The organism is Megasphaera sp. DISK 18 (genome assembly GCF_001682955.1).
Classification (GTDB): Bacteria; Bacillota; Negativicutes; order Veillonellales; family Megasphaeraceae; genus Megasphaera; species Megasphaera massiliensis.
Window position 1 is genome coordinate 1 of sequence record NZ_LUGJ01000038.1, and the last position, 56,093, is coordinate 56,093.

Sequence of the window (56,093 nt, forward strand, 5' to 3'; positions counted from 1 at the left end):
AACCTCAAGTACAAATATGGTAATCGACACTTTTGGTGCCGAGGATATTCTGTAGACACAGTCGGAAAAGAGTAAAGAACACATAAGAGAGTATATTCGGCACCAATTACAGGAAGATATTGAAATGGATACGCTGGATTTTAAGGAATACATAGACCCGTTTACGGGTGGCAAGAAAAAGTAGGCAAAACAAGGGCCCCCGAGTAGGGGGCTGCCAGTAATAGCAATGTGATTGCCAGACTTTATTCAGTGCACTCTTTAGAGTGCAACCACAAGAGATAGGCCCTTATAGGGCCTGAGCAAACCACCAGTTAAACTGGTGGTTTGCTCAGGCCGGCCCAGCGACAGCGGAGGGGCATTCCTTTTAGAGTTTTTGAAATAGCGTCGTCGTTTCCTGGAAATAGGTGACGTATTTTTGAAATGTCGTGAGTACGGGAATGTGATTGGAAAGGGGCTCCTTATGGGTGATTTGATAAATGGTCCTATCCGGCGGCGGTGAGGTCAGTGGATAGACAGCCAAATCCATTTCTTTCAGAAGTAAACGGGCCATGGAGATCGGGAATATAGACCAGTAGTTATTTTTTAGAAAATAGTGGCTCAATGACGGATTATTGAACTTGATGCGCGGACTGGTGACGGTATTGAACCAGAAATCATGCCAGGCTCGAAATTCAGGACTCCAGTCGATGAAGATTTCTTTTTTTACGTCTAAATCCTGGGGATGAATCGAAGCAGAAGGAAACGGCATGTCTTTTTGGCACAATAAGACCATCGGTTCGGTGAATAAGATTCGGGTCACGACATTTTTGTAAGCGAAGGAGGTAATGACGAAGCCCGTGTCAATTTCGTGATTTAAGAGGAGATTGTAGATCTCCTGTGAATGCTGGGTTCGGATGTCTAAGTCAAGGGTCTCTTCATGGGAGAGGAGATTTTGGTACAGCTCCGGAAAGACGTAGGTATTGAGACTGTCTGTACAGCCCAGGGATAAGGTGCTGTGCGGCCGCATGTCTTGAAGCGCCTGTGTATCCTTAAATAAGGAGAGCCAACGCTCTGCCAGGGGAAGAAAATTTTCGCCTTTGGGAGTCAGGTGGATCGTCCGTTGCCCCTGATGGCGGATAATGAGCTGACTGTTCAGTTCGGCTTCCATGGTTTTTAAATGATGACTGACCGTCGACTGTGATAAGTATAGGTTTTCCGCTGCTTTCGAAAGACTGTGGGTCTTGACGATTTCCAAGAAGACGCGGATGGCAGTGATGTTCATAATGATCCCTTCTTACGGCGGATATATATCATAAAATATCTAAGTTATCTATATTATAATGCTAAATCATTCATTATTCAAATGAATGACTAGCGTATATAATGAGATTAACCAATAGGAATAGTTGAAAGGAGTTGATTGAATGTATCCGGGAATGAACATGATCCGCTGTAGTATTATGCGCGGCGGCACGAGTAAAGGAATTTTTCTTATGGCTCACGATTTGCCGTCGGATCGGGATCAGCAGGATAAGGTCATCTTACAGATTTTCGGGACACCGGATATCCGTCAGATAGACGGGCTGGGAGGGGGTGACCTACTGACCAGCAAATGTGCCATAATCGGTCCGCCGTCACGGCCTGATGCGGATGTAGATTATACTTTTGCTCAGGTGGCACTCGACGAAGCCAGTGTCAACCGCAAGGGGAACTGTGGCAATATTGCAGCTGCTGTCGGCCCGTTTGCTATCCATCACGGATTGGTTCCGGTAACGGAACCGGTGACAACCGTTCGGATCCACTTGACGAATTCTAACAATATCGTCACCGCGGAAATACCCGTTTCTGAAGGCGAAGCCGTCGTCGACGGAGAGCTTCATATTGACGGCGTGCCGGGGTCCGGGGCCCGCATCACCTTAGACTGGAAAGACGGGCAGGGAGCCTTTACGGGAAAGATGCTGCCTACCGGAAATTTATCCGATGTCATTGAAGCCCGCGGTCGGAATTATCGCGTTTCCATCTTTGATGTCGGCAATCCCTTGGTCTTTATCCAAGCTGCTGAACTCAATCTGACCGGTCTGGAAACGCCTAAAATGCTCGAAGCCGATAAGGAAGTCATGGACCTGTTGGAAGAAATTCGAGGCAAAGCAGCTGAAAAAATCGGAATGGTGAAGCATTGGCAGTCTTCCGTACAAGAATCGGGATATGTTCCCTTCATTGCTTTGGTAAGTCCGCCGGCATCGTATCAGACCTTTGACGGCAAGGATGTGGCGGCAGAGGATGTTGATATTGTCAGTCGATTGCTATTTATGCAGCAGGTCCATAAGAGTTACCCCGTGACATCGACGGTTACCTTGGCTATAGCTGCTAAGATCCCCGGGACGGTTGTCAGTCAGGTGGTTCGTCCGGAGTCAAAACAACAACAAGATATTCGCATCGGCCATCCGGCCGGTGTCATTCCGGCAGAATCAGTTGTCGATATTGAAAACGATACTATTGTTGTACGCAAGGCGGCGATGTACCGGACTGCCCGGCTCATCATGGATGGATACGTGTATGTTCGCCAGTCTCAGCTCGGTCAAACATAAGAGGGGGGTTACTACTATGGCTGAAAAAACGAAAGAAGGTTTGCAGCGTGGTTTGAAAGAACGGCATATACAACTGATGTCCATTGGCACGGCTATTGGCGTCGGCCTTTTTCTGGGGTCTTCACCGGCGATTCAGTTGACGGGTCCGTCGATTATCCTTGAATATATCGTCTGCGGGATCATCGTCTTTATCGTCATGAGAGCTTTGGGGGAATTGTCCGTACACAATCCTGTTTCCGGATCGTTTGCCCGTCATGCCAGGGACTATATCAGTCCTTGGGCCGGCTTCATGGCTTCATGGAATTACTTGTACATGATTTGGGCGGTCTGCACGGCGGAAATTATTGCGGCTCCCATTTTTATGCAATTTTGGCTGCCCGATACGCCGCGATTGTTATGGTCTGTTTTAGCTTTTCTCCTCATCGTCGGTCTGAATTTTATGGCAGTCCATAACTTCGGAGAATTTGAATTTTGGTTTGCCATGATTAAGATCGTTGCCATTATGGGCATGATTTTCTTTGGCGGACTCATGATTTTTGTGGGAATCGGTCAATTCTCAGAACCTGTCGGTTTCTCGAATTTATGGAATAACGGAGGTTTTTTCCCGAAAGGAGCCTTTGGGTTCTTGATGGCTCTGCCATTTTGTATCTATGCTTACGGCGGTTCAGAAATGATTGGCAATACGGCCGGTGAAGTACAGAATCCTGAAAAAACCTTGGCCAAGGCCATCAACAATATTTTCCTGCGAATTCTTATTTTCTATGTCGGCTCCTTATTCGTCGTCATGTGTATTTTCCCCTGGGAACAGGTCGGCGGGACTTTCGGCAGTCCTTTCGTGCAGGTTTTCCACTATGCAGGCATTCAAGAAGCGGCAGGAATCATGAACTTTGTCGTACTGACGTCGGCCTTGTCTTCTTTTAACAGTAATCTCTTTGCCGGAACGCGAATGGTTTTTAATTTAGCTGAACAACATCAGGCTCCGCAGTGGCTGCGGAAAACAAACGCCAATAGTATTCCCTATCGCTGTGTTCTCGCTATCGCGGCCTCCCTTTGTGTCGGCGTCATCTTAAGCCTCTTTGTGCCGCAGGATGTCTTTAGTGCTATGGTTGGCGCCGGTTCGACGTCGATTATGATAACGTATATTATCATCCTGGTGTCACATCATCGTTATCGCCGTCTGTTGGCAGCCGGCCAAGTAACCAGAAGCAGTTTTCGGTTGCCTTTTTACCCGCTTACGACGTGGATCGCAGGAGCTTTCATCGGCGTTTCCCTCGTCGTCATCGCCTATGGTGAGACGACTCGTATCGGCTTTTGCGTAGCCCTTGTGTTATATGGTGTTCTTACCGCTATTTATTTTTTATCAGGCATGAATAAACATAGTGTTATTCTTGAACCACAGAAAGGATGCAGTCAAAATGAACTATAACGAATTGGATGCAGCAATGTTAGCAACTTTTAAAGAATTGGATACGTCTTCTCTGACCGATGCCTTGGATAAACAGGGAATCGCCAGCGGATTGTTAGGCATTAAAGCCGTGGTCCCGGGGACACGCCTTTGTGGTCAGGCTTTTACGGTACAATATATTCCCTGCGGCCAGACGAAGGGCAACGTCGGTGATTTTCTCGACGATGTCCCGAAAGGCCACGTCGTTGTCATTGATAATGGCGGCAGACAGTACTGCACGGTCTGGGGCGACATCATGTCTCAGGTTGCTGAGTGGAAAGGCGTTGCCGGTACGGTCATCGACGGTGTTTGCCGGGATGTTAAGACCATTCACGACTTAAAATATCCAATCTTTACAAAAGGAAACTATATGATGACTGGGAAGGACCGTGTAGAAGTCGCTTCGATTAATGAACCGGTGTCTATCTCGTCGGTAAAGGTCTGCCCCGGCGATTTGATCGTTGCCGATGAAAACGGAGCTGTCTGCATTCCGCTGCAGGTTGCCGAAACGACGCTGCGCATTGCCCAATCTATCGAGGAAACGGAACAGAAAATCGTAGCCTTGGTCAAGAGCGGAAAGACTTTGAAAGAGGCTCGGGCCCAGATGGGATACCATCATTTACAGACGCACGAAGAACAGTAAGAGAGGGGAATCGATATGGATATTGCCAGTGCTTTTAAGGGAATCCCTACGGGGAATATTTGTGATATGAATGGCCGGAACGGCAGCATGGATGCGGCTATTAAGCCGTTGGACTATCATTTTGAAATGACCGGTTATGCCATGACCGTGACCTGCGTGCCCGGAGACAACCTGACGATTCACCGGGCTATTGCCGAAGCCAAGCCGGGTGTCGTTTTGGTCATTCAGTGCGGGGGATATCTCCAGGCCGGTGTCTTTGGGGAACTCTTTGCGACATCCTGCCGGGCCAAGGGAATCGCCGGCGTCGTCATCGACGGGGCATGCCGGGATAAGCGGGATATCATCGATATGAACTATCCTGTTTTTGCCCGCGGCGTTTGCCCGAACGGGACGCTGAAAGAAACGTGCGGTGCTATCGATGACGTTATTGAATGCGGCGGACGTATCGTTCATCCCGGTGACATTATCGTCGGTGATGCCGACGGTGTCGTCGTCATTCCCAAGGAAAAAGCAGCAGAAGTTCTTGAAAAATCACAAGCCAAGAAGGCCAAAGAAGACGAATTGAAAGTTCTGTTGCAGCAAGGCCAAACGACGGCCGATTTGATGGGCTTTGCCAAGAAGTGGCAGTAATTGAAACAGGAGGGATCAGCCATGCGTGATTTTATCAGCCAACGGGTAAAGGATCTGCAGCCGTCTGCAACGGTGCGGCTCATGAGTTTGGCAAAACAGATGAAAGAAGAAGGCCAGGATATCATTAACCTGGCTGGTGGTGAACCGGATTTTAAGACGCCGTCACCGATTATCGAACGGGCCTATACGGATATGAAGGCCGGATTCACCTCTTATATCCAGAGTCAGGGCCTGCCGGAACTGCGCCGGAAACTGGCACAGAAACTGCAGACCGAAAATCACATCGATGCCGTTCCGGAAGGGATTTTAGTGACGGCCAGTACGAAATTAGCGCTTTTCATCGGCCTTTTTACCTGCCTCCAGGCAGGTGACGAAGCCCTGTATTTTGAGCCGGCCTATGTATCCTATAAGCCCATTATTGAATTGACGGGGGCCAAAGCTATCGGCATCCCTTTGTCTTATGAGGATAACTATCAGATTCGCAAGAGTGAGATTGAGCGATTTATTACGCCGCAGACGAAGGCCATTATTTTATGCTCGCCCAATAATCCGACGGGCCGCGTCTGCCAGGATGATGAACTGAAGGCCATTGCCGAAGTGGCTTGTGAGCGGGATCTGCTAATCTTTTCCGACGAAATCTATGAACGAATCATTTTTTCCGGGTTCAAGCATATCAGTCCGGCCAGCCTGCCCGAATTGAAAGGCCGGGTCATTACGCTCAACGGTTTTTCAAAAGCCTATGCCATGGCCGGCTGGCGTCTGGGCTACGTCGCTGCCGATCCGGACCTGCTTCGGCAAATGGCGAAAGTCCAGCAGCATATCCTCAACTGTGCGACATCCTTCGTGCAGAGTGCAGCTCTTACGGCCCTCGATTGTGAAGCCGACGTCAGCCGCATGTGCCGGGAATATGATGAACGGTGTCGATATTTTGTACAGGCCCTGAATGAAATCCCCTGCGTCACCTGCCGGGCTCCTCAAGGTGCCTTCTATGTCTTACCGCGGATTGATTACCGCGGCATGGATTCCCTAGCCTTAAGTGAATACCTCCTTACCGAGGGCCATGTTGCTGCAGCGCCGGGGGATGCCTTTGGCCGAGGTGCTGAAAATTGTATCCGCATGCCTTTTGCGGCTTCTATGGAAGTCCTGCAGGAAACAGTTCGCCGCCTGCAGCGTATCTTGCAATAAAGAAGGAGAGGAAGGTAACTCATGGTACGCATTGCTTGTGCCCAGCTCCGGTTGGGAAAAAATTTAGAAGAAAATTATCAGAAGGCCCTGACCTATCTTCATAAGGCGAAAGAATCCGGCGCACAGCTGGTCTGCTTTCCGGAAGGGCAGCTGATGGAATATATACCGCAGTATGCCGGTCTTTCTAAGGACAATATCGCCCTTCCGTTGGATGATCCGCATATCGAAGGACTGTGCCGGGCCTGCCGGGAAGAAGGCATCATCGGCGTCTTTTCACTGGTATTGACTTGGGACGGAAAGATTTATCCGACGATGATGGTCATCGATGAAAATGGGGAAATCAAAGCCATTGTCCGCAAGAACCATATTGTCCGGGCCCTCCATTTCTATGAGCAGGATTACTTCTCGCCCGGCGATGACGGTTTCGTCGTCGTGCCGACATCAGCCGGCAATATCGGCCTTATCGTCTGCTTTGACCGTCATTATCCGGAAAGCTTCCGGACGCTGGCGCTGAAAGGGGCGGATCTGGTCATTACGGCTGTGGCCAATGAAACGACAGAACCGCTGGATGTATTCCAATGGGAAATTCGGATCCCTGCTTTCCAGAACAGTTTCTATGCCGTCATGGTCAACCGTACCGGTCAAGAAGGCGTCATGGATTTCTGTGGTCAGACCATCGTTGCCGGACCGGACGGATCTGTCGCGGCCTTGGCAGGAGCCGGCGAAGAACTCCTGTTGGCTGATTTGGATTACGAAAAGGCCCGCCAACTGCGGGATGAAAAACAATACTTGCCCCTGCGCCGCAGAGACGTATTTGAATTATAAGAAACTGGAGCTGTGCCTGAGGAAACGATCCTCAAGGGGCAGCTCCTTCTTCTTTTGATGACGTCTCTTGACGGGTTGGAGGGCCTGGGGTATGATAAAACAAACCACGATAGATGGTATGATGCAGACGCCATGATTACGGCCGAGCTCAATTATGACGAGACTCGTCTGATTTGGCAGAGGCGTCAGCGACTTTCAGACAGAAACTGGGGTCTCAACGCTGACATGATCCGGCGCTGCGATTACATTATATGAAAAACAATCTTTCAAGAGAGGTGAAGACAGTGACTAACTTAACAGATTCGCTTACGTTCAAAAGGGGCCTTACGGTAAAGAACCGCTTGGCCATTCCGCCCATGACGACGCGCATGAGCTATTATGACGGCACGGTCACGGGTGACGAAATCGCCTATTACGGCATGCGCACCGGTGCTGTCGGCATGTTTGTTACGGGCGTAGCCTATATCCAGCCGAACGGCAAGGGGTGGACCGGGGAATTGAGCGTCGATGACGATGCCTTCATTCCCAATCTCAGCAAATTGGCTTCGACGATAAAACGGGACGGGACCCGGGCTATCCTTCAGATCTTCCATGCCGGCCGCATGACCGACAGCAAGACCATCGAAGGCGAACAGCCTGTAGCTCCCAGCGCTGTAGCTGCTGCCAAGAAAGGTGCCGAAACGCCGCGGGAACTGCGGGATGACGAAATCGAAGAAATTATCGAAAACTTTAAAAAGGCTGCCGTTCGAGCTGTCAAAGCCGGGTTTGACGGTGTAGAAATCCACGGTGCCAATCACTACTTGCTGCACCAGTTCTTTTCACCCCATTCCAACCGCCGCACCGATAAATGGGGTGGGAGCCTCGAAAAGCGCTATACCTTCATTGAACGCGTCGTCGATGGCATCATTGAAACCATCGATGCCATGAACGTTCCCAACTTCATCATCGGCTACCGTTTTTCGCCGCGAGAAGAAACGGATCCGGGCTTCAATTTGAAGGAAACCTTGTGGCTCGTCGATAAACTGGCCGATAAGAAATTGGATTATCTCCATATTTCCCTGACCCGTTATGACCGCAAGACCAACCTTCCGGAATACCAGGAAAAATCGATGCTGGCCTATGTCCACGACGCCATTGGCGGCCGCTTGCCCCTCATTTCCGTCGGTGACGTCCGCACTCGGGCTGACGTAGAAGCAGCACTGGCCCATTCGGAAATTGTCGCTGCCGGCTGCTCGTCCCTCATCGATCCCAATTGGAGTGCCAAAATCTTGGCGAATCGGGATGCTGAAATCTGTCAGAAACTCAACGTACAGGATCGGGACTTGCTGATGATTGCCAATGGCACATACGGTTTCATGAAACTGAAAGTGCCTGACCGCTTAGTCGAATAAAAAATATCATAAGCGATAAAAAATGCCTTGCATCCTCGTAGATGCAAGGCATTTTCTTATCTGTAAATAGAACTTTCTTTTTGCGATACCTTGAGTTATCTCAATTAATGGCCGGCAGCTTCGGCAGTCGGTTTGAAAGCCTGTGCCGTTTGCGGATTTTCGTTCATGCTGTCGATGCGGGCCCGGTATTCCATATCTTTGGCATAGCGTTTGTTTTTATAGCGGCCGATGGTCAGGAAGGGGACGATGATGATGGCGATGGCAGCATAGCCGCAGTAGCCGTAACCGTATTTGATGATGTTGGTCAGGCCGGCGATGGAAACGGTCATGGAAGCGATGATGATGAAGGCCGTGACCATGGCAGCGCGGATGACCGAGCGGGAGCTGATTTTTTTCAGGATATTGATTTCAGAAAAACGAGCGGTGAAGCCGAAAACCGTCGTGACGCCGGTGGAAATGAGGCACAGCATCAGGAAGGCGCTGTAGACGATGGTCAGCCACGGTAAGCCCATGGCCTGGCTGCTGGTCAGCGTCGGCAGCGTCGATTTACCGTAGAAGCCGGACCAGCCTAAGAGCATGACGACGGCTAAGGTCAGGGCAGCGGCATTCATGGCGAAGGAGAACCACATCGACGTGGCGCAGTTCTTACGGGTGACTAAGGGCGTGCCGACGACGATCATGGTCGGGATGACGACGCACTGGAAACCGGCATAGGTGAAGGCGTGGAGAATGGCTGTCGGGACGTTGCTGAAACCGTTAGCGGAAAAGTCCTGGGCCATGACGGCTGTAAAGGCCTGGGTTCCTTCAACGGAACCTGCCGTATAGATGCCGACCGAGAAAATGATGGCGACCATGGCCAGGATGGCCATGCCCATGTAGGTCGTTGCCCGGCGGACCAGGCCGGCACCAAAGATGGTCAGGAAGAAGATGATGATGCCGACGACGCCGATACCGGCGTAGTAGTTGAGGCCGGTTTGGGCGTTGATGGCCGAAGCGGCACCGGAAATAGTAGCCGATACGGCCATTAAGACCATGATATAGAAGAAGGCTTCAAAGAAGTATTCGATGCCCGTAAAGGGGCGGTATAAGTTCTGGAATAACTGGCGGTAACTGGTGAGGTGCCGCGAATTGTACATGTTCATGGCTTCTTTGATGGTCAGGGTAAAGAGCAGCATGGTGATGATCGCCGTAATGGGGCCGAGCCAGCCCAGGCTGACGAAGTAGACGTTTTCCTGATTACCTGTGGCAAAACCGCCGCCGGCGTGAGAACTGAACAGGACGGCGCCGACGGAAAAGCACATGCTCAGGGATGCCCTTTTAATCGATGAAATATTGGCCATAATAGTTTCCTCCTTTGATGGACAGGGAGAGAAACGAAAACGCCTTTCGTCTCTCTGCAAGGGTATTTGCTAAGAGACGAAAGGCGTTGTATCCTTCCGCGGTACCACTCTGTTTCATCCTCTCGGATGCACTCTCGGATACGGCCATCGGCGATATCCATGCTCTGTAACGGGAGTTCCCGTGTCGGCCTACTTTGTTCAGCGTCTCCGCTCGGCAATGAGTTCGGTTCGGCTCCTGTACTGCCTTGCACCGGCCGGCAGCTCTCTGAAAACGAGGGGTTCGAACGTACTATTTTGCGTCGTCGCGTTTATGGCGTTTTTTGTTGATGTGGCTATGATATCACCGAGAACTTAAAAAGTCAAGGAAAAAAATAATATTTTTTTGAAAATATATAGATAAACGTTTAAGTTTAAAGGAAAAGAAAAGACCGCCCATGACGGACGGTCTCAGTATTACTTATCACGCGACAGGTCAACCTCTTTCAGGGGAATGAGGTGTGTCTTGTGTTTAAATTTATGATAGAGGAAGACTGCCAGGAAGACAGGAATGCCGATGTAGGCGACGCTGGCGCCATACCAGTCGATTTCGGCGCCGGTAAAGGCCGAGTAGTTCTGGCCGGCCGTGACGATGATACACATGATCAATGCCAAGAGGGGGCCAAAGGGATACCAAGTTGCTTTATACGGCAGATCTTTCAAGTCTTTGCCCTGAGCGATGTAAGCTTTGCGGAAGCGGTAGTGGCAGATGGCGATACCAATCCAGGTGATGAAGCCGGCCATGCCGCTGATGTTTACCAGCCAGTCATAGGCCTTGCCTTCGCCGATGAGAGACGTGAGGAAGGCTGCCAGGCCGAAGACGACCGTTGCAAATAAGGCATGGGTCGGGACGCCGCGTTTATTCAGCTTGAGGAAGCATTTCGGAGCTTGACCTGTTTCAGCCATGGCATAGAGCATACGCGTCGAAACGTAGAGGCCCGAGTTGCCGGCCGAGAGAACGGCGGTCAGGATGACGGCGTTCATGATCGATGCGGCGGCGACTAAGCCGAAGCGTTCAAAGACCAGCGTAAAGGGGCTGATGGAGATGTTGACGATATCCGTATTGAGCAGGTTCGGGTCGGTATACGGAATGAGGAAGCCGATGACCGTAAAGGCGCCTAAGTAGAAAATGAGGATGCGCCAGAAAATCGAATGGACCGCACGGGGGACATTCTTTTCCGGATCTTCACTTTCCCCAGCGGCGATGCCGATCATTTCCGTCCCTTGGAAGGAGAAGCCGGCGACCATGAAGATACCCAACATAGCCGTGAAACCGCCGACGAAGGGAGCATCACCGGTCGTCCAGTTGACGAAGCCCGGCGACGGTTCAGAGCCGAGACCCAAAATCAAGAGGGTCCCCGTGAACAGGAAGACCAGGACCGTCAGGACCTTGATGCCGGCGAAGATGAATTCGCTTTCGCCGTAGGAACGAGTCGACAGGTAGTTGAGGACGAACAAGATGACTAGGAACAAGCCGCTCCAAAGGGCTGCCGGTACGTCGGGGAACCAGTACTTCATAATCAGGGCGCCGGCGACGAGTTCGGCCGCAACGGTGATGGCCCAGTTGAACCAGTAGTTCCAGCCCAGGGCAAAGCCCAGGGATTTGTCGACGTAGCGGTTAGCATACGTTTCAAAGGAGCCGCTGACCGGAAGGTATGAAGCCATTTCACCCAGTCCTGTCATAAGAAAATAGACCATGATGCCGATGAGGGCATAGGCGACGAGTGCCCCACCCGGTCCAGCAGTGCTGACTGTTTCACCGCCGGCGACGAACAAGCCGGTGCCGATTGCACCGCCGATGGCGATCATGTTCATGTGGCGGGCTTTCAGACTGCGGCGCAGCTTTTGCTGCTGCTGTTGAGTTTCTTCCATGCAAAATCACAACCTTTTGTATTAAATTGATAACTAAAATCTAAAAAAACTCATACGAATATATTATATAGGATGACAGCCATAATGACAAATAAATATTCTGCAATTATGCAAGAATTATATAGGGAAGCGAATCATTTGTAGCCTTTTAGCGGCTTTTCGGCTATAATGGTAGTGTTATCATGCGTAATGAGAAAGGATAGATTATGGAATTAGAAGAATGCCGCCGGGAGATTGACTTATTGGACTGGGACTTGGCCAAGATACTGGAACGGCGCATGCAGGTCGTGGCTGCTGTTGCCGCTTATAAAAAAGAGCATCACATGGAAGTCTATGATCCGCGAAGGGAGCGTCAAGTGCTGGATAAAATTTCTAATTTGACGGAGCAGAAAAATTTGGCCCCTTATTTGCGCCGCATCTACCAGTGCATCATGGATGAAAGCAAAAAATACGAACGGGAACACATGGGGATAGGATGATGGAAGAACTTATTGTACGAGGCATTGCTGAACGCATCTTATTTGAGGCCTCTGATTCGGATTACCGCGTCTTTCGCCTTCACGATGAAAGCGACGATTCGACGTATACTGTGACCGGCCACGGTACCAAGCCCCTCGTCGGCGATCGGCTGGAAGTAAAGGGCCATTGGGTACAGCATAAGCGCTATGGCCGCCAGTTTGCCGCCGACAGTTGGAGCCGCGTCATTCCCGAATCGGTCGACGGTATTGAACGCTTCCTCGGAAGCGGTGCCGTCAAAGGCATGGGACCGGCTTTGGCCCACCGCGTCGTCGCCCGTTTTGGCAAGGATACGATGGAAATCTTGGAAAAGGACGCTCAACGCTTACTTGAAATCGAAGGCATCGGGCCTAAAAAATTGGCCGTCATAACGGAATCTTTCTACGAAGAAAAACAGATCAACGACATCGCCTATGATTTGGAACAACACGGAGTCGCCGGACGCTATGCCGGTCGGCTCCTGCAAAAATACGGTGACGATGTGAAATACGTCCTGACCGAAGAACCGTATCGGATGATTCATGAAATCGACGGCTTCGGCTTTAAGACGGCCGACCAAATCGCCTTGGCGTACGGCATGGACCGCCAGTCGCCGCAGCGCCTTGGTGCCGGTCTGGCCTACGTTCTTCAGACCATGACCCAGAACGGGCACGTCTGCATTCCCGATGCTGAATTGGTGCGGCGGGCGGCTTTTCTTCTCCAGGCCGATGCTCTGGGACTCCACGATATCCTGCAGGACACCGTCGATATGGGACAATTACGGACAGCGGATTTTGAGGGGACGGTCTACGTCTATACGCCGGAAGCCTATGAAGAGGAAGAAGCCATTGCCGGCCGCATCCGCGAGATGGCTGCCATGAAGCCTCTTTCCATGAAAACGCACGTTCAGCTCTTTCTGGACCGATGGCAGGATTCCTGTCATTTTGAACTGGCAGACAAGCAGCGGGAAGCCGTCGAAAAGTCCCTCCAGTCGGGGATGACCGTCATAACCGGCGGTCCCGGGACGGGGAAGACGACCGTTGTTCAGACCATCATCCGCCTGGCCGAACAAGAAGGCCTGCGCATCCTGCTCTGTGCGCCGACGGGGCGAGCTGCTAAGCGTCTGGCTGAAACGACGCAGCGCAGGGCGAAGACCATCCATCGCCTCCTCATTCCCGACGGCCATGTCGGCCGAGTCCAGTCCTTTGAATACAATGAAACGAAGTTATTGCCGGCCGACTTAGTCATCGTCGACGAAGTGTCCATGCTCGACATGGAAATGATGTACCACTTACTGAATGCCTTGAAGCCCCAGTGCCGCTGCATCCTCGTCGGCGACGCCGACCAATTGCCGTCGGTCGGGGCCGGAGCCGTCCTCCACGATGTCATCGCCTCGGAAACGGTGCCTGTCGTCCGCTTGGATACGATTTTCCGCCAAAAAGAAGGGGGACGCATCGTTACCAACGCCCACCTCATCAACAACGGTCGCCTGCCGGTGGTCAACGAAGACTTGGAATTCCGCTTCGTCGAAATCGAAACCGAAGCCGACGGGGCGACGCAGATCAGCGCCTTGTACCGCAGTGAAGTTGGAGAAACGGGCGACGAATTTGCCGTCCAGGTCTTGTCGCCCATGTACAAGGATCCCTGCGGCGTCGACAACCTCAATCAGCTCATTCAGGAACGGCTCAATCCGCCCGTTCAAGGGAAGGGGGAATTGAAGGGCCGCCACATGATTTTCCGCGTCGGCGACAAAGTCATGCAGAAGCATAACGATTACGAAAAAGGCGTCTTCAACGGCGACATCGGTCAAATCTTTGCCGTCCAGCACGACATGGTCTACGTCCGCTACCCCGAGCAGGACGTCAAGTATGAAGGCGCGGAAATCGACGAAATTACCTTGGCCTATGCCATTACTGTCCATAAGAGCCAGGGGAGTGAATACCATACGGTCATCATGGCTCTGGTCAACAGCCATTCCATCATGCTCCAGCGAAACCTCTTCTATACGGCCGTCACCCGGGCCAAACGAAAAGTCATCTTAGTCGGTACTAAACGGGCCGTCCAAACGGCCGTCCAGAACCAGCGGACGAGCCGCCGCTTTACCTTGCTCATCCCACGGCTCCAAGGCGAGCTGCTTACGTAATATTTTGCGACAGGAGGCATTTTATGTCACTGCTCACCCTTATGACCAACCTCTTCTATCCGCCGACCTGCCCGGCCTGCGGCATCCTCATGAAGCGTGACGGCGATTGGTGCCCGTCGTGCCTGGCGTCGGTTTGGCATCCGCGGCGCATCAATCGCTCTCAAGCCTTGAAAGCCCTCGACGCCTGTTACTGTTTGGCCGACTACGACGGGGCCATGCGCCGTCTGATTCATGATATCAAGTATAAGGGCAGAGAGGGAAAATGCCGGGCCTGCCGCGTCTTACTAGAACGATTTCCCTGGCCGGAACGACTGCAAAACATCGATATGGTCGTTCCCGTGCCCTTAGCACCGGAGAAAATGAAAAGCCGCGGCTTCAACCAAGTCGAAAGCCTTTTCAAAACATGGGCTGACGATCATTATCGCTGGGCCGACATCCTCCAGCGTTTGCGTCCCACAGATGCTCAGTGGCATCTTCCCAGAAGCCAGCGCTCCGAAAACGTCCACCGCGCCTTCGGCCTTCGGGAAACAGCCGATGTTAAGAATAAGCATATCTTACTCGTAGAGCAAAGATGCTTGAGATTGATACAATATTGGGAACGGTGTGCATAGCGGAAACGTCCATATATAGCGAGGTCTTGGCAAACGTCGGCAGATGGCCGACATTTTTTATGCTTTGAAATGCGGGTAGAATCAGAAGGAATCGTATAAGTTCTTAACAACCCTATGAATATGCTATTAACGATAGCAATGGCATCGTTAATGACATAGAAAGATAATTACCGCGTTATCTGACTAGTTTTCTATTGTTTGGTAGTATTGCTATGGATAAGATAAAAAATGTAGTACAATATTATTATCAATGAAAAGTGCGTTATCGTCTGGACGAGGTGATAATTCATGCGGGTTTACAATTATTCATCTTTTGCTAAGGTGTTTTCGAAGGGTATTATCAAACCTAATATGACTAAAGTTGCCAAAATCTTATTTGAGCCAATCATTAGTCTTGGAAACTGTGTCAATAGACATGGGGAGCCATATAACATCGATAATAAGTCGGCAAGCCTTTGGTATAAACAAGAAGCAGACATTCCAGAAAATTTGAAAAAAGCAGCGGATGATAGTCGTGTATATAATGGACTAAAGAAATACTTTACTGATCAGGTTTTGGACAAAGTCCTTAGTGGAGTTAAGGCCGATGAAATGATATCTGAATTGCTAAATCACATCAATGAATCAGATTTATCTGAAATAGAAAAAGGTGATTTAAATAAACTGTACGAGGATGGCGATTTGGGAGGATTTTTAGGTAGAGCGCTCTTATATGCTATATTGCAAGACAATATGAAAAAGGATGCATCTTATGAAGACTATTCGAAAACGGCGCAGGAAACAGCCTCAGATATTAATCACGAAATAGAAGCTTTCAGGAAGTTTGTTGGGCAATTCAAAAAGCCTGTTCCACTGTCTCCACCTTCAACTATTGCAACAGAAGAAATGAAATATGTAACAGAGTTATTCCGTGTTTATCAGGAAAAAACAGGGGTGAAATGTGATTGTGTAAAGGATCTCGATTCATGTCCTAATATGAAAAAGAATTTTAATAGACAGAGAAAAGACTACTATTTAGCGGAAACTATCAGGAGGGGACTTCGAGATACTGTAGCGCCACAGGAGGAGAAAAATTTTGATGCGGTAAAGGAAGAAATGTATGAAGGTGTCGTAACGACGGAAGAAAAAGATTATGCTTGCGGCTATGACAGAATGAACGCTGTAATGGAGCATGCGACATTGGTGGAGCTTTCTTCTAATATACAAACGGTGACTCTGAATTGGATTGGACCAGGGGAAAAGAAAGGAATTTGTCATATGTTGGTCAATGATGAGAAACTCAGCTGGATAGAGGGGGATTAAGTTGCAAAAGGATATTTTCAATACATTTAGTACCCGTAACCAGGGTGAAACGGCAAGAAAAAATAAAGAAATATTCAATACGGTTTTCGAAATGGAATTAAGAATCATGCTACTGATGGGGTCCGTACCAGAACTGTTTTTTTCGAGTACTCGTATATTGGCATTTGACTTCATCAATTGTTATGCAAAGGTTTTTGGTATAGCTATTGAGAATCTGCATGGCAATAACGATTTTATGTATGCTGAAATGGCAGGAAGACGTTCGTTGATTACTGAAGCAATCAAGAAGTTAGTACGGCATGGAATATTGAAAGTCGAAAATAATCAGGGATATCAGTATAAAATCACAGAATATGGATTGGAGATATCAAATGGCTTTCATAGTACATATGCACAGGAATACCGCAGGATATCAAGACTTTCCGCAAAAAAATATAGTTGCAAAAGTGATGAGGAACTACTCCAGGAAATTCAGCATCGTCCTATTGCAAACTAAAGGGGTAAATGGTTATGTTTTACATAAAGTGGCTTAAGATTACTGCAAATCAAAAAGAATCAAGAATAACTTTTTGTCCGGGTCTGAATATAGTTTATGGTCCATCCAATACCGGAAAAAGTATGGTCTTGGATTGTATAGATTATATGATGGGAGCCGGTACTCATCGATTCGATGTCAATTTAAAAGTGGAGAAGATTCAGATAGGAATAGATGTCAATGGGAAAAGCATTTCTATCAGCCGGGATGTTGACACTAAATCTTTTGATGTAATCAGTCATGTAGATGGTATAGAAACAGGCACTTATAAGATAAAGGGTGGGAAAAAGAATCCACCTATTAATGACGTCTGGATGAAATTACTGGACATTCCTCTTGATACTAAGATTCTTAAAACGCAGGAAGGAAAAACGCAGGCTTTGACAGTTAGAACTTTTTACCATACGTTCATCATAGATGAAGACCGGGTTCATGATAAAGCCAGTGTTCTTAAGGGAAAGCATGGATTGGGAGGAACGGTAGGAACCCCGGTTTTAACAGCATTATTGTATCTGGGGACGGGTAATAACTATCTTCCGAAATCGGCTTTTATTGATCCAAAAATAAAGAAAGCAAAAGATGAGGGAGTACTGAAAATTGTCAACAGAGGCATGGGCTTCTTAGAAAGGCAAAAGTCATCTTTTGATGATACAATACCTTTGCTTCAACCCGGTGAATTGCAGAATAAAATCAATCAAACAATCGATGAAATCGGAGCTGCTAAAGGAATCCTTAAAGAAACTTTGAACTTATGCCATGAAATTGGAGAGAAAATCAATAAAGTAATGAGGCAGATTTCAGAAGACGAGGTCTTGATGAATCGGAATCAACTCCTTTTATCACAATACAAAGCGGACATTAAACGCTTGACTTTTATTGCGGAAGGGAATATGGTTTCTAAAAAAATCAAAGCAGTAGAAAGATGTCCTTTTTGCAATGGAGAACTTCCTCATGAACATGAAGAGGACTGTATAGGTTCTGCTATCGCAGAAGAGCAAAAAATTGAGATTCAGGTCAAGGATTTGCAATCAGTCCAGAAATCCATACAGGAAGAATATGCTGCTTTGGCAAAGAAAAAAGATATGCTAATTAATCAGAGAAATGAGCAGGAAGAAAAAATACGAGGAGAACTTGAACCTAAAATCCGGCAGTTGAAAAAGCAACTTGATGATTTCAAAATTTCATTGAGATTTGCTGAAATGAATACCATGATTGACCAATTTTCAACATTTCTTCAGCAAGAACGTGATGCTGTTGAGAATGAAGAAACTGCTGACATTCATTTGAATGTAAAAGAGAAATTCAAGGAGGTCTTTAAAGAACTCCTTGATACGGAAGTAGACGAACTTTTAAAATACTGCGATTATCAGAACTATTTGGATTCATATTTTGATATCGATAGCTATGATGTTGTCGTTAATGGTCATGAAAAAAAGAGCCAAGGTAAAGGATTCCGTGCTTTTTTGAACACGATACTAGCTGTTGCAATGGAAAATTGTCTGGAAAAGATGGGGCATTATCATCCTGCACTTTTTGTTGTAGATTCTCCGATTCTTTCATTAAAAGAAAAAGATTCAAAGAGAAATTCGTATGTTACGGAGCCCATGAAAGGGCATTTGTTTAGATATTTTTTGACAAGGGAGGATTCTCCACAAACGATTGTTATTGAAAATGAAATTCCATCTATCGATTATGAAGGTGCAAACCTTATTCACTTTACAAAAAATAAGGGGATAGGGAGATATGGCTTGATTGACGGATATCAAGAATAAACTATTTGTAATAGGTTTCTCACTAAGGTGAGAAGCCTATTTTTTTTTGGCCTTTTTTCAGCAACCCATTTTATTCCATTTTACGCCACTTCATGTCAATTACACGATTTTGATTTTGGAATAGACTATAGGCAGGCAAGGGAGAGAACCCCTGGCCACAAATAAATCGTAGTCCGAATAGCGCTATAAGGACGGCGGTTGCATAAAGCAGAAAGTACAAGCGATGATTGTACTTTGCTGATCATGCATCCACCGTGTTTTTCTATGCCTATTTGGGCTGTCAGAAAACTGGCGCTGATGCTGTATCAGTGCCAGCTTTTTGTCTCCGCCGTTCTTCTCGGACGGAATGGAGACAAAAATGGACAAAAAACAGACAAGCAATGAGAAATGTTTTTACATTCCTCTGGAACTCACTCCAGAAACCGTCATCACCGAGGAGTACAAGGACTGTGAAGTCCGTTGGTCAAAAATCGGCTGTCGTAAGGTACGTACTATCCTGATTCCAGCAACCAAAGAACAGTACTATGAATTCATGCGTCCACTCTGGCGGGAAGATAAGCGTCAGCAAAGGCATGGCGCCGACGAAGTATCGGCTGATAAAGCGCGGGATGACTATGAGTTGGAGGTACCTGATGACTTCAACTTAGAAGAAGCAATTCTGAAGGAAGAGCTGCTGGCAGCACTTCGCCATGAACTGGTGGCCTTGCAGGATATCGACCGAACCATCTTGATGATGATTGCCGATGGTTCTAGCGAAGCGGCGACCGGGAAGGCCGTCGGCTTGAGCCAGAAAGCAGTAAACAAGCGCAAACACAAGTTGTATGCACTCCTAAAAGAACATCTTAAAGACTTCCGTTAAGAAAAAAAGAATCCGGCTACAAAAAATGTGGCCGGATTTTTTACGAACTGGTACTTAACGATGCCGAAATTGTCCTGCTACTGGTGAAGGGGAGAAATAGAAAAAACCTTTGGAAAGGAGAAACCCAAGATGATGTACACAAAGACATCTGAAAAGCTGGCTCAGCAGCAAAAGCTGGACCGGGAACTGGCGGCGGTGCTGATGGCCATCAGCGTCACAACCCGCAGTATTGCCAGGAACATCCATCTCTTATCAATGCAAAGATTTGTGAAAGGAGTCAATCCGTATGACAAACGATGAACTGCAGAGACTGGCAGCAGCCCTGGGCGATTGCGGCAAGGCGCTGCTGAAGATTTCCGAAGTCATGGCGGTGAAAGAAGAAAATCCGCCAGCTTCGGAAGCGAAATCAGAGAAGGCGGAAAAACCGCTGACGCTGGAAGCTGTCCGCAAAGTCGCTGCCGACAAGGCCCGCAAGGGATTCACAGCAGAAGTCCGCAGTCTCATCCAGAAGTATGGGGCGGACAAGCTGTCCGGCATTGATGCGGCGCAGTATGAAGCATTCCTGAAGGAACTGGAGGTGATTGGCCATGCCGGATAAACATGCGGTGCTGTCCGCATCTTCCTGCTACCGCTGGCTGGCCTGCCCGCCGTCTGCGAAGGAATGTGCCAAGCTGCCGGATACCTCCAGTGAATTCGCCCGGCAGGGGACGGATGCCCATACGCTCTGTGAATTCAAGGTGAAGACGGCGCTGGGGCAGAAGCTGGAAGACCCGACGAAGGGGCTCACGTTCTTTGATGAGGAGATGGCGGAGTGTACCGATGAATACGCGCAGTTCGTCATGGAATGCCTGGCCACAGCCAAAGCATCCTGCAAGGACCCGCTGATTATGATTGAACAGCGGCTGGACTTTTCCAAATGGGTGCCAGGAGGATTTGGTACGGGGGACTGCCTCATCGTGGCCGACGATACCCTGACAGTCATCGATTACAAGCACGGCCTGGGAGTTCTGGTGGATGCCGAGAAGAATCCGCAGATGATGTGCTATGCCCTCGGCGCACTGAATCTGTTCGATGGAATCTATGATATCCGCCAAGTGTCCATGACCATCTTCCAGCCCCGCCGGGACAACGTCAGCACCTGTACCATGAGCAAAGAAGTACTGCTCCAGTGGGCCGAAACGGTGCTGAAGCCCGCCGCGGAACTTGCGGCCAAAGGCGAAGGGGAGTATAAAGCTGGCGACCATTGCCGTTTCTGCAAGATCAAGGCGACCTGCCGCAAGCGGGCCGAATACAACCTGGAACTGGCCCGGTATGATTTCGCCGTCCCGTCCACGCTGCAGGATGAAGAAATCGAAGCTGTCCTGGCCAAGGCCGATGAACTGGTGAACTGGGCCGGGGATGTCAAAGAATACGCTTTGCAGCAGGCCTTGTCCGGCAAACAGTGGGACGGATGGAAACTGGTCGAAGGCCGGTCGAACCGCCGCTACGTAAGTGAAGAAGCAGTCGCCGCCAAAGTGGAAGAAGCAGGCTTCGACCCATATGAAAAGAAGCTGCTCGGCATTACGGCGATGACGAAACAGCTCGGCAAGAAACGGTTCGAAGAACTGCTGTCTGATTTAGTGGAAAAGCCGCAGGGCAAGCCGGTCCTGGTGCCGGAATCGGATAAGCGTCCGGCCATGCACACCGCGGCAGATGATTTCAACGATGAAAAATGAGGAGGAACTTGCTATGTCCAAGAATTATGTCAATCCGTGCAAAGTGATTACCGGGGTCAATACCAGATGGTCTTATGCCAACGTCTGGGAACCGAAGTCCATCAATGGCGGTACGCCGAAGTACAGCGTCAGCCTGATCATCCCCAAGTCGGATACGAAGACCGTAGAAAAGATCCGCGCCGCCATCAAGGCTGCCTACGAAGAAGGCGAAAGCAAGCTCAAGGGCAATGGCCGCGCTGTACCGGCTCTCGAAGCCATCAAGACGCCGCTCCGTGACGGCGACCTGGAACGCCCGGGCGATGACGCCTATAAAGACAGCTTCTTCGTCAATGCCAACTCGGCGACCAGGCCGGGCATCGTCGATGCCGACTGCCAGCATATCCTGGAACGCTCCGAAGTCTACTCCGGCGTCTATGGCCGTGCGTCCATCAACTTCTATGCCTTCAACAGCAACGGCAACAAGGGTATCGCCTGCGGCCTGAACAACCTGCAGAAGATCCGTGACGGCGAACCCCTCGGCGGCAACCCCCGTGCAGAAGATGATTTTGCTACGGTTGACGATGATGATTTCCTGGCATAAGGAGGCGTGATGATGGAAACTGTGATGAGACTGATTCTGGATGGCCTGTACTGCCTGGTTGCACTGTGCGCCGGCGGGTTCTTCGTGGCCATGATTTATACGGATATCAAAAAAGACCAGCGGGATGAAGAAATGGCCCGGCACCGGGAAGAACGGGAAGAAGAATATCACCGCAAGCAGATGGAATCTTTCCGGAAATAAGTAGTAGTGAATAACGGCGGCGGGGCCTTGTGCCTCGCCGTTTTTTCGAGGTGAAGCGTATGAAAACCATCAGTATCGATATTGAAACATTCAGCGATGTCAGCCTGGCTAAATGCGGCGTGTACAAATACGCAGAATCGCCAGCCTTTGAACTTCTCCTCTTCGGTTATGCCGTGGATGGGGGCGAAGTGCAGGTCGTTGACCTGGCGCAGGGGGAGCGTGTCCCGGATGCTATCCTGGATACCCTGACAGATGAATCTGTCACCAAATGGGCGTTCAATGCCAGTTTTGAACGAGTCTGCCTGTCGCGATACCTGCGTGACCTGGGGATGAGCCTGGATCCGTTCCATGATCATCATCCGCTTTCCAAGGATTGTTCCAGGTTCCTCAATCCGGCGGGATGGAAATGCTCCATGGTCTGGTCGGCCTATATGGGTCTGCCCCTTTCCCTGGAAGGCGCGGGGGCCGTGCTGAAGCTGGACAGCCAGAAGATGAAGGAAGGCAAAGAACTGATCCGCTATTTCTGTGTTCCCTGCAAGGAAACCAAAGCGAATGGCGGCAGGTCGAGAAACCTTCCTCATCATGCCCCAGACAAATGGAATCTGTTCAAGTCCTACAACAAACGAGATGTAGAAGTGGAAATGGCCATCCAGGAGCGGCTGAAGCACTACCCGGTACCGGAACAGGTATGGGACGAATACCATCTGGATCAGGAAATCAACGACAGAGGCATTGCCATTGACCGGACGTTGGTCGGCCAGGCCGTGGTCATGGATGCCCGGTGCCGGGAATCATTGATGGACGAGTTAAAGAAAAAGACGGGATTGGAAAATCCGAATTCCGTTATCCAGATGATTGCCTGGCTGGAACAGCACGGGATGAAGATTGATTCTTTGGGCAAGAAGCAGGTACAGGAACTGCTGAAGACTGCAGAAGAACCGTTGCGCAGTGTACTGCTTCTCCGGCAGAAGCTGGCCAAATCCTCGGTCAAGAAATACCAGGCTATGGAACTGACGGCCTGTAATGACAGCCGGGCCAGAGGCATGTTCCAGTTCTATGGCGCCAACCGGACCGGGCGGTTTGCTGGGCGGCATATTCAATTACAAAATCTTCCCCAGAATCATCTGCCGGATCTTTCGGAAGCCCGGGAACTGGTGCGCCAGGGAAATTATGAAGCTTTGGAACTCCTGTATGACTCTGTTCCCGATGTCCTGTCCCAACTGATCCGCACCGCTTTTATACCTCGGCAAGGCATGAAGTTCGTGGTATCAGATTTCTCCGCCATCGAGGCACGGGTCATTTCGTGGCTTGCCGGAGAAACATGGAAATCAGAAGCCTTTGCGGCCGGCCAGGACATCTATTGCACGACAGCCAGCCAGATGTTTGGCGTACCTGTGGTGAAGCATGGAATAAATGGCCACTTGAGGCAGAAAGGCAAAATCGCAGAATTGGCCTGTGGCTATGGTGGTTCTGTCGGTGCGCTGAAGGCGATGGGCGCACTGGAAATGGGACTTTCGGAAGATGAACTGTATCCTCTGGTGCAGTCCTGGCGGTCGGCTAATCCACATATCGTTGATTTCTGGTGGCAAGTGGATGCCGCCGTGAAAGCGGCCATCAAGGAACATGTCCCTATGCGGGCAGGCTGCATCCGCTTCCTGTACCAGAGCGGCATGCTGTTCATCCAGCTTCCCAGCGGACGGCGGCTTTCCTATGTGAAACCCAGAATAGGCGAGAACTGCTTCGGCGGGGAATCCGTCACCTATGAAGGCATCGGCGCAACGAAAAAGTGGGAACGGCTGGAGAGCTACGGCCCGAAGTTCGTGGAAAACATCGTCCAGGGCATCAGCCGGGATATCCTCTGCTATGCCATGCAGACCTTGCGGTGCTGTGCCATCGTCGGCCATGTCCATGATGAACTGATCATCGAATGCAGCCGGGATGCCAGTGTCGATGCCATCTGCGAGCAGATGGGACGTACACCGTCCTGGGCCGAAGGATTGTTGCTCCGGGCAGACGGATACGAATGTGAATTTTATCAAAAAGATTGAAACGGAGGTACTTAAAGCAGCGGATTCTGTCCTGTTACTGATAGAGGATGAGTTCCTCGGAAATTTTAACGAAAGGTGGAATCCGCTATGAAGAATTTGATTCCTGAAGATGATTACGGTGTGTTTGCTGACCCGGAAGGGGTAGCCAGAGTCGATAGCCTGTTTGTCGCTGCAACTTTTGAGAAAGGCCATCGTCACGTATTGCGGGATATCACCAGAATCATTGAGCCCAGATCTGGGCTCAGTGAAAATTTCATCCATGACAATTTTATACTCAGTACCTACAAAGATGCCAGAGGAAGGAAACTGCCGCGTTACCTGCTGACCCGTGATGGCTTCACGATGCTGGTCATGGGCTACACAGGCCCGAAGGCGATGCACTTTAAGGAACTCTACATCCAGCGTTTCAACGAGATGGAACAATGTGTCCGGTCGCTCCTGTCTGCCCGGCAGGAATTCCCGATGCTGACAGATATGATCTGCCGCCTGCATGAAAGCCCGAAGCCGTACCACTTCAGCAACGAATGCGACATGCTGAACCGCATCGTTCTCGGCATGTCTGCCAAGCAGTTCCGGCTGGCCAACGGCATCGAAAAAGGGCAGAGCATCCGGCCTTATCTGACCGCGCAGCAGATTCATGCGCTGGACCGGCTGCAGCACCTGGATTACGGCCTGCTGTATTCCTGCCCGGATTTCCAGCAGCGCAAACAGATGCTCATGACCTATTACAAGACGGAACTGGAGGGATGAGGCATGTTTTACGTAAAGGAACCGATTCATGATGCCATGGAGGTCACGATTGAAATCAGCGATGAGAATGTATTCTGCCGCTGCCCGGTTTGTGGCAGGGAAGTGCTGGTGGATCTGGAGGAAGTCCTGGGCGACGGGAAGGGCGACCTGTTCGGTACAGCCGTCCTGTGCGAAGACTGCTCCCGGGAACTGATGGAGGTGCGCGATGGAGATGGATCCGAAGCGTAATGCGGAACACTACCCGGACCCGACGGCTTATCAGGCCATCCGGAATGCGGAACCTCCAAGGTTCCCGTTCCGGCCCGTGGTGTATGTCTGCTCGCCCTATGCCGGGAATGTGGATGCCAATACAGCCAGAGCGAGGAAATACTGCCGCTATGTGACAGACCAGGGAGGCATTCCGCTGGCTCCGCATCTGTATCTGCCCCAGTTCCTGGATGAAAAGACGGAGCGGGACCTAGCCCTTTTCATGGATATCGCACTTCTGTCCAAGTGTGCGGAACTCTGGGTGTTCGGCGATATCATCTCGGACGGGATGCAGAAAGAAATCGAGTACGCCCGGCGCAAAAGGAAGCCTGTCCGGTATATCAAGGAGGTTTAAGGATCATGGAATTTACCCTTTATACGGCTGCTGTTACGGGGGCAGAAGCCAATTGCCGTTATCCGGAACAGCGGAAAATCGGCTGTGCCGAAGACCTTGAAGCAGCGGCTGCGTTTGACCATGTCTGTGTGGCATTCAAGAATGATTACCGGAAACGGGAGAACTTTCTCTCATCGGATGTCCTGGTCATGGACTGCGATAATTCGCATACGGAAAATCCTGCTGAATGGATGACCATGGAGAAATTCCTGGCCATGATGCCGGATGTCCCGGTGGCCATCGTCCCGTCACGGAATCACATGAAGCCCAAAGACGGAAAGTGTGCCAGGCCGCGCTTCCATGTCTATTTCGGGATCCCCGAGATTACCGATGAACCGTGCTATACGGAGCTGAAGCGGGCTGTTTATCACACATATCCTTTTTTCGACGAAGCGGCTCTTGATGCGGCCCGTTTCATCTACGGCTGTCCGGCTGAGAAGGTGTTGTGGCAGGATGGGGAAATGACGATCGACCAGATGCTGAAGGCCCGGGAAGCCGCGTCACGCAGCATTCCCCAGGGACAGCGCAATAATACCATGAGCCGCTTTGCCGGCCGGGTCATCAAACGGTACGGAGCAACCGAGCGAGCCTACTCCATTTTCCTTGAAGAGGCCGAGAAATGCGATCCGCCGCTTGCTGATGCGGAACTCAATAAAATCTGGCAGAGCGCTGTGCGTTTTGGTGAACGCATTGCCAGACAGGATGGATACGTCAGCCCGGATCAGTACAATAACGATTTTGCCAGCCGGGGCAGCCTGAAGCCGGAAGACTACTCGGATATCGGCCAGGCCAAAGTGCTGAAACGGGAATATGGCGATGAGCTGCGGTATACGGAAAGTACCGATTTCCTGCGGTACAACGGCATCTATTGGGCCGAATCCCATCAGGAAGCCATCGGTGCAGCGGAAGAATTCCTGGAACTGCAGCTGGCAGATGCCAGGGACCAGATGGAAGCTGGCAGGAAGGCACTGCAGGAACTGGGCGTTGCGGCAGAACTCATCGACAAAGGCGGCCGGATGCTGGAGAAAATCATCGAAGGCAGTCAGCAGAAAGCCTTCCAGTCCTACCAGGCGGCTTTGGCATATTATGCCTTTGTCATGAAGCGGCGGGACATGCGCTACATCATCTCGGCCCTGCAGGCCCTGAAGCCGATGCTGCTCATTCCCATCCAGCGCCTGGATGCAGATGGATTCCTGCTCAACACGCCTTCGTTTACGTACGACCTGCGGCAGGGGATGGCGGGCAGGCGGGATCATCGTCCGGAAGATTATATTACCAAATGCACCGCTGTCGATCCCGGAGAGGAAGGGCAGGCGGTCTGGCAGCAGGCCCTGGGCGAGTTTTTCACGGGCGACCAGGAGCTGATTGATTACGCCCAGGAAATCTGCGGACTCATGGCCATTGGCAAAGTGTATGTGGAAGCCCTGGTCATTGCCTATGGCGATGGACGAAATGGGAAATCTACCTACTGGAACTCCATCGCCCGGGTGCTGGGTAGCTATTGCGGCGGCATTTCTGCCGATGCCCTGACGGCGAACTGCAAGCGGAACATCAAGCCGGAAATGGCGGAACTCAAGGGCAAGCGCATGGTCATTGCGGCCGAGATGGAAGAAGGCGTCCGGCTTTCCACTTCCGTCTTGAAGCAGCTCTGCTCGACAGATGAAGTCGGCGGCGAAAAGAAATACAAGACGCCGTTTACCTTTGTGCCGACCCATACGCTGGTCCTATATACCAACCATCTGCCCCGCGTCGGAGCCAGTGATGAAGGGACATGGCGCCGGCTTATCGTCATTCCCTTCAAGGCGCAGTTTGAAGGCCATGGCGAAATCAAGAACTATGCAGATTATCTGGTGGAAACGGCTGGCCCCGCTATCCTGCGCTGGATCATCGAAGGGGCGGAGAAGGTCATTGCCAGCGAGTACCATCTGACTATGCCGAAATGTGTGCGGGATGCTATCCAGGAGTACCGCGGGCAGAATGACTGGCTCCGCCATTTCCTGGAAGACTGCTGTGATGTGAATCCATCATGCCAGGAAAAGTCCGGGGCGCTTTATACGGCTTATCGCTTGTACTGCCAGCAGATGAACGAGTATACCCGCAGCACGACGGATTTTTATGGAGCCCTGGAGAAAGCCGGGTTCGACAGGCGCAAGCGGAAAGCCGGGTATTTCATTTATGGATTGAAACTGAAGGTCACAGATTTCTTGTGAGAAAAAGGAAGGGTGCAGGTCGGTGCAGGTCTATCCATAAACTCCCTTTAGGGCTGAAAAATAGAAAAAATGCCTTTAAGGAAAGTTTGCGGAACGACCTTCAACGACCTGCACCCCTGTAAAAAAAGAGGTGATACCGATGCGGGAAAAAGAGATAGAACATCACCTGGTGATGGAAACCAGGAGGGCAGGCGGTATGGCAGTGAAGTTTGTTTCGCCATCGTTTTCCGGCATGCCGGACCGCTTGGTCCTATTGGGTGATGGGAAGATGGGCTTCGTGGAAGTGAAGGCTCCGGGGCAGAAGCCGAGGCCGCTGCAGCTGAAGCGTCATGCCATGCTGCGGAGACTGGGCTGCCAGGTATTCGTCCTGGATGCCATGGAGGACATTCCTGCTGTCCTGAAGGCCATTGCCCGCACGCCCGATGGAAAAGGGGGAGGAGGTGCATGAAGTTTATGCCGCATGAATATCAGAAATACGCCATCGAATATATCAAGACCCATCCCGTCACGGCCCTGTTCCTGGACATGGGCCTTGGCAAGACGGTGACAACACTGACGGCCATCCGGGATCTGATGTATGACACCTTTGAAGTACAGCGGGTGCTGGTAGTGGCTCCGCTGCGGGTAGCGAGAGATACATGGCCGGATGAAATCAAGAAGTGGGACCACCTGGAATGTCTTGCCTGTTCTGTTGTGGTCGGCAGCGTGGCAGAACGGCGGCGGGCCTTGCAGCAGGATGCGGATATCTATATCGTGAACCGCGAGAACCTGGCCTGGCTCTATGAGAACAGCCGCCTGGATTTCGATATGGTCATCCTGGATGAGCTGTCGAGTTTCAAGAACCACCAGTCGAAGCGGTTCCGGGCCATGAAAGCTCTGCGTCCCAGGGTGAAACGCATCGTCGGCCTTACGGGAACGCCCAGCGGCAATGGCTTGATGGACCTCTGGGCCGAGTTCCGCATCCTGGATATGGGAGAGCGGCTGGGGAGATATATCAGCCAGTACCGGAACCTGTACTTTATGCCGGATAAGCGCAACGGCATGGTGGTGTATTCCTACAAACCCCTGCCGGGAGCGGAAGAAGCCATCTATCACCAGATCGCCGACATCACAGTGTCCATGAAGGCAACAGACTATCTGGAGATGCCGGAGCTGGTGAGCGTAGCGAAGGAAGTCAGCCTGAGCGGGAAGGAAAAGGAACGGTATGATGAACTGAAGAAGTCCCTGGTGCTGGAGCTTCCAGGCGGCGAAATCACAGCCGCCAATGCCGCGTCGCTGACCCTGAAGCTTTCGCAGATGGCGAACGGCGCCATTTATACAGACGACAAGGATGTGGTGGACATCCATGGCCGGAAACTGGATGCCTTAGAAGACCTGGTGGAAAGCGCCAACGGGAAACCGGTCCTGGTGGCCTATTGGTTCAAGCACGATAAAGACCGTATCCAGCAGCGGATGGAAGCCCGGGAGCTGAAGGAGCCGCAGGACTTCGCCGACTGGAATGCAGGAAAAATCCCCGTGGCCCTCATCCATCCGGCCTCTGCCGGACACGGGCTGAATCTTCAGCAGGGCGGTTCCATCCTGATCTGGTTTGGCCTGACCTGGAGCCTGGAACTATACCAGCAGACCAATGCCCGGCTCTGGCGGCAGGGGCAGCAGAGCCGCACAGTCATCATACAGCACATCATAGCCAGGGACACGATTGACGAGCGCATCCTGAAAGTCTTGGAACACAAAGATGGAACCCAGGCCGCACTAATCGAAGCAGTGAAAGCTGACTTGGGCATGACGGAAACAGGAAATGGGGGTATACTATGAAGCAGGACCCGGAAGGAGAGGAAAAGCGTATGGAAGCCAAGGCGTACCTGGAACAGGCACGGAACATCAACATACAGATAGACAGCAAGCTGGAACAGGTATCCGCCTTGCGGCAGCTGACCATCAAGGCGTCATCGACGCTCAGCCCGGTGCCACCGAGCGGGACGCCTAACCCGCACCGACTGGAAGAAACCATTGCCCGCATGATGGATATGGAACAGGAAGTGGATGAAGCCATCGACGTCCTGATCGAACTCAAGGCAGACATCATGAAGGCTGTCAGCCGAGTGCCAGATGCCCGGGAACGGGTCGTCTTGGAACTCCGCTATTTGGCCTTTAAAGACTGGGCATCCATTGCCGATGCCCTCGGACTTCATGTCCGCCAGGTGTACCGCCTGCATGACGAAGCCCTGAAACACATCGAGATTTCTGGCGAATGTCACTGAATGTCACTAAAGCAGCACTTGATGTCACTGGCTTCTGTAAGATATACTATAATCAGCAAGAAAAGAATGAAGGGCCGAGGCTTGAACGCCATCGGTCCTTTTTTGATGCCGGAGATGATGAGAATGCCAAGAAGACCGCAGACACCGTGCAAGTATCCGGGATGCCCAAGGCTGGTGCCGTATGGGAGAAAATATTGTGACGAACATGAACAGCAGTGCCAGGGCGACCGGGCTGATGCAGAAACACGTGGCTACGGATGGGAGTGGCAGAAGGCCAGGAAGTTTTTCCTGAAACGTCATCCCTGGTGCATCCGCTGCAAAGCAAAAGGCCGTCTCGTCCCGGCAACGGTCGTTGACCATATCAAACCGCATCGCGGTGATGCGAAACTGTTCTGGGACGAAACGAACTGGCAGCCCCTTTGCAAGAGCTGCCATGACCATAAGACGATGACCGAAGACCGAAACATCGAGTACAAGTACTGAATCCGTCCGTAGGGCGGGGGGGATGCAAATCTCTGCAGCCCTTCCGTCCATGACCGCCGCCCCCTCAAATGGGAAAAACCGCGAAATTCATAAGGGGGGATATAAGGACGGTCTTCAACCGAATATCAGGCAGCTCCAGGCTTCTGGCCCGGGGCTTTTTTATTGCCAGGAAGAAGGGGAACTTCATGAATGACTGCCAGCGCAGGCAGATTGAAACCATGCGGAGACAGGGGATGGGGTACAAGGCCATCGCCCGGGAAACGAAACTGTCACGGGACAGCGTGCGGAATTATTGCCGCTGGCATCATCTGAACGGATACGGAGCGGCTATTGTTGCGGCATCCAGAAAGGAAAAAGTGTATGAAGACATCGGATATGGAATGGAAAGTCCTGCCCATCGGCCAGCTGAAGCCTGCGGCATATAACCCCAGGAAGCAGCTGAAGCCCGGCGACAAGGAATACGAGAAGATCAAGCACTCCATCCAGGAGTTCGGCTATGTGGAACCAATCATCGTCAACTATGACATGACCGTCATCGGCGGGCATCAGCGCCTGACTGTGCTGAAAGAACTGGGCTATGAAGAAGTCCAGTGCGTGGTCATCCATATCGAGGATGAGCACAAGGTCAAGGCCCTCAATATCGCGCTCAACAAGATTACCGGTGCCTGGAACGAACAGCTGCTGGCCGACCTCATCGTCGATTTACAGAGCGTTGATTTCAATGTAGACCTGACGGGTTTCGAGGCACCAGAAGTGGAGCAGCTCTTTTCCAAAGTCCACAACAAGAAGGTGAAAGAAGATGTCTTCGATGTGGACAGAGAACTGGAACAGCCGGCTATGGCCAAGGAAGGAGATATATGGCTCCTGGGGGAACACCGCGTCATCTGCGGCGATGCCACGCTGCCGGAAACCTACACACAGCTGATGGACGGCAAGAAAGCCAACCTGGTGCTGACGGATCCTCCGTACAATGTGGATGTGGAAGAAACGGCCGGGAAAATCAAGAACGACAATATGCCGGACGATAAATTTTATCAGTTCCTGTTCAGCGCCTTCGTCAACATGGAACAGAACATGGAACGGGATGCATCCATCTATGTGTTCCACGCCGATACGCAGGGGCTGAACTTCCGCAAGGCCTTCAAGGACGCAGGCTTCTACCTGTCCGGCTGCTGCATCTGGAAGAAGAACGCCCTGGTCCTGGGCCGCAGTCCGTACCAGTGGCAGCACGAGCCGTGCCTGTTTGGCTGGAAGCTGAACGGGAAACACCAGTGGTATTCCGACCGCAAGCAGACAACCATTTGGGAATATGACCGTCCGAAAGCCAGCAAGGAACATCCGACCATGAAGCCCGTGGCGCTCATGGCCTATCCCATACAGAATTCGTCCATGAGCCACTGCATCGTCCTGGACCCGTTCCTCGGATCCGGCTCCACGCTTATGGCCTGCCAGCAGATGGACCGCATCTGTTATGGCATCGAGCTGGACGAGAAGTTCGTCGATGTCATCGTGAAGCGGTATATCAGCGAGTGCGGGGATGTCGGTGTGTCGGTGCTGCGTGACGGAAAGAAGATGGCATATGCGGAGGTGGCTGCCGATGGGACCGATTAAGCTGGGCAGCCTGTTTTCCGGGAGCGGAGGCTTTGAACTGGGGGCCATCCTGGCGGGGATAGAGCCGGTGTGGAACTCGGAAATCGAGCCGTTCCCCATCCGGGTGACGACGAAGCGGCTGCCATCGGTGAAGCATTATGGCAACATCAACACACTGGACGGCCATGCATTGGAACCGGTGGACATCATTACTTTCGGCTCGCCTTGTACGGACATGTCGATTGCCGGCAAACGGGAAGGGCTGGAAGGGAAGCAGTCCGTGCTGTTCCATCAGGCCGTCCGCATCGTGAAGGAAATGAGGGAAGCAACGAATGGACAGAAGCCAAGATATATCGTCTGGGAGAACGTGCCAGGTGCTTTCTCCAGCAACAAGGGCGAGGACTTCCGAACCGTCCTTGAAGAAATCTGCCGGATCAGGGACCCCGCGGTTTCAGTGGCTGGATATGCGAAATGGCAGCCTGCCGGGTGCATCCTGGGTGACGGGTTCTCTGTGGCCTGGCGCGTCCTTGATGCCCAGTACTGGGGCGTGCCCCAGCGAAGGAAACGCATCTACCTTGTCGCAGATTTTGATGGACAAAGTGCCGGAACGGTTCTATTTGAGTCCGAAGGCCTGTCGGGGTATTCTGCGGCGGGCTTCCGAGCATGGCAGGGTGCTGCCGGACGTCTTGCGCCTGGCCCTGGAACGGCAGGCACAATCTGCCTGAATGACCAGGGCGGCATCCGCATGGATGTGACGGAAGAGCGGACGAACACCTTGCGGGCAGAAGCCCATCATCCTCCGGTCATCGTCAATCTGCCGGGGCCGGTGTTTGAGAACCATGGAGCCGATGCCCGGTACAAAGGACCTCTTTCCGTGAATCCGTCGCTGACGGCCCGGTACGGGACTGGCGGCAACAACCAGCCCCTGGTGCTTCAGGGCGGTGATGAAGGAACACGGAGGACCTATGATGTGCGCCAGACGTCAGACGGAACCCGCAATATGCGGAACCATGTCTATGAAAGCGATACCTGCCGCTGCGTGGATCGATCCGGCAACGTACCCGGGAGCAACCAGGGCGGCATCGCGGTGGTGGAACTGACTTACAGTGCCAGCAAGAATTCCCATTTCACCCGTGCTGCCCGGGAAGTGGCCGGGTCGCTGGTGGCCACCGACTACAAGGACCCGCCGCTCATCAACAGCAGGGCCCGTGTCCGCCGCCTGATGCCTGCGGAATGTGCCAGATTGCAGGGGTTCCCGGACTGGTGGTGCAGCCATCTGGAAACAGAGAACCCGTCTGAAGAAGACATCCGCTTCTGGAGCGATGTCTTTGAGGCCCATCGGAAAGCCCTGGGGAAAACGACAAAGCCCAAGACCCGGAACCAGATTATCAAATGGCTGAAGGAACCATACCGGGATTCCTCGGAGTACAAGATGTGGGGCAACGGCGTCGCCCTTCCCTGCGTGTATTTCGTACTGGCCGGCATTGCCTGTTCCTTCGAAAAAAAGATGCGGGAATGACTTGCTATTATCGGCGTTCAGAGTGATATATGTACTAGCAAGACAAGGAGGTACATAGACCATGACAATCCAGACGAACCTGAACGACCGCAAGGAACTGGCCAGACGGCTGATTCCCTTCAACCATAATGAAAAGCTCCGCTACACCGGGACACCGGCTTTTGCCTACGAAGGACAGGGCTTCCGTATCCTTCGCAGCGGCGATATCGAATGCGATGATGAAAAGACAGAAGCCGCCATCACGGCTTTCCTGCAGGAAGCCGGAATCCTTCCGCAGCCGGAACCGGAAGAAGGAACGGAAATCGAAGTAACGCAAGAACCGACACAGCAGTATGAAACGCCAGAATCGGAAGCAATGCCGCGGACGGAAACGGAACCAGACAGGATGGAAATCAAGGTCCCCATTGATGGCATGGACGGAGCACAGCTCCGCAACCTGGTCTTTATGCTCCATGCCCAGCAGTACCTGCTGAACCGGGCTGCAGAGCATGAAAACATCCATGTGCCGGACAGACTGGTGGAAGATCTGAAAGAAGAACCCGGTACAGACCGGACTTCATTCTTTGCCATCTATCAGAATTACAGCAAGGAAGGGCGGGGGTTCCTGATTGCCGCAGACACGGTGACATTCTGTTTCGCCGCGACTGGCAATACCGTGAAGAATCGCGCCCTGATTGAACTGGCGGCTTTCATGGTCAGCGCGGCGAAAAAGGCGAAACGGGTTCAGCCCGCCACACGGAAGCCGGAAAACGAGAAGTACTACCTGCGGATGTGGCTCCTGCGCATCGGCATGGGAACCAAAGCCAGCCACGAATCGCGCATGGCCCTGCTGAAAGGCCTGAACGGATGGAGCGCCTTCCGCACGGAAGAAGAGACCATGACCCATGCCAGGAAGCAGAAGGAACGCCGGCATCAGAACCTATAAATCATCCATCTAATTCATAATTATTCTCAAAATTACTTGCTATTGTGTGCCTTTAGAGTGATATATAGTGTACCGAAAGAACACACGCACACATAGAAAGGACAGAGACGATTATGAAAACACTGCACTTTGGCATCGAAATGGAAATGACAGGGATCACGAGAAGCCGGGCCGCCAGCCTCATGGCCAGCTTGTTCGGGACGGAAAGCCGGCACGAAGGCGGAGCCTACGATACCTACACCGCAAGAGATGAACAGGGACGGAAATGGAAAGCCATGAACGATTCCAGCCTGGTTCCCCAGAAGAAGGTGAACGGAAACATTACGGATGCTTCCAGCTTCTACCGCACGGAGGTGGTCAGCCCCATCCTTTCCTATGAAGACATCCCGAAGCTGCAGGAGCTGGTGCGGACGCTCCGCAAGGCCGGGGCCTTCGCCAACAAGTCCTGCGGCATCCACATCCATGTCGGGGCCGAACGGTTCACGGCAAAGACCCTGCGGAACCTGGTGAACATCATGGCGAGCAAGGAAGACATGATTTACCGCGCCCTCCAAATCAACCCCTCGCGGGAAAGCCGGTACTGCCGGAAGACAAACACGACCTTCCTGAAGGACATCAATCGGAGAAAGCCGGACACGCTGGAAGGCATCGCCGACCTCTGGTATCAGGAAGCGCCTTACGGACGGAATCATCATTACAACAGCACCCGCTACCACGGGCTGAACCTGCATGCCACCTTCACCAAAGGGACCGTCGAGTTCCGGCTTTTCAACGGGACGCTCCACGCTGGGGAAATCAAGGCATACATCCAGTTCTGCCTGGCCGTCGCCCATCAGGCCCTGACCCAGAAGAAAGCTTCGGCCCGTAAGACTGAAACGGATAATGAGAAATACGCTTTCCGGTGCTGGATGCTCCGCCTCGGGCTCATAGGCGACGAATTCAAGACCTGCCGGCTCCACTTCCTCAAACACCTCACAGGCAATTCCGTATGGCGCAATGCCGCCGCTTGAAGGGGATAGCCTTCCGGGCAGCTTCGGCTGCCCTTGGGGTGGTAGAAGGGCATTCCCTTCAGAAAGGATGAGAGCGATGAAACAAAGAATCTACATTGCCTATGGCAGCAACATGAGTGAAGTACAGATGGCAAGACGGTGTCCTGATGCCGTTCTTGCAGGAACGGGCCGGATCCGGGGCTATGAACTTCTCTTCAAAGGTTCCCTGACAGGATGTTACGCCACGATCGAGAAGAAGGCAGACGCCTTCGTGCCGGTTGTTTTCTGGCGCATTTCTTCGGCGGATGAACGGCGGCTCGATGCCTATGAAGGCTTCCCGCGGTTCTATTACAAGAAAACCGTCCCCGTTGAAACAGACAGCGACACAATCCACGGCCTGGTGTATATCATGCACGAAGACCGCCGGTTCGGCATCCCGGAAGACTGGTACTACCAGAACATGGAGCGGGATTACCGCAAATTCGGTTTCGACCTGTCCGTCCTGCGGGACGGTCTGCGGCACAGCCGGGAACGGATGGCAGGGACGCGGGTGCGGCTTATCGCCATGGATGACAGGCAGGCACCGCCCAGGGGAACTGAAGGCACCGTCCAGTTCGTCGATGATGCCGGGACCATCCATGTACAGTGGGATACGGGCAGCAGTCTTGGGCTGGTACCCGGAGCCGATGAATGGGAAGTCATCGAATAAGATGCATAACTATCGGATAAATGACTTGCTATTATGTGCGTTCAGAGTGATATATATACATGACGAAGGGGACGGGTCCCGAAGAAAAAGCACATGAAAGCGAGGAAACAACGATGACAAAGAAAGCAAAAGACTATCGGCTTCCCGAAACGGCCACGATGGAAACACTGGAGATGAACTGGAGCTGCATCCTGCAATTCGGAAACAAGGTCCTGCTGGCAGGGCATTACTTCAGCAAGGGCAGGGATTACTGGTACGGTGCAGTTTATGGATTTACCACCAGAGACCATACCTGTGAAGGGGAAATCAGGCTGACGGCAGTCAGCGACGAACTGTTCGATGACAATGGCCACGCCATCGAATGGGCCATGAAGAATTAAAAAAGAGAGTCAGAGGGGACCGCAGATGCAGCCTTCTCTGCCGTACAGCCCGCAAGGGCTTTTTTTATTGGGAGGTGAGCGCCATTGGCTGTACGAGGAAGAAAACCGAAACCGACGGCACTCAAGGTGCTGGAAGGCAATCCCGGCCATCGTCCTCTCAACAAGAAGGAACCCATGCCAAAGGGACGGCTCCCTCGCTGCCCGGACTGGCTGGAAGACGACGCCAAGAAAGAGTGGAAGCGGCTGGGAAAAGTCCTTGCTGAGATGGGGATGCTGACCCATCTGGACATGATGGCCTTCGCTGGATACTGTCAGGCGTACGCCCGATGGAAAGGGGCCGAAGAATTCATCACCCAGCACGGCGATATGGTGCGGACGCCGAACGGCTACCTGCCGCAGGTGCCGCAGGTGTCCATTGCCCAGACGAACCTCAAGATCATGCTGAAATTCTGCGAGCAGTTCGGCCTGACCCCGTCTGCCCGGAGCCGCATGGTCGGGGAAGAAAACGGGGTCGGAAAAGAAACGGATGAAATGGAACTGCTGCTAAGGGGGTGACAAGTTTGGCGTTTGTATATAAGCCGTCAGCATTCATGCTGCCGGATTCCCGTTATGATGAAGAAAAGGCTGACCGTGCCGTCGCTTTCATCGAGCATCTCTGTCATACCAAAGGAAAATGGGCCGGGAAGCCTTTCCTCTTATTGCCCTGGCAGGAACAGATTGTGCGTGACCTGTTCGGCATCGTCAAGAAAAACGGGAAGCGGCAGTTCCTGACGGCCTATATAGAGATTCCAAAGAAGAACGGGAAAAGCGAGCTGGCTGCAGCCATCGCCCTGTACCTTCTTTATGCCGATAATGAACCGAGTGCCGAAGTGTATGGTGCGGCCTGTGACCGCAATCAGGCATCCATCGTCTTTGATGTGGCACGGCAGATGGTCGAGATGAGTCCGGCCCTGATGCGCCGTTCCAAGATACGGTCGGCCGGGAAGCGGATCATCAACTACCGCAATGCCGGGTTCTATCAGGTATTGTCAGCGGAAACAGGAACCAAGCACGGACTCAATGTGTCCGGCCTGGTCTTTGATGAAATCCACGCCCAGCCGAACCGGAAGCTTTATGATGTCCTGACCAAAGGTTCTGGTGATGCAAGGGAGCAGCCGCTCTTTTTCATCATCACCACGGCGGGCAATGACAAGAACAGCATCTGTTACGAACTGCATACCAAGGCCCTGGACCTGATGGCGGGCCGGAAGAAGGATGCCACCTTTTACCCCGTGGTCTATGGCCTGGAACATGAGGAAGACTGGACGGACGAAGCGAACTGGTACAAGGCGAACCCGTCCCTGGGCCATACCATACAAATCGACCGCGTCCGGGAAGCGTATCGGAATGCCGTCGAAAATTCGGCGGAAGAGAATGTCTTCAAGCAGCTCCGGCTCAATATCTGGACTTCGGCCAGCATCCGCTGGATACCGGAACAGGTCTATGACAAGGGGAGCCTTCCCATTGACCTGGATTCCCTGCGGGGGCGGATGTGCTACGGCGGGCTGGACTTGTCCAGTACGTCGGATATCACGGCCCTGGTTCTGGCTTTCCCGCCACGGAGCGATGACGAGAAATACATCCTGCTTCCTTTCTTCTGGCTGCCGGAAGACACGCTGGAACTGCGGTGCCGCCGGGACCATGTCCTATACGACGTCTGGCAGAAGCAGGGCTTCATCCGGACAACGGAAGGGAACGTCATCCATTATGGTTTCATCGAGAAGTTCATCGAACGTTTAGGAGAAACCTATAATATCCGGGAAATCGCTTACGACAGGTGGAACGCCACCCAGATGGTGCAGAACCTGGAAGACATGGGCTTTACCATGGTGCCTTTCGGCCAGGGATTCAAGGATATGTCGCCACCGTCGAAGGAGCTGTTCAAGCTCTTGATGGAAGGGAACATCCTCCATGGCGGCAATCCCGTCCTCAAATGGATGGCGGGCAACGTCGTCATGCGGCAGGATCCGGCGGGGAACATCAAGCCGGACAAAGAAAAATCCGTCGAAAAAATCGACGGAATTGTGGCGTCCATCATGGCACTGGACCGCTGCATCCGCAACGGAATAGGCAGCGGCAGTGTCTATGACGAACGGGGTGTTATTGCTTTTTGATTTTTATTACCAGGTAATTTGGCAGATGTTCATTCTGAACACCCAATCGAAAAGATACGCCATTCCCCTTAAAAGTGGAGAGATGCCTTCCTTTTTCAGGTCTACATAGCCTGTCAGGTATTTTCGTACAGATACCTTAATGTCATCGTCCAATCTTAGGTCATGAAGTGGGTTATTGCAGTAGAACATTCCCTTTATGCCATGTATTCCCATTGTTTTCAATGTTCTCTTCATCAGTACCTTTATACCGAAGCTGCCGATAGTATCAAATACGAGGCAACCGTGGGGAAAGGCACCCTTTAGCCTCAGAATAAGTTGATGTACCTCTTTTTCTCTGAGATACATAAACACTCCGGCTGCAAACAGGAAAACTCCTTGAAATACATCAATGTATTGAGTCCAAGTATCATCATTTAAATCAGCCGCGATATTGATTTCTCGGCCAATAGGGGGAAGAAGCGAATTTCGTATGGAAATAATGTCTTTCCTGTCGATATTGTATAGATTCATTCTTCCGTTATCTCCTAAGCGAGGGGTCTGATCTAATCCGCATCCCATATTTACAACAGCCGCATCTGGATGGGAAGATAGATAGTCTTGCATCTCATAAAGAATAGCTTTGCTTCGAAGAATACCTTCTAAGGCACCAAACTTCCAAACAAAAGAACCTTTCTTTTTATCAAGCGTAGAAAAATCGTAATTCAGATGTCTGATTACGTCATCCGCATAAGGGTCTAGGAGAATGTGAGGGAAGAGTTCATTGCCAAGTTTCCTGGCATAGAGGGGAATGATTAATGTTTCTTGCACCGTATTTTTTTCAATAGTTATTCTGCCCATGAGTGCTCATTTCCTTTCTGAGATTTACTATTATGAAAATAGTTTACCAATAATAAAACGTGTTTGTAAACTATCAATTACTAGGTTAAGTATCCCTTTTCAGGAGGTTTTCATGCATATCCCATTTTTATCCAGCCTGTTCCGTACTCGGGACAAGTCTCAGAACTATTACATCAGCACGGATTTCCGTTATCTGTTCGGCCCTTCCACCAGCGGCAAGATGGTGAACGAGTTCACGGCCATGCAGACGACCGCAGTGTATGCCTGCGTCCGCATCCTGGCGGAAACCCTGGCAGCCCTGCCGCTCCAGCTGTACCGTTACACACCGGGCGGCAAGGAGCGGGTCTATGACCATCCGCTGTACCATCTGCTCCATGATGAGCCGAACCCGGAGATGACATCGTTCATCTTCCGGGAAACGCTCATGAGCCATCTGCTCATCTGGGGCAATGCCTACGCCCAGATCATCCGCGACCGCCTGGGACGGGTGCAGGGACTCTATCCGCTTCGACCGGACAAGATGACCGTCTGTCGGGATGATCGGGGAAAGATTTTCTATCTGTACACCAAGACGAGTGATGAGAATCCGAACATCAAGCCGTATGGGCAGGTGGCACTCCAGAAGGAAGAAGTGCTGCATGTCCCCGGCCTTGGCTTTGACGGCCTGGTCGGCTATTCGCCGATTGCCATGGCCCGCAACGCCGTGGGCATGACCATGGCCTGCGAGGAATACGGGGCGTCATTCTTTGCCAACGGGGCCAGTCCCAGCGGGGTGCTGGAACATCCAGGCGTTCTGAAGGACCCGGCCAAAGTCCGGGATTCGTGGAATGCCGTCTACCGGGGGACGGGCAATGCCCACAAGGTAGCTGTGCTGGAAGAAGGCATGAAGTACCAGCAGATTGGCATCCCGCCGGAAGAAGCACAGTTCCTGGAGACGCGGAAGTTCCAGCTCGATGAGATTGCCCGGCTTTACCGCATCCCGCCGCATATGATCGGCGACCTGGAGAAAAGTTCCTTCAACAACATCGAGCAGCAGTCCATGGAATTTGTGAAATACACTCTGGACCCATGGGTCATCCGCTGGGAGCAGGCCATGCAGAAAGCCCTGTTCCTGCCGGAAGAGAAGAAGCAGTATTTCCTGAAGTTCAACGTGAACGGCCTCATGCGCGGCGATTACGAGAGCCGCATGACCGGGTACAGCATCGGCCGGCAGAACGGCTGGCTGTCCGCCAACGATATCCGGGAGATGGAAGACATGAATCCCGTACCCGATGAGGAAGGCGGCAATCTGTACCTGGTGAACGGCAGCATGACCAAGCTCAAGGATGCCGGGGCCTTTGCCCAGAAGGGAGAAACGAATGAAACATAAATTTTGGAAGTGGGTGACCAATGCGGTCCCCGATGCCTTCGGTAGTGAACGGACACTGTACCTGGACGGCCAGATTTCGGACGAGACCTGGTGGGGCGATGAAGTGACCCCGAAGGCGTTCAAGGAAGAACTGGATGCGGGCAGCGACAACATCACCCTCTGGATCAACAGTCCGGGCGGTGACTGTTTTGCCGCTGCCCAGATCTATAACATGCTCATGGATTATCCCGGGAACGTTACCGTCAAGATCGACGGCCTGGCGGCTTCGGCTGCCTCCGTCATTGCCATGGCCGGGACGAAGGTCTGCATGTCGCCGGTGGCTATCCTGATGATCCACAATCCGGCGACCCTGGCTTATGGGGATAAAGCCGAGATGGAAAAGACCATCGGCATGCTGAGCGAAGTCAAGGAGAGCATCATCAATGCCTATGAAATCAAGAGCGGTCTGGCTCGCACGAAGATTTCGCACATGATGGATGACGAGACCTGGCTCAATGCCCGGAAGGCCGTGGAACTTGGCTTTGCCGATGAAATCCTTTTTGACCAGGAAGACGGAGAACAGCAGCCGGAAGCCATGCTGTACAGCCCGGTCACGGTGACGAATTCCTTTGTACAGAAACTGAAACCAAAGAAACCCTTGCAGAAAGTGCCAGCCGCTTCCTTGGAGAAACGGTTGGCATTGCTCATTCATTGACAGGAGGACAAATACAATGGATACGATTTTAGCACTGCGCGAGAAGCGCAAGAACCTCTGGGATGCGGCGAAAGCCTTCCTGGATACAGCCCGCGATGAGAACGGCATGGTATCGGCAGAAGATGCATCCCGGTATGACAAGATGGAAGCGGATGTGGTGAATCTGGGCAAGGAAATCGACCGCCTGGAACGCCAGCAGCAGCTCGATGCCCAGCTGGCCCAGCCGACATCTTCTCCCATCACGGAACAGCCCGGTGCTGGGAACCAGGCCCCGGAAAAGAAAGGCCGTGCATCTCTGGCTTACCGAAAAGCCTTCTGGGACAGCATCCGCCATAAAAACTTCATCGATGTACAGAACGCACTGAGCGTGGGCACAGATGCCGATGGCGGCTACCTGGTGCCGGATGAATTCGAGCATCAGCTCATCGACAAGCTCCAGGAAGAGAACTTCTTCCGCAGCCTGGCGACGGTCATCCATACCAGCGGCGACCGCAAGATTCCCGTCGTGACGGGACATGGCGAAGCATCCTGGATGGAAGAGAACGGCCTTTATCCGGACAGCCAGGATACCTTCGGCCAGCAGTCCATCGGGGCGTACAAGCTGGGGACGGCTATCCGTGTGTCGGAAGAACTCCTGAATGACAGCGTCTTCGACCTGGAAAGCTATATCGCCGGCGAATTCGCCCGCCGTATCGGCACGAAGGAAGAAGAATCCTTCCTCACCGGCGACGGGAAGAACAAGCCGACTGGCGTGTTCCCGTCCGCGGAACTGGGCGTGACGGCCAATGGCGCATCCATCACCTTTGATGATGTCATCGACCTGTATCACTCCCTGCGCATCCCGTACCGCCGCAAGGCCGTATGGCTCCTGAACGATGCTACGATCAAGGCCCTGCGCAAAATCAAAGATAACAACGGCAACTACATCTGGCAGCCGTCCGTCACGGCCGGGACGCCGGATACCATCCTGAACCGTCCCTGCTACTGCACCTCCTTTGCCCCGGAACTGGCGGCCGGCAACCGTCCCATGCTCTTCGGCGATTTCAGCTACTACTGGATTGCCGATAGGGAATCCCGCTCCTTCAAGCGTCTCAACGAACTGTATGCCGCCAACGGCCAGATCGGCTTCCTCGCCAGCCAGCGCGTCGATGGCATGCTGATGCTGAAGGAAGCGGTCAAGGCCCTGGAGATGAAGGCGAAGGGATAAGCCATGCTGGTCAGCCTGGAAGAAGCCAGGGAATATCTGCGGATCGATGAGGATGATACGTCCAACGATGACGTCATCCTGTCTTCCCTGGAAACGGCCCAGGCCTTGTGCCTGGACCTGGCCCGCTGCGAGGAAGCGGATGCCGAAGAGAATCCCGTCGTGTTCCATGAAGCCATCCTCTATGCCGCTGCCTTTTTGTACGAGCATCGGGAAGAAGCCGATTATTCCGGCCTGCTGAAGCGGCTGCGGTGGCTGCTGTTCGGGGTGCGACGGAGCTGTTTTTGAAAGGGGGATGCCCATGAAGACCGGGCTTTTGAACAAACGGATTGAAATCCTGGGGAAGCAGGCGGCAACGGATGCATTCGGCTTCGACACCCAGACCGACGTCGTGGTGTACCGCTGCTGGGCATCCATCGAGCCCGCCCGGGGAAAAGTGTTCTATGAGATGGAACGCAAGGCGGACACGGAGTACAGCAAGATAACCATCCGCTGGCGGCCGGGCGTTACTCACGATATGAAGGTGAAGTACCAGAATCACCTGTACGACATCGACACCATCGTGGACCCGTACATGCGCCACGAAGCCCTGGAACTGTACTGCATGGAAGAAGTGAGGGGGACGGACAATGAGCGGAAGTGACTTTGAGGTCAGAGGATTGGATGATTTTTCAGAAAAACTGCTTTCTGCCATTGAAGCGTTTCCCGGCACTGCTGAAAAGGGCCTGGTGACGATTGGCAACAAGCTCAGGAAGGAATGCGTGAAGAACACGCCGGAGGGCAGCACGGGCAAGCTGAAGAAAGGCTGGAAGCATAAGGTGGAAGGATATAACGGCTCGGAGCTGACCTATGAACTGGTCAACCGGCATCCGGTCCATCACCTGCTCAATAACGGCCATGTCAAGAAAACGCCAGGCGGCCGGACTGTTGGCTATTATGAAGGCCAGCACTATACGGAGAAATCCGTCAAGGCATTCGAAGCCCGGGAACTGCAGCCGGGCCTGGAGAAACTGGCGAAGAAGCTGCTGAAGAAAGCAGGCGGCACATGATCCATGACATCGACATCCTGCAGGCCGTACAGCAGAAGCTGAAGGAACGGTTCCCGCATCCCGTGTACCTGCAGGAAGTGAAGGAAGGGTTCCATCCGCCGGCGTTTTTCCTAAAGACGATGACGGTGGCTTCGCCCCAGGGCAGCAAGGAAGTGTACCGGGATACGGATATCTACATCACCTATATACCGCAGAAGCAGACGGCCAGCACATCCATCTATGAAGTGCTGGCCGTTGCAGAAGACCTGTTCCGTGACGGGATTGCCGTCCAGGACAGGTTTTTTGCTGTCCGCTCGATGAACGAGGAACTCATCGGGGCCGACAACGATGGCGGCCGGCTGACGCTGACCGTCCAGTACTATGATTCCGCCGATGGAACGGAAGCAGCCGAACGGATGAAAGTGCTGCATCAGCGGTATCGGGGAAAGGAGACAATGAAACATGAAAATGCCATCCATTAATGTCGTGTTCAAGGAAAAAGGCATCAGCGCCATCGAGCGCAGCGAGCGCGGCATTGTCCTGATGATCCTGAAGGAAGAGACCCTGCCTTCGGTGACGGAAGTGAACCTGTACACGGCAGATGACATCCCCAAGGAGCTGTCTGACAGCAACCGGGAGCAGCTGGAACTGGCGCTCCGGGGCTATGTGAACAGTCCGAAGAAGGTCATCGCCGAAATCATCAGCAGTGAAGCCGAGGACTATACGGATATCCTGAAGGCTATCGAGAACAAGCGCTTCGATTACCTGGTTATCCCGGACATCGGAACGTCGCACATCGATACCATCGCCACCTGGGTCAAGGGGATGCGTACCAATAAAGACAAGATGATCAAGGCCGTGCTGCCGGACTGTACGGCAGATACGGAAGGCGTCATCAACTTCGTCAACAAGACCATCCGCACGAAGAGCAGGACCTATACGACGGCCCAGTACTGCAGCCGCATTGCCGGCATCATCGCCGGGACGCCCATGACGATTTCCTGCACCTACGCACCGCTGCCGGAAGTCATCGGCTGTGATGTGTGGACGAAAGAGGAAATGGACACCATGGCCGGTGCCGGAAAACTGTTTTTCTTCTTTGACGGCGAGAAGGTGAAACTGGCCCGGGGCATCAATTCCCTGGTGACCACCGTCCAGGACAAGGGGACGAGCTTCCAGAAAATCAAGCTCGTGGACCTGATGGACATGATGCACGATGATATCCGCACGACGGCCCAGGACCATTACCTCGGGAAATATGCCAACAGCTATGCGAACCGCTGCCTCCTGGTGACGGCCATCCAGGGATATCTTGACCAGCTGGCCCAGGAAGGGCTGCTGGAACAGGACCAGAACACAGCGTATATCGATGTGGAATCCACGAAGATATGGCTGGAATCCAACGGCAAATATACCAAGGCGGAACTGGCAGACATGTCCGATATGGACATCAAGCTGGCCAATATCGGCAGCAATGTGTTCATCGCCGTCAAGGCATCGCTGCTGGATGCTATGGAAGACGTCACGATTACCATCAATATCTGAGGAGGTGAAGCCGGATGAACAGTATGGAAGCCAAACGGGTCATGAACGGAAAATATGCCGACCTCTATATCGACGGCGACCTCATGGCCGAAGCAACGGCATTCAAGGCCGAGGTCACGCTGACCAAGGAAGAAGTGAAGATGCTCCGCCATGTAGGCAAGGGCTACAAGGTCACAGGCTACGACTGCAAAGGCCAGCTGAAGCTGCATAAGGTGTCGAGCTACATGATCCGGAAGATGAACGACAACATCAAGGCGGGCAGGCAGACCGTCGTGACCATCGTTTCTGTCCTGGATGACAAGGATGCCATCGGCAGCGAGCGCATCGTCATCAAGGATGCGACCTTTGACAGCCTGATCCTGGCCGACTGGGAAGTGGACAAGATGGGCGAGGAAAGCTATAGCTTCACCTTCTCGGACTGGGACCTCTTGGATTTAGCATAAGGAGAACAAGCATATGAACATGGTAGACCGCCTGCTGAAAGCAGATGTAGTGAATAAGCTGGCCGAACGGCCTGAAAAGAAAGTGAAGATGGAACGGCTCTCGAAGCTGTTCGGATTCGATTTTGTCATCACGCTCCGGGCCATCGACCCGGAACGCTATGCAGATATCCAGAAGATGGCCGTGGACTTCACCAACGGCAGTGCCGATAACATCGACATTTATCAGATGCAGACCCAGACGCTCCTGGCGGGGATTGCCGACCCGGACCTCAAGAACAGGGACCTGCTGGAAAAATTCGGAGTTGTACTCCCTGGTGACATCATCCGCAAGCTATTCCTGGCAGGCGAAATCGCCGATCTTACGGCACAGATTACGGAACTCAATGGCTATACGACCCAGGAAAAGGCGGATAAAGCCGTAAAAAACTGATCCGGACCGATGGCGAAGTGCAGGCGATGTATCTCCTGTTCCGGGAGCATCACCTGCTGCCGTCAGCGGTCATGGAACTGGGATACGGCGAACGGCAGGTCCTGTATGCCTTTATCCGGTATGAGATGGAAGAACGGGAAGAGAAAAAAGCAGACCGCAAAATGATGTAGTCTGCATTCCTTTTTAGCGCTTGCGGATGTATGCCGTGGCCGGGCCAGAGCCAACTTTGATGATATAGCCTTCTTTTACCAGACTGGACAAAGTGCGTTCTATGGTTCCCTGGCTGATATCCGGACAGCGTTCCATCAGATCTTTTTTGCTGATTTTTCCTAGTGTCTGGGAAATGATGGCCTTGATTCGATCTGGCTTGGAGATCTTTCTGGTTACCAGATATTGGATTCGGTCTTCGAATTCATCATATGCCTTTATGATAATGCCCAAATAATATTTCACAAAAGGGGCATAGGTGTTTTGGCTTTCATGCCAGCCGGAAGAACTTGCCTGGAGAGCCTCGTAGTAAGTGGTTTTCGTTTTTTCAATCAGCATTTCCAGACTGATGTATTTCCCGACGATATAGCCGGCACGATATAAAAGAAGGAGTGTCAGAAGCCGGCTCATTCGTCCGTTTCCGTCATTGAATGGATGAATGCAGAGAAAATCCAGGATGAACATGGGAGTCAGCAGCAATTTATCCATTACGTTTTCCTGCCAGGCATTCTGGAATGATTGACATAAAGAATCCATAGCGTCAGCTGTCTGAAAAGCAGGAACGGGGATGAATCTTGCCTTTTGATGCCCTTGTGCGTCCGTTTCTGCAATGACGTTATCTGCGTTTTTGTAATCTCCGCCTATGGCTCCTGTTGAGTAAGAGTACAGGTCTCGGTGGAGCTGCCTGATGACATTAGGGGCAGGGGAAATATAGTCGTGATTTTCATGAATCAAGGCGAGTACTTCACGATATCCGGCAATTTCCTGTTCAGACCGATTGTGCGGTTCAGCTTTTTTGCTGACCAGTGCTTCTAATCGTTTGTCACTGGTGAAGATTCCCTCGATACGGTTGGAAGCCCCTGTACTCTGGATCATGGCAACGTCTACCAGTGTTTTCAGTTCGTCTGTATTCGCCTCCAGAAATAAATCCTGTCGTCCCTTGTGTTCATGGATACAGGTGAGAAGCTGGACGATTTCCGGTGTCAGTAAATTTTGTATTTCCTGCGAGTAGTTAAATGTCCGCATAAAAATCTCCCTCATCTTTCTATTATCTGCCACATTTTAGCATGAAATGTTGCAGATAGCAAGAGAATGAGGCAGATAAATAAGGCAGATGATGGAAAGAGAGGTGAAACAGCATGGCCAATAATGTCATCGATGCCGCCATCCGGCTGCGGGATTTGTTCACGCCGACGGTGCGGAGCGTCAATGCCAGCCTGGGAACCATGAAGGCCCAGATGGCGGCGGCAAAACAATCGGTCAGCGGCCTGTCGGACAAGCTGACGGAGCATGAACGCATCCAGAAACGGACGGCAAAGAGCATCGAGCAGACGGGAAGCAAGATTTCCGGTCTGTCAGACAAGATGGCCTTGCTGTCGGCACCCATCCTGGCGGCTGCGACGGCAGGCTTCAAGCTGCACAGCGACTTTGCGGGTGGCATCGCCAAGATTTCGACCCTGGTGGATACGACGGTCGTTTCCATGCAGAAGGTCAGTGATGAAATCCGTGCTGTCAGCGATGAGACCGGGGCGGGCGTTGCCGACCTTTCCGAATCGGTCTACCAGGCCATCTCAGCGGGTGTCGATGCCGGCCACGCTGTAGGTTTCGTCCGGGATATGACCATTGCCGCCAAGGCCGGGTTCACGGATACGACGACTGCCGTAAACGGCGTCACGACTGTCCTCAATGCCTATGGAAAATCGGCAGAAGAAGCCACGGCGGTGACGGACCAGATGCTCCTGGCACAGAACTTCGGCAAGACATCCTTTGGCGAGATGGCCCAGTCCATGGGCAACGTCATTCCCATTGCGGCACAGCTCAATGTCAGTACCCAGGAATTGTTCGGTTCCATTGCCGTCCTGACCAAGAACGGTATCCGGACCAGCGAGGCCATTACAGGACTCAAGGCGGCCTACAGCAACATCCTGAAGCCGTCTTCTGAAGCGGCGAAACTGGCTCAGTCCCTTGGCCTTGAGTTCAACGCGGCTCATTTGCAGAGCGTAGGATGGGTGAAGTTCCTGGACGAAGTGAAGCGGGCCACCGGCGGTGACGCCGAACAGATGGCCCAGCTCTTTGGTTCCGTCGAAGGATTGAACAGCATCCTGGTCCTGACGGGCAAGGGAGCCGGGGATTTCGATAAGGTCATGGACCAGATGGCCCGGTCTGCCGGCATGACCCGGGAAGCCTATGAGAAGATGCTGACCCCGTCGGAGCAGATGCAGATTGCCATGAACCAGCTGAAGAATGCCGGGATGGACCTGGCTGTTTCCTTTACCCCTTATTTCAAGGCCATGTCCCTGCGGGTGAAGGAACTGGCGGCCTGGTTCCGGTCGCTGACGCCGGAGCAGAAGGCCCTGATCGGCCAGGTGGCTTTCGGCATCGTAACCTTCCAGCTCTTCGGTTCCACCCTGGGACGGGTGCTGACGATAGGCGGACGGGCCTTCGGGACGTTCAGCTCCATCGCCGCGGGCATCAGCAAGGCCGGGAGCGTATCGAAGTATCTGGCTGCCCAGTTCAAGGGCCTCATTACTGTGGCAAGAGGCATCGCCATCGTTGCCAAAGGCATGGGCAGTACCTTCCTGACCGTGGGCAGGATGATGATTACCGTTATTCGGGCAGTCGGCGCGGCAGCGATGGCCAATCCCATCCTGATTGTCATCGCCGCCGTCATCGCAGGGCTGTATCTCCTCTGGAGCAACTGGGATACGGTTTCGCAGTATATCGAACAGGCCATCCAGGCGGTGTCGGATGCTGTGGATGCTGGGATGCAATGGATTGCTTCGGCCTGGGACGGGGCCATGAACGGCATCAGCAAAACGGCTTCCAGCATCTGGGAGAGCATCAAGGATACTTTCCGGAGCGGCGTGAACTGGGTCATCGACCAGGTGAACGGACTCATTGCCAGCGTCAACGGCCTGTCCATTGACATCCCGTCTCTGACAGGCGGGGCGCCGACTCATGTGGGATTCAATATTGAACCCATCAGTCATTTTTCCGGAGGCGTCGAGAACTTTGGCGGCGGCTTTGCCGTCATCAACGAAGACCGCCGGGGCGAGCTGGTCCACCTGCCAAACGGCAGTACCGTGATTCCTCATGATGAAAGCATCCGGCAGGCCATGAACGCAGGCAGCCACGCCATCACTATTCGAATCGACACGATGAACGTCCGCAGCGAGCAGGACATCGACGCCGTAGCCGACAAGCTGGTGGAAAAGATCCGGCTGTACGGCATGAACCGCATGAAAGGAGCGACCATCTGATGGCCTCATTCTTAGAATCCATCCTGAATGCCATCGGGCAGACGTCACAGGATCTGACGATTTCCCTGGCTGCGGGCAGCTCTGTCGTGACCTTTCCCGTGCTGCCTTCGGAACTGATGGTTTCCGTCAATATGAATCATGGCACGGTAAATATCAACAACTACGGGGAGTATCTCATGAAAGGCAGGACCGGGCTGAAGTCCCTGACGCTGGCGGGATTTTTCCCCGCCCAGGATTATCCCTTTGCCATGATGACGCTGTCGCCGTATACCTATATCGCCGAACTGGAAGCCATGCGTACAGGCGGCGAGGTCTGCCAGCTCACGGTATCGGACACGCCTATTTCCATGCCCTGCCTGATCAGCTCCTTCAAGTTCGGGGAAAAGGATGGCAGCGGCGATGTGTATTATGAACTGGCGCTGACGGAATACCGCTATGTCACAGCGGCGGAAACTGGGAAAACGGACCCGGCAACGGGGCTGAAGAAACGCCCTGAGTCGTTCTGGCAGAAGATGAAGAAGAATATCACCTATTATCCGGGCGACAGCATCGGCAATGTCGTGGGCCGGGCCGTCGGGAAATCGGTCACGCTCAATAAGGAGCAGTTCTCCAAGTTCCAGGTCTACCGCAGCATCATCCGCAGCGGCGGCCTATCGGCGGGGGACATCATCCGGCTGACGACCATGAACCTGAAAAGGAATGATGAAAATGTTCCAGTTGGCAAAGATAAATAAGGCCGATACGGAAAACCAGCAGGCAGATAAACCGCAGAACACGGACTTGTCTGCCTATGCCCTTTCCTATACCTGGTCGGGCGATGTGGAGCAGGCCGGGAGAAAGCTGGAATTTGATATCGCCTATACCACGAAAGACAAGGACTGGACGAATGCCGTTTTGGAGCTGGGAGATGAAGTGTGTTTTTCCTATACCGATGAGGTCACGCAGGAAACATATCCCGTTTTTCAGGGGTGCATCTTTTCCCGGAGCCGGGACAGCGAGTCCTATGCCATGCGCTTTGTGGCCTTCGACAACATCATCTATCTGGCCAAATCCCGCATTACCCGGAAGTACGCCAATGTGACCGTGGCGGATGCCATCCGGCAGACCATCCATGACTTTTCCATCGAAGCCGGGACGATGCCGGACCTTTCTGTGGTGTGCAGTTTCATCGCCGATGACATCTCAGCAACCGATGCCATCAAGCAGGCGCTGTCTTACCAGTCGGCGCAGGATGGCAAGGGCTATCACATCTACATGACGGACGGGAAGCTGAATGTGGTCTGCACTAATGATCAGGTGGTGGAGGACTTCCTCATCAGCGATGAAACGAATCTCACCGGGGCATCCGTGTCCGAGTCCATCGAAGACATGGTATCCAAGGTGGTTGTCGTGGACAGTGCAGGCCAGACGAAAGGCGAGATGCCGGATACTACAGATATAGAAAAATTTGGCATCATACAGGCCATCTGCAAGGCAGACCCCAAGCAGGACGATGCCTCGCAGGCCCGGGCCATGCTGAAGACCGTCGCCCATGACATGTCCGTCAAGGCGCTCGGCCATATCCAGTGCATTGCCGGTTTTTCCGTGGACATCCAGGAAGAACAGCTCAAAGGGAGGTTCTTCATCAAGTCAGACAGCCATCGGATCGAGGGGAACAGGCACACCATGGATCTGCATCTGGTCTTCAACAAGCTGCTGGATGAACAAAAGCAGGAACTGGACAGTGCATCCTATAATGCGAACCCAGATTACGTGCCGCCTGCAGCGGCCGCTTCAGGCAGCAGGGGCAGGGCGTCCATGAACGGGAATGCTGCCGGAGGCGATGTGGTGGATTCGTGCATGGAGAATTTCGATGGGACCGTTTCGCCTTATGGTTCCAATGGCTGCGTGGACCGGGCAACGGTTGCCGCTGCCGGGTATTCGCCCTTTGCCGCGCAGGAATACAACAACAACGTCAAAGGATGCGACCAGCTCCGGGCCGATGCCGAAGCCCAGGGACTGACGATTCCCTATGATCCGGCACAGCTGGAGAAAGGCGACATCATCATGTACAACCGCTACAGCAAGCCGGACCCGAACTGGCATGTCGTGGTCTATGACGGAAATGGCGGCTGCTGGGGCAACAGCTCCAATGTGTACGGGTGCTTCCACCATTACGAAGGAAGCATCGACATGGGGAGCGACTACTATCCGGCGACCATCATCAAGACATCGAGGGGGTGACGGGAGATGCAGAAAAATCCATATATCAGCCTGCTGAACCTCATGGAGCAGGTATCGAGGAGCAGCAACAGTCCGTCCATCCAGATTGGCGAGATACTCCAATCCCCGCCGGACATCCAGGTGAAATACAACGGCATCGTCCTGACCAAAGAGGAACTGTGGATTTCCCATTACCTTCTGGCAGGCTACGGAAGAACGGCCCGCGGCCATCTAGTATCGGCTACCCAGAACCGGGCAGGCGGCAGCGGAGATGCGGCGTATCAGTCGCATAACCACGACATCCATAACGACTACACCGATTCGGTGATTACCACGGATACCTTGAAGCCGGGCATGAAAGTCGCCATCATGCCCATGCTGGTGAACGGAAAAATCCAGCAGTATGTGATTTTAGATGAGATTGTGAGGTTGGACGGGTATGGCTGATCCTTTTGTGGCCTTGGCATCCGGAGCGGATGTCAGTGCCAGAGAAACATTGCCGCTCCTTTCGGAATACGGCTATGATTTTGAGAAGCATCGGTTCCGCTATGACGAGAACGGGAACAACATCACCGTGACAGAAGATGAAGCCCTCAAGGTGTGGATCTATAAAGCCCTGATGACGGAACGATATCGGTATCTGGCCTACCATGATGAATACGGCATTACCATTGAACCCTATCAGGGGACGATGCCCAACAGCGTCTATACAGCAGACCAGATCTGCCAGAATATCCGGGAGGGGCTGGCCGTCAATCCCTATATTGCACGGATTAACCGGGTGGATGTGGAAAAGCGGGAGAAAGATGATTTGTTCATTCTGGTGGATGTGACATCCATTTACAGCGATGAAAGCATCACGGTTGCCGTAGAAAGGAGCCTTGCATGAGCGATTTGTTCGATGCCCAGACAAAAGACCAGATTGAGAGCCGCATGGTGCAGACCCTGCACACGCTGACCGATACGGACAAGACGGCCATCGAGGGTTCTTTTGCTCGGGACATGATTGATACCAATGCCGTGGAATTCGAGAACAGCTATGCCGAGATGGCCATGCTGCGGGACGCGGCTTTTGCCGAGACTGCCTGGGGCGATTATCTGACGCTCCGGGCCGAGGAATTCGGCATCCAGCGGAAACAGGCGGTGAAAGCCAATGGCCAAGTGACGGTCACCGGGCAGTCCGGGGCCTACATCATACGTGGCAGCCTGTTCCAGACGAAAGACGGGCTGCGCTTCTACACGACAGAATCCGCTACGATTCCATCTGACGGAACGGAAGCAGACATTGCTGTCCAGGCCGCAGATACAGGGGTGAAAGGGAATGTGGCACCGGGAACGATTACGGAAATCCCTTATTCCATCCCCAATGTGTACAGCGTGACCAACCCGGAGAAATGCACGGACGGAGCCGATGAAGAATCCGATGCGGCCCTCCTGGCACGGCTCCTGTTCCGGGTCCGCCAGCCCATCACGTCCGGCAACGCCAACCACTACCGCTCCTGGGCCATGTCCGTGGACGGGGTGGGCAACTGCAAGGTCATCCCGCTCTGGAACGGGAACGGTACAGTGAAAGTCATCATTGTGACGGCAGAGAATGAATCGGCTTCCAGCGAGCTAATTCAGAAAGTGTCCCGGCACATCGAATCCCAGCGGCCCATTGGGGCTACCGTGACCGTGGTATCTCCGGCACCCGTATCCGTGGATATTACGGCAGAAGTGTACGGCACCGTCAATGCCGATGCGGTGACAGATGCTGTGTCCGCCTATTTCAAGAATACGGGGTTCAGCCTGTCCTATGTCAGCCTGGCCCAGATTGGCCGGCTCATCCTGGGCGTGAACGGGATTACAGACTACCGAAACCTGAAACTCGGCGGCAAGGCAGAGAACATCCGCCTGACCAATGAACAGATCCCGGTAGTCGGAAAGGTGGTGCTGAACCTTGTCAGCGAATGAATGGATGAGGCAGCACCCCATTGATGTGCTGGACTATCTGCCGAAATTCCTGGGGAAAGACCCGATGTTCAAGAAGACGGCGGATACCTGCAGCACGGAACATGACCGTCTGCGTCTGGCCTTGCAGGACCTGGCGGACAACTTCTTCGTGAACACAGCCACCTGGGCGCTGCCTCTTTATGAATCATTCCTTGGCATCAAGCCCGGCGACGGGGATACCGACGAATTCCGCAGGCAGCGGATCCTCTTTAAGCTGCAGCATGTGGATGTGTCCACGGTGGATTTCATGGACTCCATCGTGAACCTGTACAGCGTCGGCCACATCGAGGAAGTGAATGAAGAATATTATTTCAAGGTGTACTGCATTATGAATGACAAGGATACGGCAACGCTCTCGAAGCTGATTGCCCAGCTCGATATCTACAAGCCGGCCCATCTGGGCTATGCCATCTATCTGGGCTATTCCTGGAACGGAAAGATTCACTGGGATGGAGAGGCAACGTTCTCGACGGCGACCATCGTATCCGGGAAAGGAGTGACGGCAAGTGGCTGAGTATATCAAGGAGAAGTGGTCAACGGATTTCCCGGACCGGGCCGGACAGGAAGTCCGGCCCACAGAAGCCGTGGAGAATACGCTGGATTATGATGTGCTTTTCCCTCAGTATCTTTCGGAAGACCCGGTGGTCTTCAACCAGCAGAACAAGACCGTGTCCCAGCTGGTCAGCAATGATGCCCGGCTCTATGAGCGGATTTCTGCGACGGCGGCTGACATTAACGCCCATCTGACCGATGCCAAGGCCCATGCCAGTGGCATCAGCGGCAATGCGGCCAGTGCGTCGAAGCTGCAGACAGGACGGAAGATTCACCGGGTGCTGTTTGATGGCACGAGAGACATCACCCTGCCGGATTTCAGCGGCTGTGGCGAAAAGACGGCAGGCCAGAGCGGCATGGTCCCGTCGCCGTCTGCGGGAAAATTGAATACCGTCCTGCACAGCAACGGCAGCTGGGGCAAGGTCACCTACGCCGATATGGACGAGGAAGCCGTGGCCAAGATTCAGGCCTGCCCGTTCCCTGTCAATGCCATCTACATATCCGCAGACGGGAAGAATCCGGCAACGTACTGGCCGGGTACGACCTGGGTGGCCTTTGCCATGGGACGTTGCCTGATCGGGGCCGGGGCGGCAGACAGCGGAACTATGTACAAGGCCGGGGACAAGCTGGGTGAAGAGAAGCACAATCTTACGATTCCAGAAACTCCGGCTCATGGACATACGGTCGGAGACAGCGGGAATCATCGTCACTGGTCCTGCGGGGCATTGCCACGCAACTTCCAGTGGGATGCCTGTGAAGGCAATGATGCACCTGTGGCCGTAGGCTATGGCGACGGCTGCTGGCATGGCAATCAGGTGGACGGGCATACGTCTTGGGATGGGAATCATTCCCATAGCCTTTCCCGGACGGGCGGCGGCCAGCCGCACAACAACATGCAGCCGTCCATTGTCGTGTACATGTTTCGGCGGACGGGATAGGAGGTGAGAAATATGGCTGAATGGCTACAAATGGCAGGGTCTTTGGTCTCGGTCCTGATGCTCTGCGGTGTCATCTTTAATTTCAGCGTCATCAAGCCCTTAAATCAATCAGTACGGAGCCTGCAGGAGTGCATTGATCATCTGCGCAGGCAACTATCCGATACGGAATCCAAACGGCAGCAGATGGCAGAGCGGTTGTCCCGGGTGGAAGAAGCTACGGGGCACGTGCAGCATCGCCTGGATGTGATGGAACAGCGCCAGCATGAACAGGGGTGAGGGAGATGAGCTTTTTTGTAGTGAAGAACCGGATCCATCTGACGCGGGGCGATTCAGCAGAATTCGACCTGACCATACGCGACCGGGTAACGGGCAGTGTCTTTATCCCGGGGGACGGCGACCGCCTGACCTTTACACTGAAACGCTTCATTACGGATAAGGACCCTGTCCTCACGAAAACGCTGGGCCAGGGCATCCGTCAGGAGCAGGACAGCTGTGTTCTGGTATTCCTGCCGGAAGATACACGGCATTTATCCTGTGGCCGGTATATCTATGAAGTGAAGCTCGTGCGGGGAACTGGCTATACCGATAC

Annotated in this window: 63 protein-coding genes, 2 pseudogenes and 1 other annotated feature (1 of these 66 running past the window's edge); of the genes and pseudogenes, 60 read left to right on the forward strand and 5 right to left on the reverse strand. The window is 52.7% G+C overall.

Annotated elements, in window-relative coordinates; all coding sequences use genetic code 11:
* Positions 1–184: pseudogene (locus tag A0U42_RS11500) on the forward strand (transposase); the annotation flags it as partial.
* 180 nt (positions 185–364) lie between these two features.
* Here the strand turns inward: A0U42_RS11500 and A0U42_RS08555 are convergent.
* Positions 365–1,261: a LysR family transcriptional regulator gene (locus A0U42_RS08555; RefSeq protein ID WP_044503577.1), complete on the reverse strand. Its 897-nt coding sequence runs from the start codon at positions 1,259–1,261 to the stop codon at positions 365–367.
* A 160-nt stretch (positions 1,262–1,421) separates the two neighbouring features.
* Between A0U42_RS08555 and A0U42_RS08560 the strand changes: the two genes are divergently transcribed.
* The 7 genes from A0U42_RS08560 (at position 1,422) to A0U42_RS08595 (ending at position 8,685) form a co-directional block, all read left to right on the forward strand.
* Positions 1,422–2,567 carry a 2-methylaconitate cis-trans isomerase PrpF family protein gene (locus A0U42_RS08560; protein WP_255304155.1) on the forward strand — a complete coding sequence of 382 codons (1,146 nt, stop codon included), beginning with the start codon at positions 1,422–1,424 and terminating at the stop codon, positions 2,565–2,567.
* A 16-nt stretch (positions 2,568–2,583) separates the two neighbouring features.
* Positions 2,584–3,993 carry an amino acid permease gene (locus tag A0U42_RS08565; RefSeq protein WP_065360611.1) on the forward strand — a complete coding sequence of 470 codons (1,410 nt, stop codon included), beginning with the start codon at positions 2,584–2,586 and terminating at the stop codon, positions 3,991–3,993.
* Positions 3,983–4,654, forward strand: coding sequence for an RraA family protein (locus tag A0U42_RS08570; RefSeq protein ID WP_065360612.1), 672 nt, complete (start codon positions 3,983–3,985; stop codon positions 4,652–4,654). The genes A0U42_RS08565 and A0U42_RS08570 overlap by 11 nt, the downstream gene beginning before the upstream one ends.
* 15 nt (positions 4,655–4,669) lie before the next feature.
* Positions 4,670–5,284 carry a 4-carboxy-4-hydroxy-2-oxoadipate aldolase/oxaloacetate decarboxylase gene (locus A0U42_RS08575; RefSeq protein ID WP_065360613.1) on the forward strand — a complete coding sequence of 205 codons (615 nt, stop codon included), beginning with the start codon at positions 4,670–4,672 and terminating at the stop codon, positions 5,282–5,284.
* A gap of 21 nt (positions 5,285–5,305) precedes the next feature.
* The gene (locus A0U42_RS08580) at positions 5,306–6,469 is read left to right on the forward strand and encodes a pyridoxal phosphate-dependent aminotransferase (RefSeq protein WP_065360614.1); all 1,164 of its coding nucleotides are present in this window, start codon (positions 5,306–5,308) and stop codon (positions 6,467–6,469) included.
* Between the two features lie 21 nt (positions 6,470–6,490).
* Positions 6,491–7,294, forward strand: coding sequence for a carbon-nitrogen hydrolase family protein (locus A0U42_RS08585; protein WP_065360615.1), 804 nt, complete (start codon positions 6,491–6,493; stop codon positions 7,292–7,294).
* Between the two features lie 284 nt (positions 7,295–7,578).
* Complete coding sequence (locus A0U42_RS08595) at positions 7,579–8,685, forward strand: NADH-dependent flavin oxidoreductase (protein ID WP_065360617.1); 1,107 nt, start codon at positions 7,579–7,581, stop codon at positions 8,683–8,685.
* Positions 8,686–8,789: 104 nt separating this feature from the next.
* Here the strand turns inward: A0U42_RS08595 and A0U42_RS08600 are convergent, their stop codons facing one another.
* Positions 8,790–10,025 (reverse strand): hypothetical protein, encoded by a 1,236-nt coding sequence (locus tag A0U42_RS08600; RefSeq protein WP_065360618.1) that lies wholly within the window; start codon positions 10,023–10,025, stop codon positions 8,790–8,792.
* A 69-nt stretch (positions 10,026–10,094) separates the two neighbouring features.
* Positions 10,095–10,337, reverse strand: a binding site (T-box leader).
* Between the two features lie 141 nt (positions 10,338–10,478).
* Positions 10,479–11,933, reverse strand: coding sequence for an amino acid permease (locus A0U42_RS08605; protein WP_065360619.1), 1,455 nt, complete (start codon positions 11,931–11,933; stop codon positions 10,479–10,481).
* A gap of 206 nt (positions 11,934–12,139) precedes the next feature.
* Between A0U42_RS08605 and A0U42_RS08610 the strand changes: the two genes are divergently transcribed.
* From A0U42_RS08610 to A0U42_RS08745, 31 genes and pseudogenes are all read left to right on the forward strand, one after another.
* Positions 12,140–12,412: a chorismate mutase gene (locus tag A0U42_RS08610; protein WP_065360620.1), complete on the forward strand. Its 273-nt coding sequence runs from the start codon at positions 12,140–12,142 to the stop codon at positions 12,410–12,412.
* Positions 12,412–14,571 (forward strand): ATP-dependent RecD-like DNA helicase, encoded by a 2,160-nt coding sequence (locus A0U42_RS08615; protein ID WP_176698861.1) that lies wholly within the window; start codon positions 12,412–12,414, stop codon positions 14,569–14,571. The genes A0U42_RS08610 and A0U42_RS08615 overlap by 1 nt, the downstream gene beginning before the upstream one ends.
* Positions 14,572–14,594: 23 nt before the next feature.
* Positions 14,595–15,182, forward strand: coding sequence for a ComF family protein (locus A0U42_RS08620; protein ID WP_065360622.1), 588 nt, complete (start codon positions 14,595–14,597; stop codon positions 15,180–15,182).
* Between the two features lie 288 nt (positions 15,183–15,470).
* Positions 15,471–16,484 (forward strand): ABC-three component system protein, encoded by a 1,014-nt coding sequence (locus A0U42_RS08625; protein ID WP_065360623.1) that lies wholly within the window; start codon positions 15,471–15,473, stop codon positions 16,482–16,484.
* Position 16,485: 1 nt separating this feature from the next.
* Positions 16,486–16,980 (forward strand): ABC-three component system middle component 2, encoded by a 495-nt coding sequence (locus tag A0U42_RS08630; RefSeq protein ID WP_083122478.1) that lies wholly within the window; start codon positions 16,486–16,488, stop codon positions 16,978–16,980.
* Positions 16,981–16,994: 14 nt separating this feature from the next.
* Positions 16,995–18,791 carry an AAA family ATPase gene (locus A0U42_RS08635; protein WP_065360624.1) on the forward strand — a complete coding sequence of 599 codons (1,797 nt, stop codon included), beginning with the start codon at positions 16,995–16,997 and terminating at the stop codon, positions 18,789–18,791.
* A gap of 358 nt (positions 18,792–19,149) precedes the next feature.
* A complete protein-coding gene (locus A0U42_RS08640) occupies positions 19,150–19,650 on the forward strand; it encodes a hypothetical protein (RefSeq protein ID WP_065360625.1) in 501 nt (166 codons plus the stop codon).
* Between the two features lie 129 nt (positions 19,651–19,779).
* Positions 19,780–19,950, forward strand: a complete 171-nt coding sequence (locus A0U42_RS11640) for a hypothetical protein (protein ID WP_176698859.1) — start codon at positions 19,780–19,782, stop codon at positions 19,948–19,950.
* On the forward strand, positions 19,937–20,248 hold the full coding sequence (locus A0U42_RS08645; protein ID WP_065360626.1) for an rRNA biogenesis protein rrp5: 312 nt from the start codon (positions 19,937–19,939) through the stop codon (positions 20,246–20,248). Before A0U42_RS11640 ends, A0U42_RS08645 begins: the two co-directional genes overlap by 14 nt.
* Complete coding sequence (locus A0U42_RS08650) at positions 20,238–21,365, forward strand: DUF2800 domain-containing protein (RefSeq protein ID WP_065360627.1); 1,128 nt, start codon at positions 20,238–20,240, stop codon at positions 21,363–21,365. The genes A0U42_RS08645 and A0U42_RS08650 overlap by 11 nt, the downstream gene beginning before the upstream one ends.
* A 13-nt stretch (positions 21,366–21,378) precedes the next feature.
* Positions 21,379–21,945: a DUF2815 family protein gene (locus A0U42_RS08655; RefSeq protein WP_065360628.1), complete on the forward strand. Its 567-nt coding sequence runs from the start codon at positions 21,379–21,381 to the stop codon at positions 21,943–21,945.
* Between the two features lie 9 nt (positions 21,946–21,954).
* Positions 21,955–22,146 carry a hypothetical protein gene (locus A0U42_RS08660; RefSeq protein ID WP_255304145.1) on the forward strand — a complete coding sequence of 64 codons (192 nt, stop codon included), beginning with the start codon at positions 21,955–21,957 and terminating at the stop codon, positions 22,144–22,146.
* Positions 22,147–22,205: 59 nt separating this feature from the next.
* Positions 22,206–24,194: a DNA polymerase gene (locus A0U42_RS08665; protein ID WP_065360630.1), complete on the forward strand. Its 1,989-nt coding sequence runs from the start codon at positions 22,206–22,208 to the stop codon at positions 24,192–24,194.
* Between the two features lie 87 nt (positions 24,195–24,281).
* On the forward strand, positions 24,282–24,944 hold the full coding sequence (locus A0U42_RS08670) for a Rha family transcriptional regulator (protein WP_065360631.1): 663 nt from the start codon (positions 24,282–24,284) through the stop codon (positions 24,942–24,944).
* Between the two features lie 3 nt (positions 24,945–24,947).
* Positions 24,948–25,172 carry a hypothetical protein gene (locus tag A0U42_RS08675; protein WP_065360632.1) on the forward strand — a complete coding sequence of 75 codons (225 nt, stop codon included), beginning with the start codon at positions 24,948–24,950 and terminating at the stop codon, positions 25,170–25,172.
* Positions 25,150–25,545, forward strand: a complete 396-nt coding sequence (locus A0U42_RS08680; RefSeq protein WP_065360633.1) for a DUF4406 domain-containing protein — start codon at positions 25,150–25,152, stop codon at positions 25,543–25,545. The genes A0U42_RS08675 and A0U42_RS08680 overlap by 23 nt, the downstream gene beginning before the upstream one ends.
* A gap of 5 nt (positions 25,546–25,550) precedes the next feature.
* Entirely contained in the window at positions 25,551–27,794 is a 2,244-nt protein-coding gene (locus A0U42_RS08685; protein WP_065360634.1) for a phage/plasmid primase, P4 family, read from the forward strand.
* Between the two features lie 196 nt (positions 27,795–27,990).
* Positions 27,991–28,242 carry a VRR-NUC domain-containing protein gene (locus A0U42_RS08690; RefSeq protein WP_255304146.1) on the forward strand — a complete coding sequence of 84 codons (252 nt, stop codon included), beginning with the start codon at positions 27,991–27,993 and terminating at the stop codon, positions 28,240–28,242.
* On the forward strand, positions 28,239–29,609 hold the full coding sequence (locus tag A0U42_RS08695) for a DEAD/DEAH box helicase (RefSeq protein ID WP_065360636.1): 1,371 nt from the start codon (positions 28,239–28,241) through the stop codon (positions 29,607–29,609). Before A0U42_RS08690 ends, A0U42_RS08695 begins: the two co-directional genes overlap by 4 nt.
* Positions 29,606–30,055: a hypothetical protein gene (locus A0U42_RS08700; RefSeq protein ID WP_083122482.1), complete on the forward strand. Its 450-nt coding sequence runs from the start codon at positions 29,606–29,608 to the stop codon at positions 30,053–30,055. Before A0U42_RS08695 ends, A0U42_RS08700 begins: the two co-directional genes overlap by 4 nt.
* 123 nt (positions 30,056–30,178) lie before the next feature.
* Positions 30,179–30,538 carry an HNH endonuclease gene (locus A0U42_RS08705; RefSeq protein ID WP_065360676.1) on the forward strand — a complete coding sequence of 120 codons (360 nt, stop codon included), beginning with the start codon at positions 30,179–30,181 and terminating at the stop codon, positions 30,536–30,538.
* 185 nt (positions 30,539–30,723) lie between these two features.
* Positions 30,724–30,963 (forward strand): hypothetical protein, encoded by a 240-nt coding sequence (locus tag A0U42_RS11580; protein ID WP_141669512.1) that lies wholly within the window; start codon positions 30,724–30,726, stop codon positions 30,961–30,963.
* Positions 30,914–32,149 carry a site-specific DNA-methyltransferase gene (locus A0U42_RS08710; protein WP_065360677.1) on the forward strand — a complete coding sequence of 412 codons (1,236 nt, stop codon included), beginning with the start codon at positions 30,914–30,916 and terminating at the stop codon, positions 32,147–32,149. Before A0U42_RS11580 ends, A0U42_RS08710 begins: the two co-directional genes overlap by 50 nt.
* A pseudogene (locus A0U42_RS11900) lies at positions 32,136–32,651 on the forward strand (DNA cytosine methyltransferase); the annotation flags it as partial. The gene A0U42_RS08710 and the pseudogene A0U42_RS11900, both read left to right, overlap by 14 nt.
* Positions 32,652–32,873: 222 nt before the next feature.
* On the forward strand, positions 32,874–33,647 hold the full coding sequence (locus A0U42_RS11835) for a DNA cytosine methyltransferase (RefSeq protein ID WP_255304148.1): 774 nt from the start codon (positions 32,874–32,876) through the stop codon (positions 33,645–33,647).
* 61 nt (positions 33,648–33,708) lie between these two features.
* On the forward strand, positions 33,709–34,572 hold the full coding sequence (locus tag A0U42_RS08720; RefSeq protein WP_065360638.1) for a hypothetical protein: 864 nt from the start codon (positions 33,709–33,711) through the stop codon (positions 34,570–34,572).
* Between the two features lie 113 nt (positions 34,573–34,685).
* Positions 34,686–35,582 (forward strand): amidoligase family protein, encoded by an 897-nt coding sequence (locus A0U42_RS08725; RefSeq protein WP_065360639.1) that lies wholly within the window; start codon positions 34,686–34,688, stop codon positions 35,580–35,582.
* 76 nt (positions 35,583–35,658) lie between these two features.
* Positions 35,659–36,270: a DUF4314 domain-containing protein gene (locus tag A0U42_RS08730; RefSeq protein ID WP_065360640.1), complete on the forward strand. Its 612-nt coding sequence runs from the start codon at positions 35,659–35,661 to the stop codon at positions 36,268–36,270.
* A gap of 113 nt (positions 36,271–36,383) precedes the next feature.
* Positions 36,384–36,650 (forward strand): hypothetical protein, encoded by a 267-nt coding sequence (locus tag A0U42_RS08735; RefSeq protein ID WP_065360678.1) that lies wholly within the window; start codon positions 36,384–36,386, stop codon positions 36,648–36,650.
* An 84-nt stretch (positions 36,651–36,734) separates the two neighbouring features.
* Positions 36,735–37,205 (forward strand): phage terminase small subunit P27 family, encoded by a 471-nt coding sequence (locus A0U42_RS08740; RefSeq protein WP_065360641.1) that lies wholly within the window; start codon positions 36,735–36,737, stop codon positions 37,203–37,205.
* A gap of 35 nt (positions 37,206–37,240) precedes the next feature.
* Entirely contained in the window at positions 37,241–38,803 is a 1,563-nt protein-coding gene (locus tag A0U42_RS08745; protein WP_083122490.1) for a terminase TerL endonuclease subunit, read from the forward strand.
* A 6-nt stretch (positions 38,804–38,809) separates the two neighbouring features.
* Here the strand turns inward: A0U42_RS08745 and A0U42_RS08750 are convergent, their stop codons facing one another.
* Positions 38,810–39,640, reverse strand: coding sequence for a class I SAM-dependent methyltransferase (locus A0U42_RS08750; RefSeq protein ID WP_065360643.1), 831 nt, complete (start codon positions 39,638–39,640; stop codon positions 38,810–38,812).
* A 118-nt stretch (positions 39,641–39,758) separates the two neighbouring features.
* Between A0U42_RS08750 and A0U42_RS08755 the strand changes: the two genes are divergently transcribed.
* The 11 genes from A0U42_RS08755 to A0U42_RS11645 are packed head-to-tail and all read left to right on the forward strand — an operon-like array spanning position 39,759 to position 46,523.
* Positions 39,759–41,009: a phage portal protein gene (locus A0U42_RS08755; protein ID WP_369690865.1), complete on the forward strand. Its 1,251-nt coding sequence runs from the start codon at positions 39,759–39,761 to the stop codon at positions 41,007–41,009.
* Positions 40,999–41,703, forward strand: coding sequence for a head maturation protease, ClpP-related (locus A0U42_RS08760; RefSeq protein WP_065360645.1), 705 nt, complete (start codon positions 40,999–41,001; stop codon positions 41,701–41,703). Before A0U42_RS08755 ends, A0U42_RS08760 begins: the two co-directional genes overlap by 11 nt.
* A 16-nt stretch (positions 41,704–41,719) precedes the next feature.
* A complete protein-coding gene (locus A0U42_RS08765; protein ID WP_065360646.1) occupies positions 41,720–42,910 on the forward strand; it encodes a phage major capsid protein in 1,191 nt (396 codons plus the stop codon).
* Between the two features lie 3 nt (positions 42,911–42,913).
* Positions 42,914–43,195, forward strand: coding sequence for a head-tail connector protein (locus tag A0U42_RS08770; RefSeq protein WP_065360647.1), 282 nt, complete (start codon positions 42,914–42,916; stop codon positions 43,193–43,195).
* A gap of 13 nt (positions 43,196–43,208) precedes the next feature.
* Positions 43,209–43,550: a phage head closure protein gene (locus A0U42_RS08775; RefSeq protein ID WP_255304151.1), complete on the forward strand. Its 342-nt coding sequence runs from the start codon at positions 43,209–43,211 to the stop codon at positions 43,548–43,550.
* A complete protein-coding gene (locus A0U42_RS08780) occupies positions 43,537–43,956 on the forward strand; it encodes an HK97 gp10 family phage protein (protein ID WP_065360649.1) in 420 nt (139 codons plus the stop codon). Before A0U42_RS08775 ends, A0U42_RS08780 begins: the two co-directional genes overlap by 14 nt.
* Positions 43,953–44,417 (forward strand): DUF6838 family protein, encoded by a 465-nt coding sequence (locus tag A0U42_RS08785; RefSeq protein ID WP_065360650.1) that lies wholly within the window; start codon positions 43,953–43,955, stop codon positions 44,415–44,417. Before A0U42_RS08780 ends, A0U42_RS08785 begins: the two co-directional genes overlap by 4 nt.
* The gene (locus A0U42_RS08790; RefSeq protein ID WP_065360651.1) at positions 44,398–45,480 is read left to right on the forward strand and encodes a phage tail sheath subtilisin-like domain-containing protein; all 1,083 of its coding nucleotides are present in this window, start codon (positions 44,398–44,400) and stop codon (positions 45,478–45,480) included. The genes A0U42_RS08785 and A0U42_RS08790 overlap by 20 nt, the downstream gene beginning before the upstream one ends.
* Before the next feature lie 14 nt (positions 45,481–45,494).
* Complete coding sequence (locus A0U42_RS08795) at positions 45,495–45,923, forward strand: phage tail tube protein (RefSeq protein WP_022227242.1); 429 nt, start codon at positions 45,495–45,497, stop codon at positions 45,921–45,923.
* Positions 45,924–45,936: 13 nt separating this feature from the next.
* A complete protein-coding gene (locus A0U42_RS08800; RefSeq protein ID WP_065360652.1) occupies positions 45,937–46,353 on the forward strand; it encodes a hypothetical protein in 417 nt (138 codons plus the stop codon).
* Between the two features lie 26 nt (positions 46,354–46,379).
* Positions 46,380–46,523 (forward strand): hypothetical protein, encoded by a 144-nt coding sequence (locus A0U42_RS11645; RefSeq protein WP_176698860.1) that lies wholly within the window; start codon positions 46,380–46,382, stop codon positions 46,521–46,523.
* A gap of 13 nt (positions 46,524–46,536) precedes the next feature.
* Here the strand turns inward: A0U42_RS11645 and A0U42_RS08805 are convergent, their stop codons facing one another.
* The gene (locus A0U42_RS08805) at positions 46,537–47,601 is read right to left on the reverse strand and encodes a Fic family protein (RefSeq protein ID WP_065360653.1); all 1,065 of its coding nucleotides are present in this window, start codon (positions 47,599–47,601) and stop codon (positions 46,537–46,539) included.
* A gap of 98 nt (positions 47,602–47,699) precedes the next feature.
* Between A0U42_RS08805 and A0U42_RS08810 the strand changes: the two genes are divergently transcribed.
* The 10 genes in view from A0U42_RS08810 to A0U42_RS08855 are tightly spaced (at most 12 nt apart) and all read left to right on the forward strand, a layout consistent with a single transcriptional unit that may run on beyond the window.
* Positions 47,700–49,820, forward strand: coding sequence for a phage tail tape measure protein (locus A0U42_RS08810; protein ID WP_065360654.1), 2,121 nt, complete (start codon positions 47,700–47,702; stop codon positions 49,818–49,820).
* A complete protein-coding gene (locus A0U42_RS08815) occupies positions 49,820–50,554 on the forward strand; it encodes a hypothetical protein (RefSeq protein ID WP_065360655.1) in 735 nt (244 codons plus the stop codon). The genes A0U42_RS08810 and A0U42_RS08815 overlap by 1 nt, the downstream gene beginning before the upstream one ends.
* Positions 50,529–52,043 (forward strand): hypothetical protein, encoded by a 1,515-nt coding sequence (locus A0U42_RS08820; RefSeq protein WP_065360656.1) that lies wholly within the window; start codon positions 50,529–50,531, stop codon positions 52,041–52,043. The genes A0U42_RS08815 and A0U42_RS08820 overlap by 26 nt, the downstream gene beginning before the upstream one ends.
* 6 nt (positions 52,044–52,049) lie before the next feature.
* Entirely contained in the window at positions 52,050–52,469 is a 420-nt protein-coding gene (locus tag A0U42_RS08825) for a DUF2577 domain-containing protein (protein ID WP_065360657.1), read from the forward strand.
* Positions 52,462–52,911, forward strand: a complete 450-nt coding sequence (locus tag A0U42_RS08830; protein WP_065360658.1) for a DUF2634 domain-containing protein — start codon at positions 52,462–52,464, stop codon at positions 52,909–52,911. The genes A0U42_RS08825 and A0U42_RS08830 overlap by 8 nt, the downstream gene beginning before the upstream one ends.
* On the forward strand, positions 52,908–53,975 hold the full coding sequence (locus A0U42_RS08835) for a baseplate J/gp47 family protein (RefSeq protein WP_065360659.1): 1,068 nt from the start codon (positions 52,908–52,910) through the stop codon (positions 53,973–53,975). Before A0U42_RS08830 ends, A0U42_RS08835 begins: the two co-directional genes overlap by 4 nt.
* A complete protein-coding gene (locus A0U42_RS08840) occupies positions 53,962–54,528 on the forward strand; it encodes a putative phage tail protein (RefSeq protein ID WP_255304153.1) in 567 nt (188 codons plus the stop codon). Before A0U42_RS08835 ends, A0U42_RS08840 begins: the two co-directional genes overlap by 14 nt.
* Positions 54,521–55,504: a hypothetical protein gene (locus A0U42_RS08845; protein WP_065360660.1), complete on the forward strand. Its 984-nt coding sequence runs from the start codon at positions 54,521–54,523 to the stop codon at positions 55,502–55,504. The genes A0U42_RS08840 and A0U42_RS08845 overlap by 8 nt, the downstream gene beginning before the upstream one ends.
* Positions 55,505–55,516: 12 nt before the next feature.
* Complete coding sequence (locus A0U42_RS08850) at positions 55,517–55,780, forward strand: hypothetical protein (RefSeq protein ID WP_255304154.1); 264 nt, start codon at positions 55,517–55,519, stop codon at positions 55,778–55,780.
* A 5-nt stretch (positions 55,781–55,785) separates the two neighbouring features.
* Positions 55,786–56,093 carry the 5' portion of a hypothetical protein gene (locus A0U42_RS08855; protein WP_065360661.1) on the forward strand. Its footprint extends 61 nt past the window's final position, so the window shows 308 of its 369 coding nt (coding positions 1–308); it begins with the start codon at positions 55,786–55,788; the stop codon falls past the right edge of the window.

Excerpts from the sequence above, each read along its gene's own strand:
- A0U42_RS08555 (WP_044503577.1), bottom strand. The coding sequence starts at position 1,261 with ATGAACATCACTGCCATCCGCGTCTTCTTGGAAATCGTCAAGACCCAC.
- A0U42_RS08560 (WP_255304155.1), top strand. The coding sequence starts at position 1,422 with ATGATCCGCTGTAGTATTATGCGCGGCGGCACGAGTAAAGGAATTTTT.
- A0U42_RS08565 (WP_065360611.1), top strand. The coding sequence starts at position 2,584 with ATGGCTGAAAAAACGAAAGAAGGTTTGCAGCGTGGTTTGAAAGAACGG.
- A0U42_RS08570 (WP_065360612.1), top strand. The coding sequence starts at position 3,983 with ATGAACTATAACGAATTGGATGCAGCAATGTTAGCAACTTTTAAAGAA.
- A0U42_RS08575 (WP_065360613.1), top strand. The coding sequence starts at position 4,670 with ATGGATATTGCCAGTGCTTTTAAGGGAATCCCTACGGGGAATATTTGT.
- A0U42_RS08580 (WP_065360614.1), top strand. The coding sequence starts at position 5,306 with ATGCGTGATTTTATCAGCCAACGGGTAAAGGATCTGCAGCCGTCTGCA.
- A0U42_RS08585 (WP_065360615.1), top strand. The coding sequence starts at position 6,491 with ATGGTACGCATTGCTTGTGCCCAGCTCCGGTTGGGAAAAAATTTAGAA.
- A0U42_RS08600 (WP_065360618.1), bottom strand. The coding sequence starts at position 10,025 with ATGGCCAATATTTCATCGATTAAAAGGGCATCCCTGAGCATGTGCTTT.
- A0U42_RS08605 (WP_065360619.1), bottom strand. The coding sequence starts at position 11,933 with ATGGAAGAAACTCAACAGCAGCAGCAAAAGCTGCGCCGCAGTCTGAAA.
- A0U42_RS08610 (WP_065360620.1), top strand. The coding sequence starts at position 12,140 with ATGGAATTAGAAGAATGCCGCCGGGAGATTGACTTATTGGACTGGGAC.
- A0U42_RS08615 (WP_176698861.1), top strand. The coding sequence starts at position 12,412 with ATGGAAGAACTTATTGTACGAGGCATTGCTGAACGCATCTTATTTGAG.
- A0U42_RS08620 (WP_065360622.1), top strand. The coding sequence starts at position 14,595 with ATGTCACTGCTCACCCTTATGACCAACCTCTTCTATCCGCCGACCTGC.
- A0U42_RS08625 (WP_065360623.1), top strand. The coding sequence starts at position 15,471 with ATGCGGGTTTACAATTATTCATCTTTTGCTAAGGTGTTTTCGAAGGGT.
- A0U42_RS08635 (WP_065360624.1), top strand. The coding sequence starts at position 16,995 with ATGTTTTACATAAAGTGGCTTAAGATTACTGCAAATCAAAAAGAATCA.
- A0U42_RS08640 (WP_065360625.1), top strand. The coding sequence starts at position 19,150 with ATGGACAAAAAACAGACAAGCAATGAGAAATGTTTTTACATTCCTCTG.
- A0U42_RS11640 (WP_176698859.1), top strand. The coding sequence starts at position 19,780 with ATGATGTACACAAAGACATCTGAAAAGCTGGCTCAGCAGCAAAAGCTG.
- A0U42_RS08645 (WP_065360626.1), top strand. The coding sequence starts at position 19,937 with ATGACAAACGATGAACTGCAGAGACTGGCAGCAGCCCTGGGCGATTGC.
- A0U42_RS08650 (WP_065360627.1), top strand. The coding sequence starts at position 20,238 with ATGCCGGATAAACATGCGGTGCTGTCCGCATCTTCCTGCTACCGCTGG.
- A0U42_RS08655 (WP_065360628.1), top strand. The coding sequence starts at position 21,379 with ATGTCCAAGAATTATGTCAATCCGTGCAAAGTGATTACCGGGGTCAAT.
- A0U42_RS08660 (WP_255304145.1), top strand. The coding sequence starts at position 21,955 with ATGATGGAAACTGTGATGAGACTGATTCTGGATGGCCTGTACTGCCTG.
- A0U42_RS08665 (WP_065360630.1), top strand. The coding sequence starts at position 22,206 with ATGAAAACCATCAGTATCGATATTGAAACATTCAGCGATGTCAGCCTG.
- A0U42_RS08670 (WP_065360631.1), top strand. The coding sequence starts at position 24,282 with ATGAAGAATTTGATTCCTGAAGATGATTACGGTGTGTTTGCTGACCCG.
- A0U42_RS08675 (WP_065360632.1), top strand. The coding sequence starts at position 24,948 with ATGTTTTACGTAAAGGAACCGATTCATGATGCCATGGAGGTCACGATT.
- A0U42_RS08680 (WP_065360633.1), top strand. The coding sequence starts at position 25,150 with ATGGAGATGGATCCGAAGCGTAATGCGGAACACTACCCGGACCCGACG.
- A0U42_RS08685 (WP_065360634.1), top strand. The coding sequence starts at position 25,551 with ATGGAATTTACCCTTTATACGGCTGCTGTTACGGGGGCAGAAGCCAAT.
- A0U42_RS08690 (WP_255304146.1), top strand. The coding sequence starts at position 27,991 with ATGGCAGTGAAGTTTGTTTCGCCATCGTTTTCCGGCATGCCGGACCGC.
- A0U42_RS08695 (WP_065360636.1), top strand. The coding sequence starts at position 28,239 with ATGAAGTTTATGCCGCATGAATATCAGAAATACGCCATCGAATATATC.
- A0U42_RS08700 (WP_083122482.1), top strand. The coding sequence starts at position 29,606 with ATGAAGCAGGACCCGGAAGGAGAGGAAAAGCGTATGGAAGCCAAGGCG.
- A0U42_RS08705 (WP_065360676.1), top strand. The coding sequence starts at position 30,179 with ATGCCAAGAAGACCGCAGACACCGTGCAAGTATCCGGGATGCCCAAGG.
- A0U42_RS11580 (WP_141669512.1), top strand. The coding sequence starts at position 30,724 with ATGAATGACTGCCAGCGCAGGCAGATTGAAACCATGCGGAGACAGGGG.
- A0U42_RS08710 (WP_065360677.1), top strand. The coding sequence starts at position 30,914 with ATGGAATGGAAAGTCCTGCCCATCGGCCAGCTGAAGCCTGCGGCATAT.
- A0U42_RS11835 (WP_255304148.1), top strand. The coding sequence starts at position 32,874 with ATGGATGTGACGGAAGAGCGGACGAACACCTTGCGGGCAGAAGCCCAT.
- A0U42_RS08720 (WP_065360638.1), top strand. The coding sequence starts at position 33,709 with ATGACAATCCAGACGAACCTGAACGACCGCAAGGAACTGGCCAGACGG.
- A0U42_RS08725 (WP_065360639.1), top strand. The coding sequence starts at position 34,686 with ATGAAAACACTGCACTTTGGCATCGAAATGGAAATGACAGGGATCACG.
- A0U42_RS08730 (WP_065360640.1), top strand. The coding sequence starts at position 35,659 with ATGAAACAAAGAATCTACATTGCCTATGGCAGCAACATGAGTGAAGTA.
- A0U42_RS08735 (WP_065360678.1), top strand. The coding sequence starts at position 36,384 with ATGACAAAGAAAGCAAAAGACTATCGGCTTCCCGAAACGGCCACGATG.
- A0U42_RS08745 (WP_083122490.1), top strand. The coding sequence starts at position 37,241 with ATGCTGCCGGATTCCCGTTATGATGAAGAAAAGGCTGACCGTGCCGTC.
- A0U42_RS08750 (WP_065360643.1), bottom strand. The coding sequence starts at position 39,640 with ATGGGCAGAATAACTATTGAAAAAAATACGGTGCAAGAAACATTAATC.
- A0U42_RS08760 (WP_065360645.1), top strand. The coding sequence starts at position 40,999 with ATGAAACATAAATTTTGGAAGTGGGTGACCAATGCGGTCCCCGATGCC.
- A0U42_RS08765 (WP_065360646.1), top strand. The coding sequence starts at position 41,720 with ATGGATACGATTTTAGCACTGCGCGAGAAGCGCAAGAACCTCTGGGAT.
- A0U42_RS08770 (WP_065360647.1), top strand. The coding sequence starts at position 42,914 with ATGCTGGTCAGCCTGGAAGAAGCCAGGGAATATCTGCGGATCGATGAG.
- A0U42_RS08775 (WP_255304151.1), top strand. The coding sequence starts at position 43,209 with ATGAAGACCGGGCTTTTGAACAAACGGATTGAAATCCTGGGGAAGCAG.
- A0U42_RS08780 (WP_065360649.1), top strand. The coding sequence starts at position 43,537 with ATGAGCGGAAGTGACTTTGAGGTCAGAGGATTGGATGATTTTTCAGAA.
- A0U42_RS08785 (WP_065360650.1), top strand. The coding sequence starts at position 43,953 with ATGATCCATGACATCGACATCCTGCAGGCCGTACAGCAGAAGCTGAAG.
- A0U42_RS08790 (WP_065360651.1), top strand. The coding sequence starts at position 44,398 with ATGAAAATGCCATCCATTAATGTCGTGTTCAAGGAAAAAGGCATCAGC.
- A0U42_RS08795 (WP_022227242.1), top strand. The coding sequence starts at position 45,495 with ATGAACAGTATGGAAGCCAAACGGGTCATGAACGGAAAATATGCCGAC.
- A0U42_RS08800 (WP_065360652.1), top strand. The coding sequence starts at position 45,937 with ATGAACATGGTAGACCGCCTGCTGAAAGCAGATGTAGTGAATAAGCTG.
- A0U42_RS11645 (WP_176698860.1), top strand. The coding sequence starts at position 46,380 with ATGTATCTCCTGTTCCGGGAGCATCACCTGCTGCCGTCAGCGGTCATG.
- A0U42_RS08805 (WP_065360653.1), bottom strand. The coding sequence starts at position 47,601 with ATGAGGGAGATTTTTATGCGGACATTTAACTACTCGCAGGAAATACAA.
- A0U42_RS08810 (WP_065360654.1), top strand. The coding sequence starts at position 47,700 with ATGGCCAATAATGTCATCGATGCCGCCATCCGGCTGCGGGATTTGTTC.
- A0U42_RS08815 (WP_065360655.1), top strand. The coding sequence starts at position 49,820 with ATGGCCTCATTCTTAGAATCCATCCTGAATGCCATCGGGCAGACGTCA.
- A0U42_RS08820 (WP_065360656.1), top strand. The coding sequence starts at position 50,529 with ATGTTCCAGTTGGCAAAGATAAATAAGGCCGATACGGAAAACCAGCAG.
- A0U42_RS08825 (WP_065360657.1), top strand. The coding sequence starts at position 52,050 with ATGCAGAAAAATCCATATATCAGCCTGCTGAACCTCATGGAGCAGGTA.
- A0U42_RS08830 (WP_065360658.1), top strand. The coding sequence starts at position 52,462 with ATGGCTGATCCTTTTGTGGCCTTGGCATCCGGAGCGGATGTCAGTGCC.
- A0U42_RS08835 (WP_065360659.1), top strand. The coding sequence starts at position 52,908 with ATGAGCGATTTGTTCGATGCCCAGACAAAAGACCAGATTGAGAGCCGC.
- A0U42_RS08850 (WP_255304154.1), top strand. The coding sequence starts at position 55,517 with ATGGCTGAATGGCTACAAATGGCAGGGTCTTTGGTCTCGGTCCTGATG.